This window comes from Shewanella sp. 10N.286.52.E4 (assembly GCF_041468785.1).
GTDB lineage: Bacteria > Pseudomonadota > Gammaproteobacteria > Enterobacterales > Shewanellaceae > Shewanella > Shewanella electrodiphila.
This window is the reverse complement of sequence record NZ_JBFRJJ010000024.1, coordinates 260,543-306,680: the sequence shown is the minus strand read 5'-3', so window position 1 is coordinate 306,680 and position 46,138 is coordinate 260,543. Positions and strand designations below refer to the sequence as shown.

At 39.8% G+C, this 46,138-nt stretch carries 40 protein-coding genes, 2 tRNA genes and 3 pseudogenes; 29 read left to right on the top strand and 16 right to left on the bottom strand.

Features of this window, described 5'->3' with window-relative positions; genetic code table 11:
- Window positions 1-46 precede the first annotated feature (46 nt).
- The 10 genes from AB4153_RS15280 (at window position 47) to nth (ending at window position 9,009) form a co-directional block, all read left to right on the top strand.
- Window positions 47-122, top strand: a tRNA-Asn gene (locus AB4153_RS15280).
- Between the two features lie 19 nt (window positions 123-141).
- A tRNA-Asn gene (locus AB4153_RS15275) sits at window positions 142-217 on the top strand.
- Between the two features lie 187 nt (window positions 218-404).
- On the top strand, window positions 405-2,306 hold the full coding sequence (locus AB4153_RS15270) for an EAL domain-containing protein (RefSeq protein WP_371998035.1): 1,902 nt from the start codon (window positions 405-407) through the stop codon (window positions 2,304-2,306).
- A 124-nt stretch (window positions 2,307-2,430) separates the two neighbouring features.
- Entirely contained in the window at window positions 2,431-3,009 is a 579-nt protein-coding gene (gene rsxA / locus AB4153_RS15265; protein WP_102526049.1) for an electron transport complex subunit RsxA, read from the top strand.
- A 2-nt stretch (window positions 3,010-3,011) separates the two neighbouring features.
- A complete protein-coding gene (gene rsxB / locus AB4153_RS15260; RefSeq protein ID WP_102526050.1) occupies window positions 3,012-3,629 on the top strand; it encodes an electron transport complex subunit RsxB in 618 nt (205 codons plus the stop codon).
- On the top strand, window positions 3,623-5,944 hold the full coding sequence (rsxC, locus tag AB4153_RS15255) for an electron transport complex subunit RsxC (protein ID WP_371998034.1): 2,322 nt from the start codon (window positions 3,623-3,625) through the stop codon (window positions 5,942-5,944). Before rsxB ends, rsxC begins: the two co-directional genes overlap by 7 nt.
- A gap of 2 nt (window positions 5,945-5,946) precedes the next feature.
- Window positions 5,947-6,996, top strand: coding sequence for an electron transport complex subunit RsxD (gene rsxD / locus AB4153_RS15250; protein WP_102526052.1), 1,050 nt, complete (start codon window positions 5,947-5,949; stop codon window positions 6,994-6,996).
- Between the two features lie 23 nt (window positions 6,997-7,019).
- Window positions 7,020-7,655 carry an electron transport complex subunit RsxG gene (gene rsxG / locus AB4153_RS15245; RefSeq protein WP_102526053.1) on the top strand — a complete coding sequence of 212 codons (636 nt, stop codon included), beginning with the start codon at window positions 7,020-7,022 and terminating at the stop codon, window positions 7,653-7,655.
- On the top strand, window positions 7,648-8,343 hold the full coding sequence (locus tag AB4153_RS15240; protein ID WP_371998032.1) for an electron transport complex subunit E: 696 nt from the start codon (window positions 7,648-7,650) through the stop codon (window positions 8,341-8,343). Before rsxG ends, AB4153_RS15240 begins: the two co-directional genes overlap by 8 nt.
- Before the next feature lie 33 nt (window positions 8,344-8,376).
- Window positions 8,377-9,009, top strand: coding sequence for an endonuclease III (gene nth, locus AB4153_RS15235; RefSeq protein WP_371998031.1), 633 nt, complete (start codon window positions 8,377-8,379; stop codon window positions 9,007-9,009).
- Window positions 9,010-9,253: 244 nt separating this feature from the next.
- Here nth and AB4153_RS15230 read toward each other — a convergent pair whose 3' ends face one another.
- Together AB4153_RS15230 and AB4153_RS15225 are read right to left on the bottom strand one after the other, a co-directional pair.
- The gene (locus tag AB4153_RS15230; RefSeq protein ID WP_198589518.1) at window positions 9,254-9,811 is read right to left on the bottom strand and encodes a DUF1349 domain-containing protein; all 558 of its coding nucleotides are present in this window, start codon (window positions 9,809-9,811) and stop codon (window positions 9,254-9,256) included.
- A 17-nt stretch (window positions 9,812-9,828) separates the two neighbouring features.
- Complete coding sequence (locus AB4153_RS15225) at window positions 9,829-10,857, bottom strand: radical SAM protein (RefSeq protein WP_371998029.1); 1,029 nt, start codon at window positions 10,855-10,857, stop codon at window positions 9,829-9,831.
- Window positions 10,858-11,156: 299 nt separating this feature from the next.
- Here AB4153_RS15225 and AB4153_RS15220 point away from each other — a divergent pair, with 299 nt between their 5' ends.
- The 3 genes from AB4153_RS15220 (at window position 11,157) to AB4153_RS15210 (ending at window position 13,110) form a co-directional block, all read left to right on the top strand.
- On the top strand, window positions 11,157-11,447 hold the full coding sequence (locus AB4153_RS15220; RefSeq protein WP_371998027.1) for a putative quinol monooxygenase: 291 nt from the start codon (window positions 11,157-11,159) through the stop codon (window positions 11,445-11,447).
- A gap of 98 nt (window positions 11,448-11,545) precedes the next feature.
- Window positions 11,546-12,286, top strand: coding sequence for a sulfite exporter TauE/SafE family protein (locus AB4153_RS15215; RefSeq protein ID WP_371998025.1), 741 nt, complete (start codon window positions 11,546-11,548; stop codon window positions 12,284-12,286).
- A gap of 44 nt (window positions 12,287-12,330) precedes the next feature.
- Complete coding sequence (locus tag AB4153_RS15210) at window positions 12,331-13,110, top strand: glycine betaine ABC transporter substrate-binding protein (protein ID WP_102475383.1); 780 nt, start codon at window positions 12,331-12,333, stop codon at window positions 13,108-13,110.
- Window positions 13,111-13,170: 60 nt separating this feature from the next.
- On the opposite strand, the gene AB4153_RS15205 is transcribed toward AB4153_RS15210, so the two are convergent.
- On the bottom strand, window positions 13,171-14,094 hold the full coding sequence (locus AB4153_RS15205) for a LysR family transcriptional regulator (RefSeq protein WP_102526534.1): 924 nt from the start codon (window positions 14,092-14,094) through the stop codon (window positions 13,171-13,173).
- A 216-nt stretch (window positions 14,095-14,310) separates the two neighbouring features.
- Between AB4153_RS15205 and AB4153_RS15200 the strand changes: the two genes are divergently transcribed.
- From AB4153_RS15200 to AB4153_RS15185, 4 genes are all read left to right on the top strand, one after another.
- On the top strand, window positions 14,311-14,601 hold the full coding sequence (locus AB4153_RS15200; RefSeq protein WP_102322248.1) for a putative quinol monooxygenase: 291 nt from the start codon (window positions 14,311-14,313) through the stop codon (window positions 14,599-14,601).
- Window positions 14,602-14,800: 199 nt separating this feature from the next.
- Complete coding sequence (locus AB4153_RS15195) at window positions 14,801-15,091, top strand: putative quinol monooxygenase (protein ID WP_055026561.1); 291 nt, start codon at window positions 14,801-14,803, stop codon at window positions 15,089-15,091.
- 82 nt (window positions 15,092-15,173) lie between these two features.
- A complete protein-coding gene (locus tag AB4153_RS15190; RefSeq protein WP_102475381.1) occupies window positions 15,174-16,256 on the top strand; it encodes an L-dopachrome tautomerase-related protein in 1,083 nt (360 codons plus the stop codon).
- A 194-nt stretch (window positions 16,257-16,450) separates the two neighbouring features.
- Entirely contained in the window at window positions 16,451-16,636 is a 186-nt protein-coding gene (locus tag AB4153_RS15185) for a hypothetical protein (RefSeq protein ID WP_102530869.1), read from the top strand.
- A 329-nt stretch (window positions 16,637-16,965) separates the two neighbouring features.
- On the opposite strand, the gene AB4153_RS15180 is transcribed toward AB4153_RS15185, so the two are convergent.
- The 5 genes and pseudogenes from AB4153_RS15180 to AB4153_RS15160 all read right to left on the bottom strand — a co-directional run bounded on the left by AB4153_RS15180 (window position 16,966) and on the right by AB4153_RS15160 (window position 20,753).
- A complete protein-coding gene (locus AB4153_RS15180) occupies window positions 16,966-17,538 on the bottom strand; it encodes a hypothetical protein (protein WP_371998023.1) in 573 nt (190 codons plus the stop codon).
- 279 nt (window positions 17,539-17,817) lie between these two features.
- Complete coding sequence (locus AB4153_RS15175; RefSeq protein WP_371998021.1) at window positions 17,818-18,417, bottom strand: hypothetical protein; 600 nt, start codon at window positions 18,415-18,417, stop codon at window positions 17,818-17,820.
- Window positions 18,418-18,877: 460 nt separating this feature from the next.
- Window positions 18,878-19,274 (bottom strand): annotated as a pseudogene (locus AB4153_RS15170) (LexA family protein).
- A 269-nt stretch (window positions 19,275-19,543) separates the two neighbouring features.
- Window positions 19,544-20,257, bottom strand: a complete 714-nt coding sequence (locus tag AB4153_RS15165) for a pirin family protein (RefSeq protein WP_371998020.1) — start codon at window positions 20,255-20,257, stop codon at window positions 19,544-19,546.
- A gap of 49 nt (window positions 20,258-20,306) precedes the next feature.
- Window positions 20,307-20,753 carry a DoxX family protein gene (locus tag AB4153_RS15160; protein ID WP_102527917.1) on the bottom strand — a complete coding sequence of 149 codons (447 nt, stop codon included), beginning with the start codon at window positions 20,751-20,753 and terminating at the stop codon, window positions 20,307-20,309.
- Between the two features lie 107 nt (window positions 20,754-20,860).
- Between AB4153_RS15160 and AB4153_RS15155 the strand changes: the two genes are divergently transcribed.
- Together AB4153_RS15155 and AB4153_RS15150 are read left to right on the top strand one after the other, a co-directional pair.
- Window positions 20,861-21,778, top strand: coding sequence for a LysR family transcriptional regulator (locus tag AB4153_RS15155; RefSeq protein ID WP_371998019.1), 918 nt, complete (start codon window positions 20,861-20,863; stop codon window positions 21,776-21,778).
- A 26-nt stretch (window positions 21,779-21,804) separates the two neighbouring features.
- A pseudogene (locus AB4153_RS15150) lies at window positions 21,805-22,014 on the top strand (IS4 family transposase); the annotation flags it as partial.
- Window positions 22,015-22,642: 628 nt separating this feature from the next.
- On the opposite strand, the gene AB4153_RS15145 reads toward AB4153_RS15150, so the two are convergent.
- Entirely contained in the window at window positions 22,643-23,527 is an 885-nt protein-coding gene (locus AB4153_RS15145; RefSeq protein ID WP_371998017.1) for a LysR family transcriptional regulator, read from the bottom strand.
- A gap of 436 nt (window positions 23,528-23,963) precedes the next feature.
- Here AB4153_RS15145 and AB4153_RS15140 point away from each other — a divergent pair, with 436 nt between their 5' ends.
- Window positions 23,964-24,797: an MFS transporter gene (locus AB4153_RS15140; protein WP_371998015.1), complete on the top strand. Its 834-nt coding sequence runs from the start codon at window positions 23,964-23,966 to the stop codon at window positions 24,795-24,797.
- 525 nt (window positions 24,798-25,322) lie between these two features.
- Window positions 25,323-25,733, top strand: coding sequence for a lactoylglutathione lyase (gene gloA / locus AB4153_RS15135; protein ID WP_102526056.1), 411 nt, complete (start codon window positions 25,323-25,325; stop codon window positions 25,731-25,733).
- Between the two features lie 72 nt (window positions 25,734-25,805).
- On the opposite strand, the gene AB4153_RS15130 is transcribed toward gloA, so the two are convergent.
- From AB4153_RS15130 to AB4153_RS15100, 7 genes are all read right to left on the bottom strand, one after another.
- Window positions 25,806-28,319: a TonB-dependent receptor gene (locus AB4153_RS15130; protein ID WP_371998013.1), complete on the bottom strand. Its 2,514-nt coding sequence runs from the start codon at window positions 28,317-28,319 to the stop codon at window positions 25,806-25,808.
- 752 nt (window positions 28,320-29,071) lie between these two features.
- Complete coding sequence (gene ruvB, locus AB4153_RS15125) at window positions 29,072-30,079, bottom strand: Holliday junction branch migration DNA helicase RuvB (protein WP_102526058.1); 1,008 nt, start codon at window positions 30,077-30,079, stop codon at window positions 29,072-29,074.
- Window positions 30,080-30,089: 10 nt separating this feature from the next.
- Window positions 30,090-30,707 carry a Holliday junction branch migration protein RuvA gene (gene ruvA / locus AB4153_RS15120; RefSeq protein ID WP_102526059.1) on the bottom strand — a complete coding sequence of 206 codons (618 nt, stop codon included), beginning with the start codon at window positions 30,705-30,707 and terminating at the stop codon, window positions 30,090-30,092.
- The gene (gene ruvC, locus AB4153_RS15115) at window positions 30,704-31,225 is read right to left on the bottom strand and encodes a crossover junction endodeoxyribonuclease RuvC (protein ID WP_102526060.1); all 522 of its coding nucleotides are present in this window, start codon (window positions 31,223-31,225) and stop codon (window positions 30,704-30,706) included. The genes ruvA and ruvC overlap by 4 nt, the downstream gene beginning before the upstream one ends.
- A gap of 23 nt (window positions 31,226-31,248) precedes the next feature.
- Window positions 31,249-31,995: a YebC/PmpR family DNA-binding transcriptional regulator gene (locus AB4153_RS15110; RefSeq protein ID WP_102526061.1), complete on the bottom strand. Its 747-nt coding sequence runs from the start codon at window positions 31,993-31,995 to the stop codon at window positions 31,249-31,251.
- Between the two features lie 115 nt (window positions 31,996-32,110).
- Window positions 32,111-33,892 carry an aspartate--tRNA ligase gene (aspS, locus tag AB4153_RS15105; RefSeq protein ID WP_102526062.1) on the bottom strand — a complete coding sequence of 594 codons (1,782 nt, stop codon included), beginning with the start codon at window positions 33,890-33,892 and terminating at the stop codon, window positions 32,111-32,113.
- Window positions 33,893-34,154: 262 nt separating this feature from the next.
- Entirely contained in the window at window positions 34,155-36,989 is a 2,835-nt protein-coding gene (locus tag AB4153_RS15100; RefSeq protein ID WP_371998010.1) for a diguanylate cyclase domain-containing protein, read from the bottom strand.
- Window positions 36,990-37,282: 293 nt separating this feature from the next.
- On the opposite strand from AB4153_RS15100, the gene cmoA reads away from it, so the two are divergent.
- The 8 genes and pseudogenes from cmoA to AB4153_RS15060 all read left to right on the top strand — a co-directional run bounded on the left by cmoA (window position 37,283) and on the right by AB4153_RS15060 (window position 46,089).
- Window positions 37,283-38,014 carry a carboxy-S-adenosyl-L-methionine synthase CmoA gene (cmoA, locus tag AB4153_RS15095; RefSeq protein ID WP_102526064.1) on the top strand — a complete coding sequence of 244 codons (732 nt, stop codon included), beginning with the start codon at window positions 37,283-37,285 and terminating at the stop codon, window positions 38,012-38,014.
- Window positions 38,011-39,003 carry a tRNA 5-methoxyuridine(34)/uridine 5-oxyacetic acid(34) synthase CmoB gene (gene cmoB / locus AB4153_RS15090; RefSeq protein ID WP_371998008.1) on the top strand — a complete coding sequence of 331 codons (993 nt, stop codon included), beginning with the start codon at window positions 38,011-38,013 and terminating at the stop codon, window positions 39,001-39,003. Before cmoA ends, cmoB begins: the two co-directional genes overlap by 4 nt.
- Before the next feature lie 55 nt (window positions 39,004-39,058).
- Entirely contained in the window at window positions 39,059-39,826 is a 768-nt protein-coding gene (locus AB4153_RS15085) for an ATP-dependent zinc protease (protein WP_102526066.1), read from the top strand.
- 8 nt (window positions 39,827-39,834) lie between these two features.
- Window positions 39,835-41,340, top strand: coding sequence for a UUP1 family membrane protein (locus AB4153_RS15080; protein ID WP_102526067.1), 1,506 nt, complete (start codon window positions 39,835-39,837; stop codon window positions 41,338-41,340).
- A complete protein-coding gene (locus AB4153_RS15075) occupies window positions 41,340-42,299 on the top strand; it encodes an alpha-L-glutamate ligase-like protein (RefSeq protein WP_102526068.1) in 960 nt (319 codons plus the stop codon). The genes AB4153_RS15080 and AB4153_RS15075 overlap by 1 nt, the downstream gene beginning before the upstream one ends.
- A complete protein-coding gene (locus AB4153_RS15070; protein WP_102526069.1) occupies window positions 42,262-44,001 on the top strand; it encodes a hypothetical protein in 1,740 nt (579 codons plus the stop codon). Before AB4153_RS15075 ends, AB4153_RS15070 begins: the two co-directional genes overlap by 38 nt.
- Complete coding sequence (locus tag AB4153_RS15065) at window positions 43,979-45,106, top strand: DUF3541 domain-containing protein (RefSeq protein WP_371998006.1); 1,128 nt, start codon at window positions 43,979-43,981, stop codon at window positions 45,104-45,106. Before AB4153_RS15070 ends, AB4153_RS15065 begins: the two co-directional genes overlap by 23 nt.
- An 81-nt stretch (window positions 45,107-45,187) precedes the next feature.
- Window positions 45,188-46,089 (top strand): annotated as a pseudogene (locus tag AB4153_RS15060) (LysR family transcriptional regulator).
- The last annotated feature ends 49 nt before the right edge of the window (window positions 46,090-46,138 follow it).

The following is a 46,138-nucleotide window of genomic DNA, read 5'->3' as shown; positions in this document are numbered from 1 at the left end:
TCCAGTCCGGGGAGCCAATTAAAACAAAATATAATGAAGTATCGATTCCCCTGTAGTTCAGTTGGTAGAACGGCGGACTGTTAATCCGTATGTCACTGGTTCGAGTCCAGTCCGGGGAGCCACTTCTTATAAATCTTCAAATCCCCTGTAGTTCAGTTGGTAGAACGGCGGACTGTTAATCCGTATGTCACTGGTTCGAGTCCAGTCCGGGGAGCCAAGATTTTGACGCCTTGTCAGTATTATCCCCTTTCTTGATATCTATCTTTTTTAAATTCCTTTATAATTTCCTTAAATTTACACTACAATCTTAGTGTTAACTCCTTTATTTGTTATAGCTTTTTAATTTTTTGCCGCTATACATAAATGTATGATGACATCAGATTATTACAGGAAATGGACTATCCATGGGCTTATCGAAATCATTCCAATTAGTACTGTTTGTGATTTTTGGACTACTGTTTTTCCGGATTTATGATCTGGAAAATAAAGAAATGCAGCAACAAGGCGCATTAGCCATCCAAAACTACATCACACATATTGATAATATGACTGAGTGGGATGAAAACGGTGAAACGCTATTCAACACCCTGTCCCAAAATTTTACCTTTCAGTTTTTTCAATATATCCATGAAAGCGACAGTGATCTCAACTATACCTTCGGCACATTGGCAAAAAGTGATGCAGAATTTGAAGACAAAATTTTCAGCATTCAATTAGGTCATACAAAGTCATTACCCAATGGTCGCTTGCAAGTCAGACTCAGCACTAAATCAGTCATATCTGCAAGTTTCGTCAATTTAGAAAAAGCCGCGACCCTGGTTATTTTTGCTTACCTTATTCTCATGATTAGCTTTGCTATATTAATGATGCTGCATCGTCGTGGCATAAAATACCTTTGCGATTATATCGACAACATTCCGAACCTAACCTTCCAAGCCGTTCAAACATCTCGTTTAAGAGGTTCTTTAAAACCCATTGGTATCGCGCTTGAAAAAAGCCGTATAGAGCTTAAAACCAGCATTGGTAATTTTCATAAAGAAAATGATTTACTAGCAAAAGCGGCATATCAAGATCCTGTTACGGGCTTTTCTACCCGCCGTCGCTTTAATGATTATATGAAAAGTATCAGTAACTCTGACAAAAAACAGTTTGGTGTGCTTGCAATAATTAAAGCCGCTGATTTATCAACCATCAATCAATTACATGGCCGTGAAGCGGGTGATGATTACTTAAGTCAAATTGCTTCTTGTATAAGACGCGCTGCAGCTAAATCGGGTGTGAGTGAATATTATCGCGTATCAAGTAGTGATTTTGCGCTGTTTATCCAAGACATTACAGTAAAAGAAGGCGAACAATTTTTAGTCACATTAAAAGCCTACTTCGATGAGTATGCTCAAACTGTTGAAACCGATAACATTGCCCATAGTGGCATGGTGCCATTTGAAAGTAATAGCGATACTCATGCGCTGTTAACCTTGGCAGACACAGCCGTGAGCATAGCGCAAACTTCTGGACTCAATCGTTACCATATTCTTGAAAAATTTACCGGCAACGAACAATTAGGTGATGACCACTGGAAAGTAACGATTAATGAATTAATTAATCGCAAAAGTCTTAAGTTCTTTCAACAGCCGATACTGCCTTGTAACAATCAAGTCGATGTATACCGCGAACTTTACGCGCGCTTTTTTAATACTGAAGGTTCAAACTTACCCACAGCCAGCGTTATTGCCATGTCGGAACGTCACGGTTTGAATATCGATTTAGATAAAATGATCGTGGTTCACACCTTACAGTTACTCAATGCAAACCCAAGTTTAACCGGTAATTTTGGCGTCAATATCAGTGCATCTTCTGCCCTACAAGAAATATTTGTTTCTTGGCTGAGAGATATTTTATCAAGCCACCGTTCGACCTCGGCAAGGCTTGTGTTCGAAGTCAGTGAATCGGGTATGCAACAAAATGTCACTGCTAGTCGCCGTTTTGTTCACGAAATGCATAAGGTCGGCGCAAGAGTTGCTATCCAGCAATTTGGTTTAGGCTTTTCATCATTTAAATTTTTCCGAGAAGTAAAACCCGATGTGATTAAACTTGATAGCAGCTATAGCGACGGTATTGACCAAGACAATAACAACAAATTCTTTGTCAGAATGATTGTTGATATTTCACGTCGCATTGGCATAAAAGTCATCGCAACTGGCGTTGAAAGACAAGATGAAAAACTGACATTAGAAAAAATGTTAGTTGATGGCTTGCAAGGATATTATATTGCTAGGCCTGAAATCATCGCTAAAACTGATAAATAAATAATCAATGTAAGACCAATCTTCCAAAATAGGGTTAATATTTACATAACCCTTTTTTTTATCCGTTGTTTCTCGACCCTAAACCTTAGATAATAGAGTTAATATCAAATAGAAAAGTGTAGTAATGACAGACTATCTCTTACTGTTAATTGGTACCGTACTGGTTAACAATTTCGTTTTAGTAAAATTTCTTGGCTTGTGCCCTTTTATGGGGGTATCTAGTAAACTTGCCTCCGCCATCGGAATGTCGATGGCTACCACATTTGTACTAACTTTAGCCTCTATCTTAAGCTATCTAACTAATGAGTTTTTACTACAGCCATTTGGATTAACTTATTTACGCACAATGAGCTTTATTTTAGTCATTGCCGTTGTCGTGCAGTTTACTGAAATGTTAGTCCAAAAAACCAGTGCATCTTTACATCGCGCCTTAGGCATTTATTTACCGCTAATTACCACCAACTGTGCGGTGCTTGGTGTCGCCCTGCTAAACGTCAATGAAGATCATAACTTTATTCAATCAGCTGTATATGGTTTTGGTGCTGCAGTTGGTTTTTCATTGGTGCTGGTTTTATTTTCTGCCATGCGAGAACGTTTAGCCGCTGCAGATGTGCCACTCCCGTTTAAAGGCGGCGCTATTGCCATGATCACTGCAGGTTTAATGTCTTTAGCCTTTATGGGATTTGCGGGGCTGGTTAAATAGTCATGTCGAGTATTGCAATTGCTGTCGTTGTGCTGACACTTCTAGCACTAATTTTCGGATTAATATTAGGTTACGCCTCAATTAAATTTAAAGTTGAAGGTAACCCAATTATTGATCAAGTCGAAGCCTTATTACCTCAAACACAATGTGGCCAATGTGGCTACCCAGGTTGCAGGCCTTACGCAGAAGCCATAGCAAATGGCGATAACATTAATAAATGTCCACCCGGTGGCACCGCTACCATGGAAAAACTTGCAGGCTTAATGGGTGTTGACCCAGAACCATTAAATGAAGTTGCACAAGAAGCCGTAAAAAAAGTGGCTTACATCCGCGAGGATGAGTGCATTGGCTGCACAAAGTGCATACAAGCCTGTCCTGTCGATGCCATTTTAGGCGCGGGCAAGCTCATGCATACTGTCATTGCCAAAGATTGTACAGGTTGTGACTTATGCGTCGAACCTTGCCCTGTTGACTGTATTGATATGATCCCCGTTGAACAAAATCTTAAAAATTGGGATTGGAAGTTAGCGAGTATTCCAGTCACAGTCGTAGAAGATAGAACTGTCACCATCAGAATGAAGCAAGAAGATAAAGCTGTAAAAGAGGACTCTCAGTGCTAACTTTATTAGAACAAATTGATAAAGGAACGTTATGGCACTCTCCTGGAGGGATCCATCCGCCGCAACTCAAATCACTTTCAAATCAATCGACAGCCAAGCGATTAACGCCTGCTAGCCAATATCGCGTTCCATTACCACAAGTAGGTGATTGCGCTCGGCTCAGCATTAAAGTGGGCGAGCAGGTAAAACAGGGCCAACAATTAACCGATGGCGAAGGTTTTATGTACTTACCAGTGCATTCCCCAGTTTCCGGCCATGTTATTGATATCAGCTTACAATCAAGTAACCATGCTTCAGGGCTACCAACACTAACTTGTATAATCGAAGCTGACGGCCTTAATCAAACAATTGACTATCAAGAGTCAGCTTTAGTTGAATTATCAAATCAGCAAATTTTAGATAAAATTAAGCAAGCTGGTATTGCTGGAATGGGTGGTGCAACTTTTCCGAGTCATATAAAGCTTAACCCAGCGAGTGAAATCGATTTAGTTATTATCAATGGTGTTGAGTGTGAACCTTACATCACATCTGATGATGTATTAATGCGTGAGAATGCTTTAGAGATTTTTAAGGGTATTCAAATTATTAATCAGTTGCTAACACCACAACGTATTGTTGTTGCAATTGAAGATAATAAACCAGAAGCGACTCTTGCTATGCAGCAATGTTTAGCAAGATTTGATGATTTAACCTCCATTGTCAAAATCACCGTTATACCAACAAAATACCCTTCAGGTGGTGAGAAACAATTAATACAAATTATTACCGGCCGAGAAGTCCCAACTGGCAGTATTCCAGCTCAGCAAGGTGTGGTGGTGCACAATGTTGGTACTGCATATGCTATTCAAGATGCTGTTTTACATGGGAAACCACTTATCGAACGACTCGTCACTTTAACGGGTGAACAAGTTACTCAACCGGGTAATTATTGGATTTCGATAGGTACTAGCGTTGAATATGCGCTGCAGCAAGTCGGTTTTAACGCAGATATTAATCAGAAAGTGATTATTGGTGGCCCTATGATGGGTTACGCGCTACCTGATTATAATGTGCCTGTATTAAAAGGCACTAACTGTATTCTGACGCCAAGTGCCAACGAAATCGCACCTGATGTCGAAGAAAAAGCCTGTATTCGTTGTGGTGAATGCGCCGTTGTCTGCCCTGCTTTATTATTACCACAGCAACTATTTTGGCATGCTAAAGCGGAAGAATACGACAAAGCAGCCAGCTTTAATTTAAAAGATTGCATTGAATGCGGTTGTTGTAGTTTTGTTTGCCCAAGTGACATTCCATTAGTGGAATACTATCGCGTTGCTAAGTCGGCATTAAAAAATGAAGCTGAAGAAAAACAACAAGCTGAACAAGCAAAAATTCGCTTCGAAGCACGACTCAAACGTTTAGAAGATGAAAAACTTGCCCGAGAAGAGAAATCTCGTTTAGCTGCAGAAAAACGCAAATCTGCGGCAAATGCTAGTAGCAATAAAAATACTGTCGCTGAAGCCATGGCGCGCGTCGCAGCTAAAAAGTTAGCAGCAGAACAAGAAAGTAAACAAGACAAACCAGCGACAGATAAATCTGCAGCTGTAAAAGCGGCCATTGAGCGAGCTAAGGCGAAGAAGTTAGCCAATCAATCAACAATATCGAATACTCCAGATGAAAATGCATCAACTGATAATTTACCTGCAGTTAATGATAAAAAAGCGCAAATTGCAGCCGCTGTAGCTCGAGCTAAAGCAAAAAAATTAGCTCAGAATAAAGCAACGCTGTCAGAGAATGATACTGCATCAGCTCAAAACGAACCCGTTGATGACAAAAAAGCTAAAACCGCAGCAGCAGTTGCACGTGCTAAAGCGAAAAAGCTTGCACAAAAACAAGCTGAATCCGCCAGCGATATAGATGCAGCCAATTCGCAAGTGCTATCTTCTGAAGTGCTATCTTCTGAAGAGCTGTCTTCTCAAAATCAAACTTCACAAGTGCAAGCTCCGTCAGAAATAGGTACAGGTACGGATTCTGATGTATCCGAACCGCTTGATGATAAGAAAGCTAAAATAGCCGCTGCTGTCGCACGTGCTAAAGCAAAAAAGCTAGCGCAAAAAGCAGCTGAATCTGAAAATAAAACTGATGTTGAGTCTGATGACAGAATAAATGCTGATGCCCTTATTTCACCAGCTCAAACGGAAACAAGTGCCCTGCCTGTTACGCCTTCTAATGTAAGCGAACCAGTAGATGATAAAAAAGCACGTATAGCTGCAGCGGTTGCAAAAGCCAAAGCGAAAAAACTGGCTAATAAACAGAAGTTGAGCGAAAAGGAATAATCATGGCATTTAAAATTGCATCCTCTCCCCATGTAAGCACCACATTGCACACCAATAAAGTGATGCAACGCGTGGCATTATGTTTAATTCCTGGCATTTTGGCTCAAGTATACTTTTTTGGTATGGGTACTCTGGTACAAATCCTAATTGCTGTATTAACTTGTTTATCGGCAGAAGCTGCAATAATGAAGCTTCGTAATAAATCGATTAAAAATGCCTTATCTGATAACAGTGCATTGGTTACTGGGATATTAATCGCTATAGCAATCCCACCACTTACCCCTTGGTGGATGACTGTCATTGGTTGCGGGTTTGCGATGGTGATTGTTAAGCACTTATATGGCGGATTAGGTAATAACATATTCAACCCTGCCATGGCGGCTTATGTATTACTGCTCGTATCCTTTCCAGTGCAAATGACTAACTGGGTAGCGCCTGCTGAATTAGCTGCGAATCAAGTGGGTATTGTGGCAGCTTTTGCCCATATTTTTGAATTTACCAGTGCGGGCTTAGATCATTTTCGAATTGCCGTTGATGGACATACGATGGCCACGCCGCTTGATACCTTTAAAACAGACTTATCAATGGGTATGACAAGTAGTGAAAGTCTACAGCGTAATGTATTTGATGGCATGACTGGTGTTGGTTGGTTCTGGATCAATTTAGCCTACCTTGCAGGTGGCCTAATTATGTTGAAACTTAACGTCATACGTTGGCACATTAGCACTGGTATTTTATTAGCAATATTCGTTTGTTCGGGTTTCGGATTTTTACTAAACCCAGACACTCACGCAAGCCCAATGCTGCACCTATTTTCTGGCGGGACAATGTTGTGCGCATTTTTTATTGCAACTGATCCTGTCACTGCGGCGACCAGTACACGTGGAAGACTCTTGTTCGGTGCCATTATTGGTGTATTAGTTTTCGTGATTAGAACTTACGGTGGTTACCCTGATGCCGTAGCGTTTGCAGTGTTACTTGCCAACATGTGTGCACCATTTATCGATTACTATATCCGTCCTCGTTCATATGGTCATCGCGCGGGAAATTAAGCCGCTAAACTACAGGATTAAACATGTTCAATATTATTACTCGAAACGGCCTTATCCTTGCCCTGTTCGCACTCTGTTGCACAGGCTTGGTCGCTTCAGTGAATTTTTTTACCGAAGATCGAATTATCGACCAGCAACGTAAACAGCTTGCAGGTATCTTAGAACAAATTATCCCTAATCATTTGCATGATAATGAGTTAACTGAAGATTGTATTTTAGTGACCAATCAAGAGTTCCTTGGTTCTGATGAAGCGTTGCCTGTTTATATTGCTAAGATGAATAATGAACCTATAGCGATTGCAATTGAAGCTATTGCACCAGATGGTTATAACGGTGACATTAAAATCATTTTAGGTGTTAATAATGACAATGAGTTATTAGGTGTTAGAACCTTAACTCATCAAGAAACCCCAGGGCTTGGCGATAAAATTGAACTTCGTAAATCAGATTGGGTATTAGGCTTTAGCAATTTATTGTACGACCCAAATAGCAAGCCAATGGCAGTTAAAAAAGATGGTGGCGACATAGATCAATTCACTGGGGCAACGATTACACCGCGTGCTTACGTCAACGCCATTAACAATGCGCTCGCTTTTGTCAGCGCGAATAGAGAATCACTTTATAACACCGTCAATCATTGTGGACGTGAAAATGACTAATTATCGTGAAATTGCATGGCAAGGATTATGGAAAAATAACCCTGGGCTTGTACAACTACTTGGGCTTTGCCCTCTTTTAGCTGTTACTGCTACAGTCACTAATGCGTTAGGTTTAGGCCTCGCAACACTCATTGTGCTTGTAGGCTCCAATGTGCTGGTTTCTTTAGTGCGTGAATTTGTTCCCAAAGAAATACGCATCCCTGTATTTGTCATGATCATCGCCGCACTAGTGACTTGTGTACAGTTACTCATCAACGCATATGCTTATGGCCTTTACTTATCCTTAGGGATCTTCTTACCACTTATCGTAACAAACTGCGTCATTATTGGCCGCGCTGAAGCGTTTGCGTCTCGCAATAATGTTACCAGTGCTGCATTTGATGGATTAATGATGGGTGTTGGCTTTACGGCAATTTTGGTTGTTTTAGGCGGTATGAGAGAAATTCTTGGCCAAGGAACCTTATTTGATGGAGCTGAACTCTTACTGGGAGACTGGGCAGCGAACCTCACCATTCAAGTATTTAATGTTGAAACACCGTTTTTGCTAGCAATGTTGCCACCTGGCGCGTTTATCGCTATGGGATTATTGATCGCACTTAAAAACGTTATAGATAGTAAAATTGAGCAAAAAAAACCTCAACAAGCACCAGAAGCTATTGCACGTGCGCGGATCACTAAAGTCGGTTAAATAACTGAAATATCAACATAACGAATAAATAAAATGAATAAACAAAAACGCTATGAAATGCTGACTAGGCTTAGAGATAATAACCCTAAGCCTGAAACAGAACTTAACTTTGCCAGCCCATTTGAATTACTAGTCGCGGTAACGCTTTCTGCGCAAGCAACCGATCTGAGTGTCAACAAAGCAACAGATAAACTATTTCCAGTTGCTAATACAGCTCAATCAATTTACGACCTTGGTGTTGATGGCTTAAAAACCTATATTAAAACTATAGGCTTGTATAACAACAAAGCGATTAACGTCATTAAAGCCTGTAAAATGCTAATCGATTTACACGGTGGTGAAGTGCCAGAAAATCGTGAAGCATTAGAAGCCCTGCCCGGCGTAGGCAGAAAAACAGCCAACGTTGTGCTCAATACTGCCTTTGGTTGGCCGACGATTGCTGTTGATACGCATATTTTTAGAATGGCGAACCGAACCAAGTTTGCTATGGGCAAGAATGTCGATCAAGTTGAAGAAAAAATGCTTAAAGTCACCCCTGCTGAATTTAAAGTCGATGTTCATCATTGGTTTATCTTACATGGACGCTATACCTGTATTGCCCGTAAACCCAGATGTGGTTCATGCATTATTGAAGATTTATGCGACTTTAAAGATAAGACTGAATGATTTAATTTACTGCAGTTATAGCTCATCAAATAGTAAATTCATAAGCACGTAAGTTCTTTGTAGCGGCTAATGAATACTGACCACTTGCTTAGAGATGTCCGTAACTCGTTTTTGGACAATTCCGTTTTAGCGAAATTGCTAATTCAGCAACACATGGATCATTAAAAGTATGGCAACGTCACTTAACTAACCCACTCAATCTTTATTAATGGAGCAGGCCAGTTCATCTTATGCGGGATGCACATTAGTTCAAATCAGTTAGCTCAAACTCACTAAATTCAGCAAAGTTGGGCACAGTGATTCTGCCGCTAAAGGTGTAAAGCATAACGCCTTGCTCGTGCCCTGATAGTGCGGCAGTGCTTATAATTGACTGCCATGTGTCGTTATCTTGCGTTCGATAATAAGCGCGAACTTTAGTGTCGCTTCTTTCAAGCTTTACCGATACTGTCGACTCACCGAATAATAAGCGATGTTTAATATCAGGCTGACCATTTTGTTCTACAACAAACACCAGCGATCGCGCACCCATAAACATCTCTTTACTGATTTTTATATAGTTATCATTGTCCCAGTAAATCCCTAGTCCAGCCTGCTCGAAACTGAGGTTCGGATCTAGATTAATCGTCACCTCCGCGCTGTATTCTGGCTTGTCTACCGGATAAATAAAGATGTTTTTTACATCATTAGCGCCAGCACCAAAGATATTGCCCTCTTGAACTTGCATTGTAAGCACTTCATTTTTAAACGACCAGTGCTCTGGGTTTTCATTTTGAATCGTCCAATTATCTAGATTGTTTATCATTGCGCTGTTCCTTACTATTAGATCATACGTTGGCGGAGTTGATAGAAAATATCGTCAAGATTGCCAAGATTTTGCAGCTTAATTCGGTCTAGTTCTTTTTGTACGCTGTTATACATAAGCTGATTTCGCATATCACTCAGTGTGGCGTAATAGTGCATGCGGCGACCTAAAACAAAGTTATTCTGGTCGTTTTCACTCATCATCATAAAGTGCTCAATGGTGCGCAAAAATGTCTCTTTATCTTGTGGTAATTGTCCATTAAGTTCCGTCAATACATTGATGCCATGGAAGTTGCCATAATTACCCGTTATGCCGTCTAGCTTGCTGATAAGCTGATATTGTTCTTCAAGCATCTCTCGCTCTGTTAGTGGTGTAAATTGGCCGTTTTGTACTAACTCATCCAATTCAGTTCCCGATTTAACCGCCAGCGAGAGTATGCGAATTTCGTCTGGGTTGATTTGATTCAGTAGCTCGGCCGTTGCTGCGATATGTTGCTCTGACAGTTCTTTTCCACCTAAGCCAAGGATAATGAAGGTCATCATTTTCATACCCGCTTGCTTGGCATATTCGGCTGACTTCAAGATTGATTTCGGGGTGATCCCCTTTTTCATCAGTTTTAGAACCTCGATAGATCCCGACTCCATACCGCAGTAAAGCATGTTTAGCCCAGCATCGCAGATTGCTTTCATCTCCGCTGGCGATTTTTTAGTCATGGTCTGCGCCCGGCCATAAGAGCTGATCTGTTTAAGCTCCGGAAAAGCCTCTTTCAGTGTATTGAGCACGTCAAGTAAGTCTTGGGTTTCCATGGCGAATGAGTCGCCATCTTGCAAAAAACAGCTATCAAAGGTTCTGTTTTTATAAAACGCCCTCGCCGCCCAGATATCACGCTTAATATCTTCAACCGGACGAATAGAGAACTCCATGCCTTCAAAAAGGGTGCAGAACTTACATTTATTCCACGGGCACCCTTGTGTGGTTCTGATAAGCAAACTGTCTGCTTCTGATGGTGGGCGTATTGGGCCCTGTTGAAAATGTATCTGTGACATGGCTATTTATCCAATGAATTGAAATTGATTTGGCCATCCTACGGCAAATTTTACACGGTAAAAACGCGGTATTATTTGAATTATTATCAAAAATAAATAGATAAACACCGTACACATCACCACACAACGCGATCTAATTCCCTCTTTATGGTCAGACTTAAAAATCAATTCTCAAACTAAATTTGATAATAAATCAATTCTTAGACTGTTTTTACTTTGCAATAATCACCGTAATATACACCCAAACCAACAACGCAGCACACCATCAGCTGCTTCAACTCCATACAAAGGAACACACTATGACTAAGCTAACTATCGTTGCAAACATCAAAGCCAATGAAGACAAAATCGAACTGGTAAAAGCAGAGCTGTTGAAATTAATCGACGTCACTCGTGCCGAAGACGGTTGCATCAACTATGACCTCCACCAAGACAACGAAAACCCAGCACACTTCACTTTCTACGAAAACTGGGTATCACGTGAACTTTGGCAAGCACATATGGGTAATCAACACCTTGCCGATTATATGGCAGCAACTGAAGGCTGTGTGGCTAGCTTCGTTGTAAACGAAATGACCCAAATCGCTTAAGCCAACTTTGTATTCCCCCTTATTTGAGTCAATGGCTTTAAAAGTTTTTTGCTCAAATACACTTGTTTTCATCTACGTATTTTCTTGGTTTACATATCATGATCACAGACCTTTGGTTTTATGTTGCAGCGATACCTGCCGTTTTTTTCTATGGCATGGGCAAGGGAGGGGTCGGCGGTATTTTGGGGATGCTATCGGTACCTTTGATGGCGATGAGCGTATCGCCAGTTCAAGCCGCTGCGATTTTATTACCATTATTGTGTGGTATGGATTTAATGGCGCTGTTTTACCACCGCAAGAACTGCAATTACGTCGAGCTAAAAAGTATGATGCCCTTCGCTATTTTGGGGGTGATGAGTGCTGCTTATTTTATGGGTAGTCTGTCAACATCTGTAGTTGAACTTATCATTGGGGGGCTGGCTTTGGTCTTTTTAACACAAAAGTTTCTGCTAAAGCAGGTTCAATTTAGCCACCCGATAAAGGGCTATGCCTTAAGTATGTTGTCTGGGTTTTCCAGTACAATTGCCCATGCCGGTGGCCCGCCTGCAAGCATGCATCTACTGCCAAAAAATCTGCCGAAAGAACAATTAATCGGCACCAGCGTAGTATTTTTCACGGTGCTTAATTTTATTAAGTTGATCCCATACAGCTATATGGGGCTGCTCGATATGCAAAACTTGATGACCTCGTTAGTTTTGGTGCCGATTGCGTTTTTAGGGGTTAGAGCCGGTGTGTGGATGGTGGATATCATCTCTCAAGAGTTGATTTACAAGATAAGTTATAGCGTTCTGTTTCTTACGGGAACAAAGATGCTCTATTCCGGCCTCACGGCACTTTAAATGCGATTTTAAAACCTCTTTTTCTTTTATCATAAGGTCACGTTATGTCTAACATTATCAATCTCGGGGTTACCGATTTATCTTTTCATCGCGTTACTGCATCGATAGTTAGCCATGTCTTAACTGATATGGGTTTTCAGGTGGAACGTGTCTACGCACCACATCAAGAAAATTTCCAAAATCTAAAAGCGGGCCGTATCGACATGCTCTCTTCGGCCTGGTTACCTTCAAGCCACGGTATCTATAAATCCGATGTTGAAACGGTAGAGCCTTTGTTAGAGTTAGGTTTGCACTATAAACCGTACGCTCTATGGGGGGTGCCCGATTATGTACCTGAAGAGGTTGTTTCACAAATCAGTGACCTATTAAAACCAGAAGTCGTTAAGCGCACCAACAAACACATTCAAGGTATTAACCCAGGTGCTGGCATTACCCGATTCTCTATTGAAATGATGGACCAATATGGATTAAGCGATGTGGGTTATCATTTTCACTCTGGTTCAGAAGAGGATTGCTTTGGTGCCTACGAACGTGCGGTTGAAAATAATGAGTGGGTTATTGTGCCATTGTGGAAACCACAGTTCTTGCACCACCTATTTACTATCCGTGAATTAAAAGAGCCCAAAGGATTATTGGGTAGCGTTGATCGCGCCATATTATTACTTCGACAAGAAAGATCAATCGTATTTACCCCAGCACAGTTGGCACAGCTAGATCAATTGCGCTTTTCAAATGAAATCATCGCAGAATTGGATTACAAGGTTTGCCGTGCGGGATTAGCGGTTGATGATGTGACTCGTGAGTGGTTGGACAACCATCAGTAGTTAAGACCATCGCCGCTTTACTGAGGGCTGGCAATTTCCACGCCCTCACAACCTCAACAGTTAACCCAATAGAATCCCTTTGTCCTTCATTTGGATTAGAATCTGTTCGGTCTTTTCTCTAAGCATATCCCTTAATAGGCGGACGGTTGGGGTAATAGATTGTCGGCTTGGGCATATTAACCAAAGCTCAGTGGAAGTCGGTTTATAGTCTGCCATTACATTGACCACTTTCCCTGTTAGCAAGTCATCGGCCATATCGAGGCAAGACTTGATTGCTACCCCTTTCCCCGCCACACACCAGCGCCGAACGAGATCGCCATCATTAGATGCTCTGTTACCTTTCAGTTTTACCTTAATGTCCTCTTTTCCATCATTAAACAACCACTCATTTTGCAAAATATCATGTAACTGGTAAAACAGGGCATTATGTTCAAGCAGATCATCTGGCTCGGATGGAGTACCGTATTTTGCTAAATACTCCGGGCTGGCGCACAACAGCCTTGGCACATCACAAATTTTAAAACCGTACATACTCGCATCGGTTGGTGAGCCATAGCGCAGCGCCATATCAACAGAATCTCGATAAAAATCGATGTTGCTGTCACTGATACTGGAGCGAAGTGAAACGTCTGGGTAGTCCAACAAAAATTCATCAAGCCAAGGTGTGACCACATTTCGGCCCAAATCAGACGAAAGGGCGATGCGGATCTCTCCATCAATAATCCCTAGCTCTTCACGCATGTTCATTTTGGCTTTTTCAAGCATCTGCAACGCCTCTTCACACTGAGGCAAATAACGCTCGCCGGCAGAAGATAAGCGTATATGACGAGTCGTTCGTACAAATAATTCAGCCCCTAATGATGCCTCAACACGTTTCACCGCCGCACTTGCCGTTGCCGTGCGCATATCCAGATTTGTCGCAGCAGCAGTGATGCTGCGAAACTCTGCGACTTTTAAAATGACCTGAAAATCCTCTAAGAGCATAACCGTTACCTTTTAATCAGTGTGTTAACAAAATCTGAAAATGACTATCCCTTTATATCGCACCACATGAAATATTAAAAGATTATTATCAAATTATAATTGGTAATTATTCAATTGATAGGCTGTTTTTCATTGGCAATGTTCGCACTATTATACCTCCATACCAACAACGCAGTGCGCTAAGCACGGCACTAACTCAGAACGAAGGAAACTCCTATGACTACATTAACGATTGTTGCAAACATCAAAGCCAATGACGACAAAATTGAACTTGTGAAAGCTGAGCTACTAAAACTTATCGAGATAACTCGTGCTGAAGAAGGTTGCATCAACTATGACCTTCATCAAGACAACGACAACCCAGCGCATTTTACTTTTTATGAAAACTGGGTATCACGTGAACTTTGGCAAGCTCATATGGGCAACCAGCACCTTGCTGACTACATGACAGCAACCGAAGGCTCTGTCGCAAGTTTCACTGTCAACGAAATGACCAAGATCGCTTAGTTAAAAATTAACGTATTTAAACATTCAATTATCAAAATAGATTTGAAAGTATTTACAATATAAGTCAGTAATTGAGTGTAGTACCTGTACTACATTTAGTGAGTAACTCAATATGACATGACGAGTTGCCCTATCACTAAAACATTAAAGACATCAAAATTACCGACGATTTCGGTATCAAATTTAAAAGGAACATCCCATGACTACATTAACGATTGTTGCAAACATCAAAGCTAATGACGACAAAATTGAACTGGTGAAAGCCGAGCTACTAAAGCTTATCGACATTACTCGCGCTGAAGAAGGTTGCATCAACTATGACCTTCATCAAGACAACGAAAACCCAGCGCATTTTACTTTTTATGAAAACTGGGTATCACGTGAACTTTGGCAGGCTCATATGGGCAACCAGCACCTTGCGGACTACATGACAGCAACGGAAGGCTCTGTCGCAAGCTTCACAGTCAACGAAATGACTAAGATCGCGTAACGACAACATAAAACAAGCTTGTTATAGCACTATGCCCTGACTAAAACGGTTAGGGCATCAAAGAACACCAATGAGGCTCGACATGAAAAATATCAAAATCTTACTAACACTTGCGACTGCGATGATAGTTAACACAGCGCAAGCGGCTGATATCGAAGTGGTTGCCAAGCTTGATGGCACACGACCAGGGAACATTACAGTAACGAAGCAGGGGCGTACTTTCCTTTCTATGCAACCCCTTGATGCACCTGAACTTCGTGTTGTTGAATTGATGAAGGATGGCTCAACCAAAGCATTTCCAACCCAAGACTGGGCAGATGGTCCAGATAAAGGTGAGGTTGGTTTGGCTTCAGTAATCGGTATTGATAGTACCGATGATGGTGTTGTGTGGGTGTTAGATATGGGCAGTGAAACTTCGCCTTCGCAAATTGTTGCATGGGATACCGTCAACGATAAGCTATTTAAACGCATTGAAATTGGAAAAGACGTACAGGTCGGTAACTCTTTTTTACAGGACTTTGCATTAGATACACTGCGTAACCAGATGTACATTGCCGATACGAGTTTAGGTAATCTGTATGGCGAAGCTGCGCCTGCCTTTGTTGTTGTAGATTTAAATACAGGTAAATCTCGCCGCGTTTTGCAATCAAATAAAGCACTGCTTTCACCTGAGCATGAAGTTGTGATTGATAGTTCTCGTATGGCGACAAAGCGTGAAGATGGTAGCGTTGATGCGCTTTATCTTGGTGTGAATCCAATCACTATTGATGCAAATAATGAATGGCTATATTTTGGTACAGTCAATGGTAGTGCTATCTACCGTATTCCTGCCGCTGCTCTTGCTAACACAGCGCTTAGTGAAGATGCATTGGCCGAGCAGATTGAATTTTTCAGTGAAAAACGTCCAAGTGATGGCATGATTATCGCTGATAACGGTGATATCTATGTCGGTGATATTGAGAAAAATGCTGTTGGTGTGGTGAATAAAGACGGCTACAAAATCTTTGCACAAGATGACAAGTTATTGTCATGGGCAGATGGTTTCTCTATCCAGGGTGATTACTTGTACGTCACTCAAAACTCTCTTCACTTCCACCCTGCTTTCAACGAAGGCGAAGAAGGTTCAACCAAGCCATACCATGTGCTTCGAATCAAACTTAACTAATTGATGGTCTTTATGGCGGGAGTCATTCTCTCCTGTCCTTCTTTTTCAATTCAATAGCGAGCCCATCATGAAAAATTCACGATAAAACCGAGTCGAGACCTTATCTAGATGTCTGAATTTGCCTCATCTGCTGTTGGCGGAGGTGATGTGATTGCTGACGGTAGCAAGGTTACACATCTTCAGGTTGGAACCGCGTGGTTGGTCTGTTTTTTCCGACTTGGGACACTGTCGCGATCAATCAAGGTAGCAACGATGTGGCCAGAGGCGGAGGCAGTACTGATGGTATGTTAGCTCAGGAAGTGGTTGGTCATGAAGATCGCTTTATAACTTTTCCAGATCACCTTTCTTACGAAGAAGCATCAACTGTAGTGGATCAGTAAATTTGGCCACATAGTCAGAACTCTAGACATAAGGAAAAGTAAGTCTAATCGCGTGTCTTGAAATTAGCCTCAATCCTGCTCTAGCTTGTTTTGGGGCAAAAACGTGCTAGCCCCCTGACCTATTTTTTGAAAATTCCGAGTTACGATGAACAAGTACAGCTGAACTTTCTGATAACGTATTCTATGCCAAACACATCAATTAACTACAAAGTAATGGCCAATTTTGCTAAACCACTACAGGTACACATCCCAAGCCTATCAGAAACCCCATAAACAGAATAACCACGTTCCGTTATTTGCTTAACGGCTTATACTTATTCGTTAGGCATTTACTTTTTACCTACTAGAGCTAAACCACCATCTACATCTCGTACTATTTGATTGCTGTCAGGTAGCCAAGCCACACCAATTAAATTCATTTCTGCATTTAGCTGAGATACCGTTGCTTCGTCAACTGGCAGGTCTAAACGTTTCAAAATTTTTGGTATAGCACTAGCTCCACGATTCCATTCAAAATTAAAGCTTTCATCATCGTGGGTTATTTGAACTGACGTAAAAGTGTTTCCACTCAAAAACTCTGCGTAGCCATCCTGTGCTTTTAACTGCCAGAGCAAGGATGTCATTGCTTCTATGTCTGTTTCAATACCGTCTGGGGTTTCTTCCATGATCTCAGGCAACAATAAAATCAGATGCTCTCTATCGACAAAATTTTCAGTGAAATGTTGGATAAATACCGGAGGTTTCGATTTACCAAAATTCGATGCTACTCCAGCTCCGAAAATTGCAACACCTGCGATAAAAATTGAGCTAACTAACCAGATCAACGATCCGAGTTTTAATCTCTTTATTAATGAAAATATTTGGCCAATCGAAATATCTTTAATATCGACGGGTTCGTTCATACTTCCTCCTTGATGCATAACGTCTTAGTATTTATGTATTGCGTTGTCTGCTAGGTATAAATAGCTTGATGGACTTAGTCGTTGCCGAGTCACGATTATTTGATATGTAGTGGCTAACTAAAACTGGCAATTACATAAGACTTTACCTAGCTTATTTGGGGCAAAAGTTAGTTCGTATACTAACCCGTTTCTGGACAAAAACGCGTTAGACTTTTAACTCTATTCTGTGAGTTTCAGATTATAATTTATATGAGTTAACGCCTCAAACACCGGCGCAGTTTACTGCGTCCGAGTGCTTTGATTTGTTAGGCATGGGGCTTCAGGTCTAGGGTTTCTCTCAACAGAATTAGTAGGTTTATTGCTGCCGATTTTTCCCATTAGAATAGCTTGGCCTAATGCAAAGTTAAAAGAATGGAGGTCAACAAGGAATTTGTCTCTTTTTTTGAATAAACAATCGTAGTCAATCTCCTTGCTTGAATCAAATGAAGCTTCGAGGGTTTCTCCCCATGCACGAAAAAAGTAATGTAAGTCTCGCTCTTGATTCCAGATTGGTTGCCCAAAATATAGTTGTAACATTTGCCTGTTATAACCTCGAGCTGTGTTCCATTTCTGGAGTATTTCTCGGTAATCATCCCAGCGCTCTTCCATGACTTTTTTAGTCTTTCCCTGTTTAAGACCTAGAAGAATTTGGTTCATTTCAAAATATCGCTCACCTGCTAATTCACTGTACTCTCCAAATACTTTATTTGCGGCTGATAACTCAGCATTTTTAGTTGTATATGACTGAGAAATAAATGTACCAATTATTCCTGTAAGGAGAAATCCAGTGAGCATCAAAATAAAATCATGATATTTACCAAATACTTTTTCTTTATCCATACTGTATGACCCTCCTTAGGTTGTTGACTGCCTAACTAGGATAATTAATTAGTGTGGCTTCTTCAGTTGGAAAAAGGTGTCCTAACACGGCTGAGTTACTAGATGGTTCAGCTCTTAGCACTACACTACTTTTTACTCTATCTGAAGGCACTATCACGTCTTTTGAGTGACCTTGATAACTAATCAGTAGGAGTATAAATAGTAAGTATTCCATTCATCATTCCGTGATGGTGCTGCCTGCTTTTTATACAAACCTACAGTGTTTTTTATCAATTTCAAGCTGTTAATCGTATAATTTTTGAACACTAAAACTACAAAGGGAAAACATAAAATCAAAAAATAACAAGAGGTTAATGATAAAAAGGCGCATATTGTGACCTTGTTAAATCAATCATTCTACTTATAATACGTAAGTGTTGTGAAGGTTCATTTATGATGCACTGAATCAGAGTAAAGCAGGCTAAATAATATTAGCAGGTCGATTGCAGCGTATTGAACGTGAGACAACCCCTTCTATGATAAAAGATTCATTTATCGTGATTAAAGTGGGTTCGTGTTTAGGATTGGCAGATATAAGAAGCTTTTTCTTTAAATCAATGATTTTACATATAAAGTCACCATTATAGCATCCGACAATAACATCGAGATTACGAACTGTTAAATGCCTATCCACAACTAAAATATCACCTTCAAAAATACCGTTCCCTTGCATGGATTCGCCTTTGGCTTGACCAATGAATGTTGCGCTTGGATGTTCAATTAGCAAATCATCAAGGCTTAGCGGCAATTGCTTGTATTCTGCTACAGGACTCTAAGCCGGTAATACCAGCACTTGCATAGATAGGGATAATATTCATAAAAACCATCACTGTATGCTTACACAGTGATTGTAGTGGTTAGCTAAGATTAGTGTGGTTTAGCAGAGCCTGCTGATAGCAACTGTCTACTTAAACCACTTGTGACATCTCTTTATAAAATCACCATATAAATATCTATTTCGCCCCCAGTAAATACAGAAGATTTTAACGCATTGAAAGCCTGTTCTGTTTAAAAGGTAAACTTACTGCTTTACTCAGCTTCATCATTGAAGTGCGTTAAGCAGTAATATACTTGACTAAAACTTGCCTTAATTTACTGGCACATCCAATAAAATCACTTCACTGTCTTCTAAGACTTCAATAGTGATTGTTTTTTGAAGTGTCACTTCAGCCCCATCACCTTTTTGCATGACGACTTCTGTTTGATCATCAATAACTTTAAAGCTACCTGAAGATGCCAACACATACATTTGTTGCTCAATTTTTTGAGTAAATCGGGTTCCTTTTTTAAGTACTCCGCCATATACCCGGGCTAGCTGATTAATAAACAGCGCGCTACCTTCATCTTCAGGGAATCCAGATACTAATAATGGCAGTCCGTTTGTGTTGTTCTCATTGCTGAATTGTTTAGTGTCCCAACGAGGCTCCACGTTACGCTTATTAGGCTCAATCCAAATCTGATAGAAAGTTAGTGGATCTTTCGTCAAATTATATTCCGAGTGAGCAATCCCTGTTCCTGCACTCATGACTTGGACTTCTCCGGCAGGTGTCACCCCTTTATTGCCAGCACTGTCTTTATGCGTAATTGAGCCTGTTCGAACAAAGCTAACAATTTCCATATCTTGGTGTGGGTGAGTAGGGAATCCCGTTCCAGACTGAACCCAATCATCATTAACAACTCGCAGTACGCCAAAACCCATACGTTGTGGATTATAGTAGTTAGCAAAACTAAAGTGATGACTCGATTTTAGCCAACCGTGATCCGCTTTACCTAGCTCATTAAATGCATATAGTTTAATCATGGTGTTACCCTCGTTGAATTCTAATAAATGTTGTTAATCGTGCAATGCGTTAGTGAGTGCGCTTAGCAATGACATTATCTATAGATAATCGTCCGCCACCTTGCAGCATTAGCGCTGTGCTGATGACAACTAAAGACAAAGCAAATTCGTATCCGTTATTGACCATAAACAGTCCGTTTTCAAAATGGACAGTAAAGAGTGCTACAAGCATGGTTATTGCCAATACCAGAGCGGTTGGGCGAGTGAGCAATCCAAGAATAATGAACAGACCGCCAACAAATTCAGCGCTACCGGCCAAGAAAGCCATAAGCACACCAGGTGCTAAACCGATTGATTCCATCCATTGCCCTGTGCCTTCTAAACCATATCCTCCAAACCATGCAAAAAGCTTTTGCGCACCATGCGCCATGAAAATTAATCCGACTGGGATTCTCAATACTAAAGCTGTCCAGTTTTGGCTTGATGTCGTCATTTTATTAAGTTGTGATGCAATCATATTTATTTCCTAAGTTCATTGTTTCTGAATGTTGAAGCTATTATATTTAAAGGTACTGACGATTAATAACGATCATAATTGAACAACCAGTTCAAAAGGATTGAACAATGAACTCACCTATCACTTTAGATGCATTAAAAGTACTGGATGCGATTGAACGTAAGAAAAGCTTTGCTGGGGCAGCAGATGAATTATTTCGGGTGCCCTCGGCCATCTCTTATACGGTCAATAAACTTGAAGAAGACTTAGATCTTGCTATTTTTGACCGCAGCAAAAGAAAGGCTGAGTTAACCGCTGTTGGAAAATTGATTGTTGAACAAGGTCGATTGATATTGGATGCAACTAACGAATTAACCTATATGGCTAAACAGTCAGCGAGTGGTTGGGAGTTAGAGATTCGGATCGCCCTCGATAGTATTTTATGTTTCAAGCCTATCTATGCGTTAATTGAACAGTTTCAAGTCGCACATCCGTGGATTGATATCAAAATTGCTGAAGAAGTTTTTGGTGGCACTTGGGATGCTTTAAGTGCAGAGCGCAGCGATCTTATCATTGGTGTTGAAGGTAGTGAGCGCAACAACAGTTTTAAGACTATCCCTATCGGTCAACTTGAGTTTATCTTTGCAGTCGCTAAAGACCATCCTATTCGACGAGCACCGCAACCTCTAAGCAACGACTCTATTAAACAATATCCATCAATTGTTGTGGCAGATAGCTCAAGGCATCTCGCATTGCGTTCAGCGGGCTTACTTGATGGACAGCCACGTATAACCGTCGCCAATATTGTCCAAAAAATTGACTTGCAAGTATTGGGACTGGGGATTGGATATTTACCGGTCCATCGTATTCAAGATGAATTGGCGAGTGGGAAATTGGTGGCGTTATCCGTCAACAAACCAGAAATTCGGGCTATCGACTTATGTGTCGCTTGGCGTAAAGATAATAAAGGCAAAGCGCTTGCTTGGTTTGTAGAGCAAATACAAGCCCTACAAAGCGATGTTTTTCTGGGAAAGCATAGCAATTAACAGTGACACCCATAATTAATTTTTGCACAAGGAACCCAGATAAATTAAGCGTGCTCTTGCTCATAGCCTGCTTATCACAATTTATACTTTACCTGCTTGGTTTGGCGGTCAAAGCAGCCGATAAACACAGGCAATATCAAGCTAACTCAATCAAGCACCGCAATGTACTTTCAAACCAGTTTATTGGCTTAAGAGCTTACAAAAATAGGAGTTTGAAATTGTTGAAATCGCATTGACAATTAGTGTAGTGGCATAGTTATTCTGGCCTGTGCTTTGTATGTTTTCAAGCAAACTGTGGCATGTATTAGATCTAATTATGCTTATAACAATAGATTGAAACTCGTTTTGGGGCAAAAACGTGCTAGCCCTCTAACCCGTTTCTGGAAAATTCCGAGTTACGAGTTTTAGACTACTTTTACTGTTCAGATTACTTCTAGTATTCCAACCAAACTATCAGTCTGCATATGCTGGCCATATTCATTTATCCACTACACATTAATTTTATCAAAGCCCACATAAGTAATGAACATATAGCGACTAATAGTCTATTACTTGCTGAGTGTAAAAAGAGCCAAAGAATATTGACTACTTTTCGAACAAGACTCTCATGATATATCGGATAATCTAACGCGATTTTTCGAAGAGAAATTGAACATAGCAGGCCAAATCAGACAATAGTGTTACGTAGGGTAATACTGATATTTTTGCTTGTTGATTTACTGTTAGGAAAAGAAAAAACTTAATCGCAGAATATCTTACCGCGTAAAGAAAGCAATAAGATTGTTACTGGCTAGCATCGGATTTAACGATCTCAAAAGTCTCTGAGCTGACTTTAGAAGCTCAAAAGCTAATGTCGAGTTTTGCCTAATTGAGGCTTTTCAGATATTCAAAATTCTTAATAATATGGGTTTTAATTAGTGACGCCCACTTCTTGGCAACATATGAAGGTTGATAGGCTAAATAATATGGCGTTTCACTCAGACTTTCTTTGAATATGTAGAGGTCTTTATTATTACTTTGATCGATAAAATATTCCGGTAAAATACCGATACCAATATTTGAAATAATTGCTTGGTATATACCGAAACTATTATTGATGACTTGCATGTTTTTATGCTGATGGAAAAGCTTATCATGCTTTAGAAAGAGTTTTTCCCATGTGTTACTTTTTACATCACTTCTAACAATAAGGCGGTGCTGTTCGGTAATATCGTCAAATGTGGAAAGTTGATGAGTTAGTGCATATTGTTCACTGCACACTAATACATTTTTCGCTGCCATTAGTGAAAAATACTCCAAGCCTCTTTCGTTCTTGTTATTTCTGATCGAAAAGTCAAATTTACTTTTCTTAATATCTACAACTTCGTCAGTTAAGTCTAGGTTGATGATTAATTGATCATTTTCCAGTTGCGACAGCATAGGTGTAATGAATTTAACTCCTAAATCAACTGGTGCAGTCATCTCTAATTTTGTTCTACTTTGATTAACTTGTGTATCAAAGATTACTTGATTAAAGTTTCGTTCAAGAATCACATACTCCTGAAACAGTTTACTGCCTTTGTTAGTAAGCTCTACTTTATTGCCTTGCCCACGTATAAAAAGCTGAAAACCCAACTTCTCCTCTAAACACTTTATTTGATAACTAATAGAGGGTTGTGATACCGCCAATTCGTTAGCCGCATTTGAAAAACTGAGACTCTTTGCAACTGCAGAAAAGTAAGGTAAATGGTTGGCCAAATGCCTAAGCATAGAATTTTCCTATACAGATATAGTAACAATCAATTTTATTTATATATTACGTTCATGGCAACATATAAACAATAGAAAACAACCTTGGATGATAGATGTCTAAAATTAAATTGAATTCCTACGCAGTATCATTACTTTTTTTATTTAACGGATGTCTCTTTGGGACATGGGCGGCTAAGGTGCCCTACTTTAAAGAGATGTTCGAGTTAGATGAAAAAGCTCTGTCAATCTTACTGTTGATACTTGCTTTTGGCGCAGTCATTTCTTTTCCATTGGCAGGTAGATTGAACGATAAACTGGGTGTACAAAGGTTTTCCAAAATAATGTATTTGTTATACCCAATTCCTTTTATAGGGTTGGCGTTGAGTTCTAATTATATTTTGTTGACTATATCTCTGTTTTTTTCGGTTTTTTACACGGTTCAATGGATGTTGCTATGAATAGTTGGGCGGCAAAAACAGAAACCTTAACGAAAAGAAAACTCATGTCATTCTTTCATGCCATGTTCAGTTTGGGGGCCGGTGTAGGTGCGGGTAGCACAGTCTTTTTTATTTGGTCAGATATTAGTACTGTAATGCATTTTTTAATTGTCAGTTTATTGTTTGTCCCGTTATATATAATACTTTGCAAACCTTCTGCCTTTCCTCTTCCCAAAAACGAGTCTGTGAATGGTACAGATAATTCAAAACTACCTTTCATGCTTCTTTCTGTGGTTGGTTTGATGGCTTTTTGCAGTGCACTTGGAGAGGGAGCAATAGCTGACTGGGGCTCAGTAATAATGCGACAAGAATTTAGTGCTGATATGAGCTTCAGTGCATGGGCCTATGCCACTTTTTCAATGCTGATGGTTCTATCAAGGTTATCTGCTCATGTCTTTATTGAAAAGTATGGAGTAATAAATATTGTAAAAGCTTGTTCATTATTTAGTTTATTTGGTGCAGTGATAATAATTATGGTTAGTTCGCCTTACCTAGCTCTATTTGGATTTGCATTTATGGGGATAGGTTATTCGGTTATCGTTCCATTAGTATTTTCTAAAGCCGCATCTATTAGTCAGCAAAAATCAGGTCGAGCTATCGCCTTTGTAGCAACCTTTGCTTACGGTGGTATGTTATGTGGACCAGTGGTTATTGGCTTGATAGCACACCAAACAAGCTTGAAAAGTGCTTTGCTTCTTCTAGTTGCCCTACCGATATATACGTTATTAACGGCTTATTTATTAAAGAGTAATAAGGAAGGTAAACTCAAAAATGAGTTAAAAGTAGGATAAAGGCTAACTGTGAATATAAAACATTTAGGAAAAATAGTTTTTGATCAAACCGAAATAAAAAATGGTGTAACTGTCGATAACTAATCATACAAAGCTTCAAGATCGTGGCCAATATTAGTTGACCATTACAGTGTGAGTACTTTCCAGAAAAAGAAAGGTTAAAGAAAGGTTTATTCTGAAAATTTACGCTGAAACATTACTAACTGACAGACACAAAAAAACCGCGTTAAGCGGTTTTTTTATGGCTATTTGGTCAAGGTTATTAAAACAACGATACAAAAAAAGCACTGAAACAAATTGCGATTACTACTGAGGTACCTAGAGCCATTTTTAGTTCTGTTGTCATTATCTTGTCTCCAAATGAATATAAGTTAATTCTAGCTAATATGGATATATTTCACAGCTTTTAACCGTGATTATGTGATGTTAAACAACAAAAAATAATATTCTAAATCAATTTTTTAACTGCAATAGAAATTTGTTATGCTTACAAAAAATACCCAATCAATAACTAAAGAGCACCCTATGTCGCAACTATTACATACTATGATCCGAGTCGGTAACCTTGAGCGCAGTATTGAGTTTTATACTCAAGTCATGGGCATGAAATTACTCAGACAATCAGAAAATGCTGAATATCAATATACCCTTGCATTTGTCGGTTTTGGTGAAGAATCAACTGGCCAAGCAGTGATTGAGTTAACTTATAACTGGGGCACTGAAAATTACGATTTAGGTACTGGATTTGGTCATCTCGCCATTGGCGAAGAAGATATCTACCAACGATGTGATGCGATTGCTGCAGCTGGCGGTAAAGTTACCCGTGCTCCAGGACCTGTAGCAGGCGGAAGTACTGAGATTGCTTTTGTTGAAGATCCAGATGGTTATAAAATTGAACTGATACAGAAGAAAGCAATGAGTGAGGGATTGGGCTAATAATTATTGTTTAGTTCATCAACCAATAAAAAAGCCAGCAAATGCTGGCTTTTTTGATGCTGTAAAGTTCGATTAGAACTTCATTGTTACACCAGCGAAGTAAGTACGACCGATTGTGTCGTAAACTTCTGGTACAGTACCACCGTCACTGCCGTTCGAAACTCTTGATGGCTCTTCATCAGTTAAGTTCTTAACACCAGCGCTTAGCATCCAGCTATCGTTAATAAAGTAACTAGCTGAAATGTTGTGATAAAGAATTGAATCTACTTTATTGCCAGCACTTAAGTCATCCATTTCACCGATATAACGGTTGAAGTACATTACGCTCCAATCGTCTTGACCAGCTTTTATACTAAAGTTGTTACGTACTTGAGCGTATGCGCCAAAGTTACCGTCGATAGTATTAGTGTAGTCAATGCCATCTTGTTCAAAGTTCAACAAGTAAGTCGTATCGTTGCTGATAGTCCAATCTAAGTTCAGCGCATCGAAAGTATAAGCTAAGTTAAAATCAATACCGCTTGTATCTTGGTAACCTACGTTCGTTAACGAGTTAGTTAGGTTAGATAAATCACCATTTGGTCCGATGTTGAATAATTCACAAGTTGCTTGGTCGCCACCGTAACATGCATCTAGACCTGCTTGAGTATCTAAACGTGTAATCGCGTTTTTAACTTTAAAGCGCCAGTAATCAAGTGTTAACGACATGCCATCAACATAGCTAGGCGAGTAAACTAAACCTGCAGTGTAAGACTCTGACTCTTCTGGCTCAAGATCTTCATCAGATGTGTAATTAACTAAAATTTGTGGATCTTGCTCGTTACCCCAAGGATCATTTAGGTAATCGAACGAACCTGAGTTACCGCCGTATAGCTCACTAACACTTGGAGCACGGAAACCAGTAGCGGCTACAGTACGAATCATTAAGTCATCTGTCGCTTCATAAGTTAAGCCAATTTTCCAAGTTGATGCGTTACCGAATGTTGAGTAATCATCAAAGCGAAGAGCAAATTCACCGGTTAATTTATCTGTAAACGGTACGCTAACTTCTTGGAAGATTGAGATTACGCTGTAATCGCCATCCGTTGGATCTTGCTGTGCAGCAGTACTGTCACCAGCAATTACGATTGGATCTGGGTTGTAATAACCACTCTCGTAACGGTACTCAGCACCAATCGCGAAAGCAACTGCACCTGCATCTAAGTCAAACAACTCACCAGTAAGACCGGCAGAGAAGACATGCTGCTCGTTACCGCCATCAGCTTCTTCAGTGTAAGCAACGCTGTCTAATAACGCTTGGTCTGTCATTGGCTGACCAGTTAACCAAGGGTCTTGATCTGCATAAATTGCGTCAGTCATGATTGATGCATTAATCGAGTTTTCAACAGCTGTTTTAGCTTTGTTTTTACCGTAAGTGTATGAAATATCCCAATCCATACCAGTATTAACATCAACATAACCGGCTAAGCCTGCAGATACACGTAGCGTATCAGTATCTTGAGTATAAACACGTGGACCAACGTCATTCATACGTTTTCTGTAGTTAACTTGGCCTTTATCATCTGCAGTAATACCAGCATCAATCATATCTTGATCAAGTTCGAAACATGTTGCTGGATCATCTCCTGCTTCACAAACATCAAGCGTAAGATTGGCAGGTTGTGGTGCTAATTGCTGATTAGACTTACGCTTGGTATAAAGAATATCACCCGTAAAGATTAAGTCATCACTCAACTCTTGAGTCATATTTGCAAATAAGCTGTAACGCTTACTTGGCGTTTGATAGAAACTATCTTGTGTGTAGTCATATCCTTCGCCGCGATCAACCCAGTTACCATTGTCATCTTTAACCATTCCGCCTAAAGAGCCACCTGGGATGAATGAGCTATTGCCTGGATCTGTCCAGTCACGGTCTGATTGAACAACACCTTTACGCTCAGAGTAAGCTGCACCAATTGTGTAGTTACCACCTTCAGTATTAAAACCGTATAGAGCACTGATTTCGCCGTTTTCACCGTCGCTCTTGTCAGTCATACCGCCTTGAACGTCTACCTGAAAACCTTCAAAATCTTTCTTAGTGATAATGTTCACTACACCAGCAATAGCGTCTGAGCCATATACTGCTGAAGCACCATCTTTAAGGATTTCTACTCGTGCAATCATAGCAACTGGAATAGCGTTTAAATCCACAGCACTATCAGCACCAGAACCAGAGTTCACCATACGACGGCCATTAAGCAGTACTAAAGTACGCTGTGAACCCATACCACGTAAATCGACTTGCGCTACACCGTCTGAACCATTATTGGTACTAGAACCAACTGCAGCACCTGCCATTGATGTTTGAGCTTGAAGTAGCTCATCTACTGTAGTGAAACCTTCAGAACGAATCGCAGCAGCATCAATTACAGTTACTGGAGAAGCAGTTTCCATGTCTTGACGTTGAATACGGGAGCCTGTGACTGCAATTCTTTCTACGTTTGCAGATTCTTCTTCAGCATAAGCGCTTACTGAAACTGCTGAAGCAGCAGAAACTGAGGCTAATAACGCCACATTAATGCTGTTTGATATTTTAGATTTTTTAATCATTTGTTGCTCCCAGGTGATATCTTTTCTTATTCTGTTTACGCAATTAAATAAATATTTAAATTTGCGTTGGACTAGATACTGAATAACCAGAGATATTTCGTCAAACCACTAACTTGTAACTTTTGAACCATTTTTTGTTAATAAATATGCGCCAAGTATGTAAACCAAAATAGGTGATGAACATCTCAAAACATTATTAGTTTAATATTTCAGTTGAATAAACTAGTAAAACACCTGTGCAATAGAATTATTATCTAGGTCACAAATAACATTTTTAAAACTTACCCAATCACGAAAGTGCGACGCAGATCACATAAATAGTTTGAACCTTGACTCGGTTAAATCAAATATCTTCAGTTTTCATTCAGAATTGAAATTATTCACAATTAAAAACACTGAAACTCAGCCCTGCTGTGACTCAGAGCTAATTGCTAAATTAAGGAGGTTTATTAACCAAGTTGATTGGCGACAATAAAGGGTGATTATTTTACTGCAGTTGTTTTATTCCTCACTATTGAATGAAGAACATTAAGTAATAACTTTTTACATTCACAGAACAATTAAGCGTTAACTAACAAAAAATAAACATTTATCGAATTTATGAATTTCACTTTATAAAGTTTAAACAAAAGCAAATGTTAATAAGTTGGTTCTCGGCTCATTGCATAGATATTCATTTTATTTGGGCAATAAAAAAGGAAAGCCTGTGCTTTCCTTTTTCTACTTTATTGTCTTGATTTAATATTAACAATTTATTCTGCAGGTTTGATTATATCAAAATGTTGATAAGCTCTGTCAGTCGCTATTCGCCCTCTTGGTGTACGCTGAATAAACCCTTGTTGAATTAAAAAGGGCTCTAGCACATCTTCGATAGTTTCGCGGTCTTCGCCAATTGCAGCCGCTAAGTTATCTAACCCTACCGGTCCGCCCATGAACTTATCAATAATGGCTAATAATAACTTTCTATCAAGGTAATCAAAGCCCTCTAAATCAACATCTAATAAATCTAATGCTTTTTGAGCGACTTCTTCAGTTACAAACCCATCATGTTTTACTTCGGCATAATCTCGCACTCGTCGTAATAACCGGTTAGCAATCCTTGGCGTACCACGTGAGCGTTTTGCAATTTCATATGCCCCCGCTTCATCTATCGGTAACTCCATGACCTTGGCAGAACGGGTGACAATGGTGCACAGATCTTTGACGTTATAAAACTCTAAACGAAGTGGAATACCGAACCTTGCGCGTAATGGTGAAGTTAACGCACCCGCGCGGGTTGTTGCGCCAATCAAGGTAAAAGGCGGTAAATCTAGTTTAATAGATCTTGCAGCAGGTCCTTCGCCAATCATGATATCTAATTGGTAGTCTTCCATTGCTGGGTATAGGATTTCTTCGACAACAGGGCTCAAACGGTGTATTTCATCTATAAATAACACGTCACCATGTTCAAGGTTTGTTAGAAGAGCAGCTAAATCCCCTGCTTTTTCAAGTACCGGCCCAGAAGTCGATTTGATATTGACGCCCATTTCATTCGCAACGATCATAGCTAATGTGGTTTTTCCGAGTCCTGGAGGGCCGAAGATGAGCATGTGATCAAGTGCTTCTTCGCGCTTTAGCGCGGCCTCAATAAACACCTTTAACTGGGCACGAGTATCATCCTGTCCTGTGTAATCCTCCAACATTTTAGGCCGCATAGCTCTATCAATGTGAACTTCTTGCTCGAATTCTTGTGGCTGGATTAAACGATCCGCTTCTATCATTGTGGCCTCTTTATAACATTGACTTTAGAGAGGCTTTAATTAACACCTCACTTGTCATTCCGTCGCTATAAGCACTTAGCACAGCTTTACTTGCCTGTGCTGGTTTGTAACCTAAAGCAATTAATGCAGCAATGGCATCTTCTTCTGCATTATTTTCGATGGCTGCAGGCTTATAATTACTTTGTAGAGCAAATTCACGTTCAGAACCTACTGATGCTTCTAATAAGCTTTTCAATTTATCACGCATTTCGATAACTAAACGTTCTGCGGTTTTCTTACCGACACCGGGAAGTTTGACTAAAGTAGCAATATCATCTCTTTCGACACAATTAACAAACTCAGATGCAGTCATGCCAGATAAAATAGTTAAAGCTAACTTGGGACCGACACCATTGGTTTTTATTAATAAGCGAAACAGTGCTCGCTCTTGTTTAGTGATAAAACCATATAGTAACTGCGCATCTTCACGAACCACAAAATGAGTGTATAACATTGCAACTTGATTAAGTTCCGGAAGCTCGTAAAAGCTGGTCATAGGCACTTGTAACTCATAACCCACGCCATTGACATCTAACACTATTTCAGGCGCTTGTTTCTCAACAACAAGTCCACTTAATCTTCCTATCATTTATATCGTCCATATGTGCGGCTTTGGGCTTTTCCGCCCATTGCAATTAAACTTTGAAAAGTATGGTTATGACAAACAGCAACGCCCAACGCATCTGCCGCATCCGCTTGGGGCGCTGCTGGCAACTTAAAAATTTGTTGGATCATATGCTGAACTTGTGTTTTTTGCGCGCGTCCAGTTCCTACAACCGCACTTTTAATTTGAGTTGCACTGTATTCGGCAACAGGTAAACCCGCATTCATTGCAGCGACAATGGCTACGCCTCTTGCTTGACCCAATTTAAGGGCTGAATCAGCATTTTTTGCCATAAAAACCCGTTCAATAGCAAATTGATCGGGTTGGTACTGCTTTATTATTTCAGTGACCCCATCAAAGACTTGTTTAAGTCTGGTGGGCAGATCATCTGCTGAGGTGCGAATACAACCACTACCAAGGTATCTTTGCTGTCTACCCTGACATTGAATGACACCATAACCTGTGATCCGCGAACCTGGGTCAATACCCAAAATGATTGTCATCGCTTTACGCTTCCTTGGAACGATTATTCAAGGCTTTCCATCACTTCATCTGAGATTTCAGCATTATGATAAACTTCCTGAACATCATCATGATCTTCTAGGTTATCAATTAAACGCATAAATTTTGCCGCAGTATCGGCATCTAATTCAGCTTTGGTACCTGCTATCATAGTGACTTCTGCATTGATGGCTTCAAATCCAGCAGCATCCAGTGCATCTTTAACACTGCCAAAGGCATCAGGTGTAGTCAGAACATCAAATGCACCATTGTCATGAGTGACAACATCATCAGCGCCAGCTTCTAGTGCAGCATCCATTAATTCGTCTTCGTCAATGGCTGCATCATAAGAAATAACCCCTGATTTAGTGAACATATATGCCACTGAGCCATCAGTACCTAAGTTTCCACCAGATTTACTAAAGGCATTACGTACGCCTGATACGGTACGGTTTTTATTATCTGTCATGGTTTCTACCATAACTGCTGTACCACCAGGTCCATAACCTTCATAAATAATGGTATCTAATTGCTGACCATCGAGTTCACCAGCCCCACGTTTGACTGCACGTTCAACAGTGTCACGAGTCATGTTATTTGATAATGCTTTATCAATTGCTGCACGTAGACGCGGGTTGGCATCAGGATCTGAGCCTCCTTCACGAGCAGATACCGTTAATTCTCGAATAAATTTACTGAATAGCTTACCTCGTTTTGCATCTTGAGCAGCTTTACGGTGTTTAATGTTGTCCCATTTACTGTGACCAGCCATTGTGACTCCTTCAGTTATTTTTGTTCTATATAAAAACAGACCGAGGCAAAAGCCTCGGTATGTGGGTTAACGCTTTAGTACAAACCAATGAGATTTGTAATTTTGCTGATTAACATTATTCGTCAGCGGCAGGCTTTTCTTGAGGGATAACGCTAATCCCTAAATCAACTAATTGCTGAGGGTTGGCAAATCCTGGGGCATTCGTTAATGGACATGCTGCAGTCGTTGTTTTCGGGAATGCCATCACATCACGAATCGAACTAGCACCTGTCATTAACATGATAATACGGTCTAAGCCAAATGCTAAACCTGCATGCGGTGGTGTACCGTAACGTAATGCTTCTAGTAAGAAGCCAAACTTTTCATTCGCTTCTTTATCATCAATGCCTAAAATACGGAATACCGCACTTTGCATGTCAGCATTATGAATACGAACAGAACCACCACCTAATTCGCAACCATTTAATACCATATCGTAAGCATCTGAAATTGCTGCACCAGGATTGGCTTCAAGTTCTTCAGCAGTTACGCCGCGCGGAGCGGTAAATGGATGGTGAACGGCATGGTAACCACCATTGATTTTTTCGAACATTGGGAAGTCAACAACCCACATTGGGCGCCACTCACCTTCAAGAAGTTCAAAATCTTCACCGGCTTTAAGACGTAATGCGCCCATTGCTTCAGCAACAACGTTTGCTTTATCTGCGCCAAATAAGATGATGTCGCCAGTTTCAGCATTAGTACGTGCGATAATTTGATTGACGATATCTTCGTTTAAGAATTTAAGTACTGGTGATTGAATACCTTCGATACCAGCAGATAAATCATTAATCTTCATCCACGCTAGGCCTTTAGCACCGTAAATGCCAGCATATTTAGTGTAGTTATCGATTTGCTTACGAGATAAAGATGCACCTGTTGGAATACGAAGCGCTGCAACACGACCTTCTTCATCGTTAGCAGGACCACTAAATACTGCGAACTCAACATCTTTAACTAAGTCAGCAACATCAACAAGTTCAAGTGGGTTACGTAAATCTGGCTTATCAGAACCATAACGCGTCATAGCTTCTGCATATGACATACGTGGGAACTCACCTAAATCAACATTCATTAATTCATTGAATAAACCGCGAACCATAGTTTCAGTTTTTTCCATGACTTGCTCAGCTGACATGAAAGAAGTTTCGATATCAATTTGAGTAAATTCAGGCTGACGATCAGCACGTAAATCTTCATCACGGAAACATTTTACAATCTGGTAATAACGATCAAAGCCAGACATCATCAGCAATTGTTTAAATAATTGAGGAGACTGTGGCAGAGCAAAGAACTGACCTTTATAAGTACGGCTTGGTACTAGGTAATCACGCGCACCTTCTGGTGTGGCTTTGGTCAAAATAGGCGTTTCAATATCCAAGAAACCGCTATCATCAAGGAAACGACGAACCGCGCTAGTGACTTTTGAACGGAAAACAATACGGTCAGCCATTTCAGGGCGACGTAAGTCAAGATAGCGATACTTTAAGCGCTGTTCTTCACTGTTGTTTTGATGATTATCCATGCTCAAAGGAAGCGGCGCTGAAGCATTAATAATTGTTAGCGCTTGACCTAAGACTTCAATTTCGCCAGTTTTCATTTGTGCATTAATTTGACTATCAGGTCTTGCACGAACTAAACCTTTAACTTGTACACAGAACTCACCGCGTAAACTGCTGGCTACTTTGAAAACGTCTTCCAAGTCTGGATCGTAAACAACTTGAACTATCCCTTCTCTGTCACGAAGATCTAAAAAAATTACGCCGCCTAAATCGCGACTACGGTTAACCCAACCGACTAAGGTGACTTCTTGACCAAGATGAGACTTATTAACGTCTCCACAATAATGACTGCGCATTTAACTCTACCCTTTAATTCAGAAATAGGTGTCTAAAAAACAATTTAATTTGGCATTATATTAATAATAATGCAGGCAACTATAGCACTTATAATACGCCTAAAAACGCGTTTATTGAACGTGTGCTACATTTTTGCATGGAAGTATCGATTAGTTTACTGCAATTGAACAGACTTTAGGGAAAGTTCCCGTTATAACCGAGTAAAAAAACAGCAAATAAGACAATTTTGTTTGTTCATCACCTTGAAAACTCAACCGGTGATTAAAAGCTGCGTTGATCACCACCCTGCTTTTTTACTTTGTACATCTTTTTATCAGCCATCTGTAATATGGCGATAGCATCATCACCATCATCTGGATAAACCGCAATACCGATACTGGCTGATGCAGTTAATGTTATTCCTTCAATAATGAGGGGGTCAGATAACACATTAATAATATTATCTGCGACTTTTATCGCGCATTCGCTGCTGTCGACCTTGTTAAGTAAGATGACAAATTCATCGCCTCCAAAACGAGACACGGTATCAGATTTTCGTACTACTGATTTAAGTGCTGTGGCAATGTGAATTAATAATGCGTCACCAATGTGATGACCATGTTGATCATTAACATTCTTGAATTTGTCTAAATCTATAAATAACAATGCAAACTTGGCTTGTTCACGTTCATGGGCTTTGATCGCACATGCTAAACGGTCATCGAGTAAACCACGATTAGGGAGTTTAGTCACAGGGTCGTGCTCTGCAACAAACTTTATCTTTTGCTCAGCCGTTTTTCTCAAAGTAATTTCACGTTTAAGACGTTTATTACCCAAGAAGACGATAAAGGTGATCATACTGATAATCAGCAAACCTAATAGTACAATTTTAAACCACTTTTGATATTTGTCCGCTTCAGAACGCAAGTCAACCGCCACCCATTTTTGGTACATCTGCTGTTGTTTGGTTTCATCAATCGTTTCAATGGCGCGGTTCAGTAATGGAATGATAGTTTTGAGTTTGGGATAAACACCAATATGACTTTTTTGTTCTGTTAAATCTGCAACTAGGGCCATTTTTAAATCAGGAAACTCCCCTTCATTCAGCACATAAGCAAGGGTCACAACTTGTTCGATGAATAAATCGACATCACCAGAAGAAACCGCCTGTAAACCACGCTGAGTATTATCTACTTGAACAATTTCTAAACCTGGAAATTGTTGGCGCAATATATTGATCAAGTTATAGCCTTTGACGACCCCTATTCGCTTACCGTTATATTGGCTTAAATTGAACAACGGTTGTTGAGTTAACGTAGTCGCAATAGCCCAAGGTGATGGCCAATAACCTTCAGTAAACTCAAGTGCTGGCTCTCGATTTTTATTATTTGCCATACTGCCGACTAAATGAATACTGCCGTTTTGTAAGTCTTTATTGAGTTTGTCCCACTGCTGATAGGCAACAGGAATAATATCGATGCCTAGTTGTTCTGTAACAATTTCGATAACTTCTTTATTAATACCGGAAAATTCACCTAATTCATTTTGATACTCCATGGGCGCCCACTGAGTTAAGTAACCCAGTTTAATTGCACCCAGTGAGTCTAAATATTTTCTTTCTTTATTACTGATATAGATTTGTTTATCGACAGTAGAAAATGTTCTATCGGCTTCATTTAAAAGCCATTTCTGTTCAAGTTTTGCCATTTCGAAATCACTAATTAGCTGAAAACCATTAGCGATGCGCTCTGCAAGTTCTGTATCTTCTACATTGGTGAGGTTATATATTTGAGTACCAAAATCGAGCTTATTATATTGATAAAACTCAGACCATGATTTTTGATGTAATAGGTAGTGTGAAGTGTAAGCACTTGCAGCAACAAAGCCTGCGATGTCGCCATCACGACTTGCTTTGATCAATTGCTCCATGGAATCGTAATAACGTATCTGCGCATTAGGAAGAACTTTCCTAAGCTCGATAATATAAGGTGATGTGGCAAACAATCCGATACGTTTACCATCAATTTCACTAATATCTTTGATTTCTTTGTTGTAGCTAAAGAATCGACTTTTAACTGAATAAAAATGATTAGCTCTATTAAGACCGGTATTGATTTCTTCACTCTCAGGGTAACCAATATGTACGTCGGCATGACCATCTTTAATGAGTTCAATGCTGCCATTCATGTCGCTTGGAATAAAGTCTATTGAAATTCCTGTTTTTTCAGACCAAAGTCGCCACAAATCGACAAATAAACCATGGGGTAAACCGTCTAAACCAATATCCACAAATGGCTCTACATTCATTTGCATCGCAATCAATAGACCGTTGGATTCACGACGATAGCCAAACCAACGCTTTTCAATTTCATCGACATGGGTAGTAGACACTTTCTTAAAGCCTTCATTAATAAAGGAGACCCAAGATTGATTTAGTAAAGATACTACTGGCGCAAGTTCTATTTCTTTAATCAATATACGTGAAGATATATGGAAATTGTTGGCTAGTTCTAAATTGATAGGAATGCCTTGGTTATAGCCTTGAATCGTTGCAAATACGTATATTTCACCTGCAACAACAGCATCGTATAACGCTTTTTTAGTCTTAAAATATTTAAATGTCAGGCTGGGTTCTATCGCCAGTAAGTCCTGTTCATGTGAAGTCCCTTCAATAATGCCTATTTTAAAAGGACGAATATCACTAATCGCTTTTTTATTAGCAATGTCTTTGTGAAGGTAAAGGTAGGAATTAAGAGAAGATACTTTATCTGCATATGAAAATAGTTGCTGTCGCTCTTTGGTTATTGCCATACCAATGTGAGCATCGACGTCACCGTCAGCGACTGATTGTAAAGATTGTTGCCATTGCATGGGATAAAACGACACTTTTACGCCTGTTGCAGATGCCCACTCGCGCCATAAATCTACCATGACACCTGCGGGGTTACCGTTATCATCAACAAATTGATAAGGGTAAGCATCTTCACTCATTGAAATGGCTAATGAACTTGGAAAAGCCAATGATGATACCGAGGCGGATTCATTTTCATCGGCTGATACAATAAATGTCATCAACGTAAACAGGAAAAAAGTAAAAATAGTGCTAATTAACTTCAAGCGCGTTCCTTTGTGCTAGTTGTCATTTTATTAGTCGTTATTTGTTATATTCGTTTTTTGACCACACACTTTATCTGGTTGAAATTTTGTTAATCAACCTTAAGCTTAATTGTAAATCATTTTAATTATATGTTCATCATACCGATTTATATCGACCAATTGTCCTACTTAATTAATTATTTAGCCAAAAAAGAGCAAATAAACAAAATAAAACAAAAAATACCAATAGGATACTTGCTGCTATTTGGTAGGATTGGCTAAAATGAATCTATGATTTTCTCAAGTTACCTCAGATGAACTCTCAACAAGATACAATTTACGCTGCAGCAACCGATAAAATATCAGATTTTCAATTTGATAATCGGGTTGCAGGTGTATTTAATGACATGATACGACGATCAGTACCTGGCTATACCCAAATCATTAGTACGATTGGGGATTTTGCTGACCGTTATGTTACCCCTAAATCTAATATTTATGATTTAGGCAGTTCTTTAGGTTCTGCGACTTTGAGTATTCGACGCCAAATTGAGCAAAGACAATGTCGTATTATCGCTGTTGATAACAGTGAATCGATGATCGAGCGTTGCCAGGAAAATTTATCTGCCTACGTCAGTGATACTGAAGTAGAACTCATTTGTGGTGACATTAGAGACATCGACATCACTAATGCTTCAATGGTGGTATTAAATTTCACTCTACAATTTTTACCTGTTCATGACAGGGACGAGTTAATCGCCAAGATTTATCAAGGTTTACTCCCTGGCGGTATTTTAGTTATTTCAGAAAAATTACGATTTGAAGATAACGTGATTCAAACACTTTTAGATGAACAACATCTAGACTTCAAACGCGCAAATGGATACAGCGAACTAGAAATTAGCCAAAAGCGCAGTGCACTTGAAAATGTGATGCGCCCAGACAGTTTATCCATGCACCAACAACGCTTTACTGAGAATGGTTTTAGCCATTCAACAGTGTGGTTTCAATGTTTTAATTTTGCATCAATGGTGGCCATCAAGTGATAAGTTTTAGCTCCTTTTATCAACAAATTGCCGATTCAAGCCTGCAACATTGGCTAGAAGAACTTCCAGCAATTTTAGGGAAATGGCAAAGAGAACATAAACATGGCAACTTGCCAAAATGGGAAAAAGTCCTCAATAAATTACATTACCCAGCGCCAACTCATATTGATTTATTCAACGGAGTCAAAATTGGTGACGGTAGCCAGTTGACTCCAGGACAAACAGAAAAGTTACAAAATCTACTTGGGTTATTTCAACCTTGGCGTAAAGGCCCTTTTTACATTCATGGAATCGAAATTGATACTGAATGGCGAAGTGACTGGAAATGGGATCGGGTTAAAGAGCATATTTCTCCATTAGATAATCGCACAGTATTAGATGTCGGTTGTGGTAGTGGTTATCACATGTGGCGCATGCTAGGTGCTGGCGCTAAACGTGTCGTCGGGATTGATCCCTCCCCGCTGTTTTTATGTCAATTTGAAGCAGTAAAGCGTTTAGCAGGTAATGAACATCCTGTACATTTATTGCCACTGGGCATTGAAGAGCTTCCAACATTAGATGCGTTTGATACCGTATTTTCTATGGGTGTCTTGTACCACCGTCGTTCACCCATCGATCATATAATGCAATTGCGTGATCAACTGCGTATGGGCGGTGAACTTGTATTAGAGACCTTAGTGATAGATGGCGATGAAAATGCTGTTTTAGTCCCACAAGACAGATATGGCAAAATGAATAATGTCTGGTTTTTGCCATCTGTCGATGCACTCATGTTATGGTTAAAAAAGTGTGACTTCACCGACATACGTTGCGTTGATGTGGATATTACTTCAATGGCAGAGCAACGCTCAACACAATGGATGAAGAATGAATCTTTAGTAGATTATCTTGACCCCAACGATGTAAGTTTAACGGTCGAAGGTTATCCAGCCCCAAAACGGGCAACGATAATAGCGATAAAAAATCAACCTAATCACGACCTAGTTTAATATAGTATTATAATTATCAAAGCATTAGCTTAGATTAAAGAAAACAGGAATTGTCATGTTAAAGCAGGTATTTATTTTAACCGTCACCGCCGCATTAATATCAGGCTGTGCATCAAGTGCGAAAATCACTCCCGTTGGAAGTGAGGAATTGAGTGCTAATCTTGCAACTTCACAAACTGCGATTATCGAGGCAATAAATGCTCAATGTGCTCACTCATCTACTGAAATGCAAACCTTGAGTGCTGAAGTCAACGACCTAAAATTACAAATTACTGATGCATTAGCAAAACAATCTAAAAAAATGAATGATGATGCTGCAGCACTTGCACAATTAAGTGAGCCACCGCAGTGTCCAGAGTCAGTTGTCTCTGACAAAATAGTCTTAGGTGAAATTGAGCATGTATATGTTGATGAGTTAAAAGCGTCATTTGAAACCCGCATCGATACAGGTGCAGAGTCATCTTCATTAGATGCACGTAACATTGTGTTATTTGAGCGTAACGGTGTTCAATGGGTTAGATTTGATGTGATGACCAACGGTGAAAAGCAACCTGGCAATACTTTCGAGCATAAAGTCGAGCGCTTTGTTCGTATCAAACAAGATGCTGATTTACCTGACGATCGCCGTCCTGTGATTCATGCTCATTTAAAAATTGGTCAATATGCTGCCGAAACAGACTTGAACTTAACCGACCGAAGTCACCTTGAGTTCCCGCTACTTCTTGGCCGTAAATTTATGAAAGACATTGCAGTAGTTGATGTTGGACAAATTTATGTTCATGGCAAAAAACCACAAACAGAATCGACTAAAGAAGCGAAATAGGAATTCAAATGCATTCTCGTAAGCCATTTTTTATCTTTGTAGCCCTATTATTCATATCAGGGATCAGCGCAAGTATTTACCGCAGCGTTGAACACAACGTTCCCTTTTTTCCAGGCAAACAAGTTCAAAGTTGGTCTGTTGAAGCAAAAGTAATGTTCAACGGTACTAGCAAGCCAGCTGAAGCCTCGCTTTCTCTACCTCAAGACCCTGCATTTGATGTGTTAGCAGAAAATGCTACATCTGCCGGTTATGGATTAAATATTTCTGAAGGCGAAGACCGCCGCGCGGTCTGGTCAATTCGTGAAGCATCTGGTCGTCAGTCTTTATACTATCGAGTGACATTAGTGCCTACTGGCCAACTAAAAGTTGATGCTGATGAAGAGCCTGTCACCCCAGAGCCGTTTTTATGGCAAGTTACTGAACGGGGTGCAGCTGAACAAATCATTAACCAGGTATGGGAAAGAAGTGCGAGTAACATTTCTTATGCTCAACAGTTAATGGATGTGATTAATGATAGTAACCAATCGCAAAACCTTGCATTACTATTATCAGTTAATTCACGAACTCAGCTTTTTGTGCAAATGCTTCAATCAAAAGGTGTTCCAGCCAAGTTAGTTAGTGGCTTGATGCTAGAAGATCAACGTCGTCGTCAACAACTTAATCCTTACGTTCAAGTCTACCAAGATGGTGAATGGATTTTATTTGATGTAGAAAACAACAAGCAAGGTCGCCCAGATAACTTAGTACTTTGGCAACACAACGGCATGTCAGTGCTTGATGTCATTGGTGGTAGTAATTCACAAGTTAATTTCTCAATGTTAAAGGAAACTCGTTCTGCGTTAGCGACTTCTATTGACATGATGATGAACACTGATTCGTTAGACTTTTCGCTTTATCAGCTACCCCTTGAGGAACAAAGTACCTTTAAAGGCATCTTACTCATCCCTATCGGTGTGTTAGTTGTTGTATTCCTTCGGGTCATCATTGGTATCAAAACTTCTGGTACTTTCATGCCGGTTCTGATTGCATTGGCATTTATTCAAACCACTTTACTGACTGGTCTAATCGGTTTCTTACTGATTGTCGCATTCGGATTAATGATTCGTTCGTATTTATCGCAACTCAATCTCTTGCTCATATCCCGAATATCCGCGGTGATTATTGTGGTGATATTTATTATTGGGTTGTTCACGCTTATATCTTACAAGCTGGGGCTCAGTGAAGGATTAACGATTACCTTCTTCCCTATGATTATTCTTGCTTGGACCATTGAGCGTATGTCTATCCTTTGGGAAGAAGAAGGTCCTAAGTCAGTATTTATGTCTGGGGGTGGTAGCTTATTTGTCGCCACATTAGCTTACCTCGCGATGAGTAACAGTTGGATCCAACATTGGGTATTTAACTTCCTTGGCATTCACTTAGTTATTTTGGCTATGGTACTGGTAATGGGTCAATACACAGGTTATCGCCTAACTGAGTTAAAACGCTTTAAACCACTGGCTGAGGATAAGTAATGAAGAATTACGCTTGGCCTTGGGAATTACGTCGAAATGGCGTATTGAATATGAATAAGCGCAATATCGATTACATTGGTAAGTACAATCAACGCAAATTTTATAAACGCGTAGATGATAAGCTCATTACTAAGCAGTTAGCTTTAGCCAATGATATTGCAGTACCTGATCTAATTGGTGTTGTTGAAGAGCAGCATAAAATTAACGAAATACCACAAATGGTATTAGGCAGAACTGGCTTTGTTATCAAACCTGCTAAAGGTTCTGGTGGTAAAGGTATTCTGGTTATTACCCATGTTGAAAATGGCCGTTATTACAAACCTAATGGCGATGAAGTAACGCCAAATGAAGTTTATCGCCATGTGTCTAATATCTTAAGTGGCCTGTTCTCATTGGGTGGGATACCTGATGTTGGATTAGTCGAAGGCTTAATTGAATTTGACCCAATTTTTGACGGTTTTAGTTACGAAGGTGTACCTGATATTCGTCTTATCGTCTTTAAAGGCTATCCAGTAATGGGCATGCTTCGCTGTTCAACAGCGGCTTCAGACGGTAAAGCAAACTTACACCAAGGTGCTGTGGGTGTCGGTTTAGACATTGCAACGGGTAAAAGTTTGTATGCGGTTCAGTTTGATAAGCCAGTGCTTAGGCATCCTGATACCAATTATGAACTTTCTCAAATCCAAGTACCTAATTGGGACGTGCTACTTCATACCGCATCAAGCGCGTATGAAATGTGTGAATTAGGCTATTTGGGCACTGACATGGTGTTAGATAAAGTCCGTGGCCCTCTTTTGTTAGAGTTAAATGCACGACCAGGATTAGCAATTCAAACAGCGAACGGAAAAGGAATTTTAGACCGACTTAAACACGTAGAAAGCCTGAAAGGGCCGACGTTATCAGTGGAAGAACGTGTCGCTTATGCTAAAAAACATTTTTGCAGCAACCCTAACTTTTAGTTTATTGGCAACTGCTCCCGCAGTTGCCAACCCTCTAAACCTGTTTATCCAACAATGCTTGCGTTACCAGCCTTCGCTATCTGAATTAGACTTAACTCGGTCGGTTTCCCAACAGGCCGTTCAATTTGAGCAGCTCACCCTAGGCCTTAATAACATTAATGATCGTTTAAATTACTATCGTGATTTGGCCATTAATAGCCAACGAGAAAGCATATTAATGTGTCAGTTACATTTAGCTGACGAATTACAAACACTACTTTTAGAACCAAAACTTGATCAGTTAATAATGAATCTGTCGCAATCACAGCCCCCCTATTCCTCTTTGGCTGAAACATTAACTAAGGTTAAACAGCGTCAGCTCGATATTAATACCAAATCACAACTGCATAATGCCCAGGCAACCATCAGAAGAAATTTAACAAATCAGCATATTGCTATGGTTTTCAACGATAAAACCTGTCAGCTACCGACTCAAACAAACCATAACTCAGACACACCGACTGCCAATTCAATGTTGAAATCCACCAAGCCAAATCTGGATGTCAGTTTAGCTAAATACTTAATGTCACAACCTAACGAACAATGTAGAAAAAATGCTTGGCTTGCTTACCAATCACGAGCAAAAGATAAAAATGCGGCGTCATTAGATATCATTAAGCAGCTTTTGCAAGCAACGGCTTTCGAGTCACTTAACACTCAAATACTCAATGCCGCTTCACTTAATGAATATTTACAGCAACAAACAAGTAATATTAATCTTGCACCTTGGAACATTGGGCAACATCTTGCTTCATTACCTCACCAGCCCTACTCTGGACCTCAGTCTGCAAATGAGATTTTTACACGAGTATTTACTCAATTAGAAAATTTGGGGATTCGAATAGAAGCATTGAATCTCAGTGACATAACCGACACTACAACAGTTGAAACAACCGATACAAACCACACTATCACCAAAGATGGCGTTAAAAATACAATTTATCGTGTATGGCACCAACAACGTCTACTCGGAGAATTGTTTGTTAGCCCAACAGGTCAGACTAACGCCCATGTTATTCGTTACCCCGTGATCGGACATCAATTTGCACAAGCAAGCATCAGTTATTCAGACGCTATCTCTAATAAAAGACAAGCAAATAAGTTGATTAATGCAATTGCAGAAGCTGTTACAGGGTTAGCACGGGGTAATAAATTTTATCTGATTAATAAACAGGGGAAATCTGCTGATAACCATTTATTAGGGCAATATTGGCTGTCTGCATACCTACGCCAGCAAAACGATTCTGTATTATCTCAACGAGAGCAAGTTGTCCAAGATTATCGTCGGCAATTACGTGTTATACGTTCCAAAGTTATTATTGACTTCTATTTGAATGAGCCCTCAAAGCAACAACAGTTATCAATGGCTTTTAAAGATAGCTTCAATGAAGAGTGGCAATACGCTAATGATTTAGCTTTTAGCTTCAATGGTATTGCAAATGAAGGGGTTAACTATTATTTACCTCTTTGGCATCAAAGCCTTGTTAGTATGATTTTCGAATCTAGTAAATCTTCAGTAACAGAACGTCAAGTTTTTGATATTTTGGTGGTTAATGAAGATAATTTACCCCTAATGGAGCAAATGTTCATTATACTTACTCCACCCAATGATCTATCTTCACTCATCAGGAGAGCCTTCAATGCTGGCCACTCGCAAAAGTAAATCCTTATCGTGCTTAATTGGTTTATCATTTATAGTATCTTCGGTATCAGCCTTCGCTGCCGATGACCCAAAATCAACCGCAACACCATTAACACACCAACAAGTAAGAAGTGCGATACAGGTTAACCTTGAACAAAATATGTATTCTCTGCCACCAAGAATTCAAGGGCACTATGGTTTAAGAATGTACCGAATGACGGGTGATGAAAAGTATACAAATGCAGCCTTGATAGATTTAATCACTATTACTGAACGTCAAAACTATTTTGCCTGTAATATTGATAAGCCTAAGTTTATCGAACAGCAAGCCAATGAAGCAATAAGTGTATTAGGTAAAGGCCCTCGTGCAAAAGCGAGAAAGAAAGCACTGAAGCCCTTCCCAGAATTTATCTTTTATAGCGATATTTTATTACGTTATGCCAGTCGTACGGACGAGTTAGGTTTTATGGGGCCTTGCCATCAAAAAATGGTTACGGCATTAAAAGCATATGATCTTAAACCTGCATTGACTGATCCTAAGATGATTAAAGCTTGGGCTGCACAACTGATCAATTACGCGTATTGGGCAGAACAACTTGAAGTCGGAAACTACGTCGATGATTACAAACAAGCTTTCATTGCCGCTTACCCTAATGATAAAGATAGCGAATTAGATAAAAGACAATTCAGAAATAAATTGTATGGCATGACTCACTTTATCTTTGCTGCAAGCGGTTATTATCAACAAGAAGTAAGTGCCAAAGAGTTTAAATGGATTTTAGATTACTTTGATGACAACATTGACCGTATCCTTACCGATGCCACAGACGATATTATTTCTGAAGTTGGGATAAGTTTCTATTTAACAGGCTTACGTGATCATCCAGTCATTAAGAAGACGCAAAACCACATAGCAGCATCGTTTAACCCTGAATACCAACTGATCCCTTCACCACGTGGAAATCCAGATATGGTCATGGGTGAACACAGAAATGTTTTAGCCATGATGTTACTTGATTGGCCAGAGACGCTTCATAAAGGGCCATATCTTGCTGAAACAAAAGCGACGAAGAAGTACTTACCTGTACAAGTGACACCTAAAAATGACACGAGGAAAAACAAGTAAGTAAGATATTAGTGATGATTAAGGGGTAACGATTGTTACCCCTTATTTTTGCAGTTTACCCCACCATGAGTAATTTAATACATGAGTAGAGCTAAATCCACGTTAGAACAGTGGCGAATTATTCAATCTGTGGTTGATTTCGGTGGTTACGCCCAAGCTGCTGAACAGCTTAACAAAAGCCAATCATCTCTTAATCATGCTGTGGCAAAACTACAGACTCAATTGGGTATCCAATTACTCGAAGTTAAAGGCCGTAAAGCTTATCTCACAGAACAAGGCGAAGTATTATTACGTCGTTCACGACATTTAACCCAAACAGTAGATGAACTCGAACAACTCGCGAGCAATCTTGGCGAGGGCTGGGAGCCTAACTTAACCATTGCGCGAGAAATCATTTATCCTCTGCACTATTTAGTGGATGCCTTAAAAGCATTTTTGCCCCATAGTCGCGGCACCCGGGTAACGATTATCGACTCAGTTATTTCTGGTACTCACGAACTAATTTTAAATAACACTGCAGATATTGCCATTTGTGGGATCCCCGCTAAAGGTCATGTTGCAGAGCCTATATGTGAGTCAGAATTATATCTAGTGTGCTCGCCGCTCACCCACTAGCTCAGCACGATGTTATAGCTGATGACCAAGTTTTAGCTCAACATCTACAGATTGTCATTAAAGACACAGCAACCCATAAAGCATCAGATACTGGTTGGCTAAAAGCAGAACAACGTTGGACGGTTTCTAATTTTCATGAAGCGAAAACTATTTTAAAAACAGGCATTGGTTTTTGTTGGGCACCAGCTTACTTAATTGAGGATGAGATTAAATCAGGTGAACTGCGAAGATTGGCATTGAAAGGCAGTAAAAGTCGTAAGGTACAACTTTCATTAGTGGTTCCAAATAGGGATAAACAAGGGCCAGCATCTAAATTATTAGAGTCATTGATATTATTACAACATGATATTAATCAGGTGGTTGAATAGGTAACTATTCATATTAGCTAATAAATTTGATTACTTTGAATGCAATTAC

Coding starts and splice junctions, on each gene's coding strand:
- AB4153_RS15225 (WP_371998029.1), bottom strand. CDS start 10,857: ATGTCACAGATACATTTTCAACAGGGCCCAATACGCCCACCATCAGAA.
- cmoA (WP_102526064.1), top strand. CDS start 37,283: ATGAACTCTCAACAAGATACAATTTACGCTGCAGCAACCGATAAAATA.
- AB4153_RS15155 (WP_371998019.1), top strand. CDS start 20,861: ATGAACTCACCTATCACTTTAGATGCATTAAAAGTACTGGATGCGATT.
- AB4153_RS15160 (WP_102527917.1), bottom strand. CDS start 20,753: ATGATTGCATCACAACTTAATAAAATGACGACATCAAGCCAAAACTGG.
- aspS (WP_102526062.1), bottom strand. CDS start 33,892: ATGCGCAGTCATTATTGTGGAGACGTTAATAAGTCTCATCTTGGTCAA.
- rsxA (WP_102526049.1), top strand. CDS start 2,431: ATGACAGACTATCTCTTACTGTTAATTGGTACCGTACTGGTTAACAAT.
- ruvA (WP_102526059.1), bottom strand. CDS start 30,707: ATGATAGGAAGATTAAGTGGACTTGTTGTTGAGAAACAAGCGCCTGAA.
- ruvC (WP_102526060.1), bottom strand. CDS start 31,225: ATGACAATCATTTTGGGTATTGACCCAGGTTCGCGGATCACAGGTTAT.
- AB4153_RS15110 (WP_102526061.1), bottom strand. CDS start 31,995: ATGGCTGGTCACAGTAAATGGGACAACATTAAACACCGTAAAGCTGCT.
- AB4153_RS15065 (WP_371998006.1), top strand. CDS start 43,979: ATGCTGGCCACTCGCAAAAGTAAATCCTTATCGTGCTTAATTGGTTTA.
- AB4153_RS15210 (WP_102475383.1), top strand. CDS start 12,331: ATGTCTAACATTATCAATCTCGGGGTTACCGATTTATCTTTTCATCGC.
- gloA (WP_102526056.1), top strand. CDS start 25,323: ATGTCGCAACTATTACATACTATGATCCGAGTCGGTAACCTTGAGCGC.
- AB4153_RS15080 (WP_102526067.1), top strand. CDS start 39,835: ATGCATTCTCGTAAGCCATTTTTTATCTTTGTAGCCCTATTATTCATA.
- AB4153_RS15205 (WP_102526534.1), bottom strand. CDS start 14,094: ATGCTCTTAGAGGATTTTCAGGTCATTTTAAAAGTCGCAGAGTTTCGC.
- rsxG (WP_102526053.1), top strand. CDS start 7,020: ATGTTCAATATTATTACTCGAAACGGCCTTATCCTTGCCCTGTTCGCA.
- rsxD (WP_102526052.1), top strand. CDS start 5,947: ATGGCATTTAAAATTGCATCCTCTCCCCATGTAAGCACCACATTGCAC.
- nth (WP_371998031.1), top strand. CDS start 8,377: ATGAATAAACAAAAACGCTATGAAATGCTGACTAGGCTTAGAGATAAT.
- AB4153_RS15130 (WP_371998013.1), bottom strand. CDS start 28,319: ATGATTAAAAAATCTAAAATATCAAACAGCATTAATGTGGCGTTATTA.
- AB4153_RS15215 (WP_371998025.1), top strand. CDS start 11,546: ATGATCACAGACCTTTGGTTTTATGTTGCAGCGATACCTGCCGTTTTT.
- AB4153_RS15145 (WP_371998017.1), bottom strand. CDS start 23,527: ATGCTTAGGCATTTGGCCAACCATTTACCTTACTTTTCTGCAGTTGCA.
- AB4153_RS15075 (WP_102526068.1), top strand. CDS start 41,340: ATGAAGAATTACGCTTGGCCTTGGGAATTACGTCGAAATGGCGTATTG.
- AB4153_RS15270 (WP_371998035.1), top strand. CDS start 405: ATGGGCTTATCGAAATCATTCCAATTAGTACTGTTTGTGATTTTTGGA.
- rsxB (WP_102526050.1), top strand. CDS start 3,012: ATGTCGAGTATTGCAATTGCTGTCGTTGTGCTGACACTTCTAGCACTA.
- AB4153_RS15085 (WP_102526066.1), top strand. CDS start 39,059: ATGTTAAAGCAGGTATTTATTTTAACCGTCACCGCCGCATTAATATCA.
- AB4153_RS15240 (WP_371998032.1), top strand. CDS start 7,648: ATGACTAATTATCGTGAAATTGCATGGCAAGGATTATGGAAAAATAAC.
- AB4153_RS15200 (WP_102322248.1), top strand. CDS start 14,311: ATGACTACATTAACGATTGTTGCAAACATCAAAGCCAATGACGACAAA.
- AB4153_RS15220 (WP_371998027.1), top strand. CDS start 11,157: ATGACTAAGCTAACTATCGTTGCAAACATCAAAGCCAATGAAGACAAA.
- AB4153_RS15070 (WP_102526069.1), top strand. CDS start 42,262: ATGCTAAAAAACATTTTTGCAGCAACCCTAACTTTTAGTTTATTGGCA.
- AB4153_RS15190 (WP_102475381.1), top strand. CDS start 15,174: ATGAAAAATATCAAAATCTTACTAACACTTGCGACTGCGATGATAGTT.
- ruvB (WP_102526058.1), bottom strand. CDS start 30,079: ATGATAGAAGCGGATCGTTTAATCCAGCCACAAGAATTCGAGCAAGAA.
- AB4153_RS15165 (WP_371998020.1), bottom strand. CDS start 20,257: ATGATTAAACTATATGCATTTAATGAGCTAGGTAAAGCGGATCACGGT.
- AB4153_RS15140 (WP_371998015.1), top strand. CDS start 23,964: ATGAATAGTTGGGCGGCAAAAACAGAAACCTTAACGAAAAGAAAACTC.
- AB4153_RS15175 (WP_371998021.1), bottom strand. CDS start 18,417: ATGGATAAAGAAAAAGTATTTGGTAAATATCATGATTTTATTTTGATG.
- AB4153_RS15180 (WP_371998023.1), bottom strand. CDS start 17,538: ATGAACGAACCCGTCGATATTAAAGATATTTCGATTGGCCAAATATTT.
- AB4153_RS15195 (WP_055026561.1), top strand. CDS start 14,801: ATGACTACATTAACGATTGTTGCAAACATCAAAGCTAATGACGACAAA.
- AB4153_RS15230 (WP_198589518.1), bottom strand. CDS start 9,811: ATGATAAACAATCTAGATAATTGGACGATTCAAAATGAAAACCCAGAG.